Genomic DNA, 57,671 nt, shown 5'->3' with positions numbered 1-57,671 from the left:
GCGAAGGTGTAGGGGATCCGCAACACCGAGCCGACCAGGGTCGGCAGGGCGGTCAACAGGAACTTGCCGGCCGCGTCCACGTGGTACGTCGGGCCCATGAACAGAACCATCACCGACCACAGGCTCCACACCGAAAAACCGATGTGCTCGGTCGCGACCGAGAACCAGAGGTTGCGGTTGGCGACCCGGCGGCCGATGGACGACCAGAAGGCGGGATCCTCGGGGCGCCAGTCGTCGATCCAGCGGCCACCCAGCTTCGAGCGACCGCGGACCCCTGCTCCCGGTGCCGCCCCGGAGTGCGGCAGTTCCTGTGTGGTAGAACTCATCTCGATGTCCTCCTGGACTGGTTCGGGCCGGCGGACGGCACGGTGGATACGCACGGAGCGCCTGCCGCGGCGGGAGCCGACCGGACCGCGCGGGCTTTCGAAGAACAGCGTTCCGGCCGGACGGTGTGACGGCGTATCCGCGGCGTAACCGTTCGGTTGTGTTGTCCGCACACCCGGGGCCTCGCAGGTGTGAGCCGCTGGACCAGCTGGGTGGACAGCCTGTTTCGGAGAGTGCAGTCCCGGCCTCGTCATCTCTCGTTTACCTCACGGACCCACCCCAGTGACGGCCGAGGCGAACGCTGTCGGGATGACCGTTCCCAGCCCGGACGTGCCGCCGCTCGCCGGATTCGTGATCGGGATCACGGCCGCGCGCCGCAAGGAGGAATTCGCATCCGCGTTGTCCCGGCGTGGTGCCACCGTCGTGCACGGTCCCGCCATCCAGATCGGGCCGTTGGTCGACGACAAGGATCTCTACCAGGCGACCCGGACGTGTCTGGTCGAGCCGCCGGACTACGTGGTGGCGACCACCGGTATCGGTTTCCGCGGGTGGATCGAGGCGGCGGATGGTTGGGGACTGGGCGATGCGCTGCTGGACCGGCTGTCCGGCGCCACCCTGCTGGCGCGCGGACCGAAGGCCAGGGGCGCCATGCGGGCTGCCGGCCTGTCGGGCGAATGGTCCCCGCCCTCCGAATCCTCGAGTGAACTGCTCGAGAAGATGCTGGAGATGCCCCTCCACGGGAAGCGTGTCGCGCTCCAGCTGCACGGCGAGCCGTTGCCGGACATGGCACAGGCACTGCGCAGCGCCGGCGCCGAGGTGATCGATGTCGGCGTGTACGCGTGGAGCGCCCCGGACGATCCCGCCCCGCTGCGTCGGTTGTGTGGGATGGTCGCGGCGCGCGAAGTGGATGCGATCACCTTCACCAGTGCACCCGCAGTGGTGAGTTTCCTGCGCACGGCAGACGTTCTGGGCATCCATCCGGAGGTGCTCGAGGCCATGCGCAGCGAGGTGCCGGCGATGGCCGTCGGCCCGGTGACTGCCGGACCGCTGGCAACCGCGGGAGTTCCGACCGTGCAACCGGAGAGGGCGCGGCTCGGAGCGCTGGTCCGGGAGATCGAGACGGAACTGCCGCGGCGGCGGGAACGGCGGATGGTGGCCGCGCACCATCACCTCGCGGTGCGCGGGCGGGGGGTGGTGGTGGACGGGCAGTACCGCCCGCTGCCGCCGACGTTGATGGCCGTGATGCGGGTGCTGGCCGAGCACCCGGGTCACGTGGTGTCCAGGGCCGGTCTCGCCAAGGCCCTGTCCGTCGAGGACGAGCACGCGCTGGAGACCGCGATCGGCCGGCTCCGGTCCGCGCTCGGTGACGGGAAGATCGTGCAGACGCTGGTCAAGCGCGGGTACCGGCTGGCGTACGACCCACACACCTCCGGGCGCTACTGACCCCGGCGGCGTCGGGTCCACCGGCGGAACCGGGCCGTCGACCGGTTCCGCCGGCGAGCTTCCAGCGTGCTTCGGTTGCCGGAGCCGTCAGGCGCTCGGCAGGCGCCGCCTGCGCAACGCGGCGAGCAGTGCCACGACCAGCGCCGACACAGCGACCACCAGGCTGATCCAGCCGAGGGTGAGCGCACCACCGTCTCCGGATGGCGACTCTGCAGCGACGGAGGCCGGCGCTGTGGACGTCACCGTGGCAGCGGTCGGCGTCGCCGCCCCGGTCGACAGCGGGCTCTCCTCGGGTGCTCCACTCGTCCCGGTCCCGGCCGCTGCCACCTCCGGCGCGGCGGCCAGCTTGAGCACCGGAGCGGGATGGTCCGGCTCCGGGCCGCCCGCGACCTGCTCCTCGATCCACGAGACGACTGTTCTGTCGCTGTAGGTCTGCAGCACCTTGAAGGTCAGCTGGTCGGCGTCCGGCAGCGGATCGGCGAAGACGGAGAAGTCGGCGAACTCGTCGGGCGCGATCCCGTCACCGGTCGCCGTCCAGATGATCCGGGTGACGATCTCGGAGACCGCTTCGCCTTCCTCGTTCTTCAACGGTTGCGCAGGTGCAGACTTCGTGAGCGAGACCTTCCAGCCGTCCTTGGCCTCGACCTGCACCGACGTCAGCGGGGTGTCGGTCGGCAGTGCCACCTCGACCTGGGTGGTGGGGATGTCCTTCTCCGTCGGCACCCGGAAGGTGATCGTCGACTCCACCCCTGATGTCGGGTCGGTGGCGGTCACGCCGACATGCGCCCAGGCGGCGCCGGCCAGCGGGCCCAGGATCAACAGGGTGGAGGCGCCGGCGACGGTGAGCGCCCGGCGGAGGGAGGAGGGCATGACGGACCTTTCGTCGGTGGTCGGACGGAATGTCGCTCAGCGCACGCGGACGTCGAACAGAACGGTGCTGGAATCGATGTCGCTCGACTGGGTGGTGACCGCCAGCTGCCACTGACCGGCGGCCGGCAGGGCGACGCGGGTGATGGTGTACCTCCCGGGCCCCGACCGGGTCAGGGTGACCGGCACGACAGCGTCACCGCCACCCTGCTGGGTCCAGCGGGCGGTCGCCGCCACCACGTCCGTCGGGCGTCCACCGGGACCGGTGTAGGTGAGCTGCAAGTCGTTGAGCCCCGACTTGGCCGGCGCGACCGACACGTCGACGGTCAGGGAGGACGTCGCGGGCGCGGACGCGGTGAAGGTGGGGACGTAGCTGTCGCGCGCCGGTGCAGTACCGACGAGGATGGCGGCCACGACCAGGACCGCTGCCGCGAGCACCGCCTCGAACAGTACGCTGCGGCGCAGGATGCGGACGGCCGCCGAGAGCTGTGCCGGCTTCTCCGATGTCGTAACGAGAGTCGCCGTGTCCGTCCCGGTGGCGAGAAGGAGCGGCTCGGCTTCGGTGGCAGGCTCGACGGCTCCCGGTGCAGGGTGCAGGATTCGCCGCTGGATGAGCTGTCGTCCCAGTGCGCCGAACAGCACCATGCCGGCCACCAGCCCGAACTTGACGATCAGCAACCGCCCGTACCCGGTACCGGTGAGCGCTCCCCACTCGCGGATCTGCCGCCAGCCGGCGAAGGCGCCACTGGCAACGAGCACGAGCACACAACCGGCGGCGGTCGCAGACCAGCGAGGTAGCACCCGAGCGAGGTCGTCGGACGTGGCAGGGTCAGGACGGCGCAGCAGCACCGTCGCCAGGACCGTGAGGCCGCCCAGCCAGACCGACGCCGCGGCCATGTGCAGCACGTCGAGCGGCAGGGCCAGCGCGGCGAGGTCCGAGCTGCCGGAGTGGCCGACGACGGAGATGCTCACGAGCACGGCAAGTCCCAGTCCGGCGAGCACGCTGGAAGCGCCAGCGCCCCGACCGTGCCGCGACCGGCGCATCACGTACCCGATGCCGAGCAGGAGCACCAGCCGAGCGACCGCGGCGAGGCCGAAGCGGGTGGCCAGTACCTGACCGAGCACGTCCGGGTCGACCGCCGCCGACAGCGGACGGCCGGACGCGTACGGGCCCTGCAGCAGTACGCCGGTCACGGTCCCGGCCACGGTGGCCCACCAACCGATGTCGACCAGCCGCCGGACCGCGCGGCGCTGTCGACCGGCCGGCCACAGCAGGGCGACGAAGGCGAGAACGCCGAACAGCAGGACTATCCCGCCGTACGACAGTACCCGGCTTGCCTCCAGGCCGATCTCAGCCGCGCGGCCCCCGTCGTCCTGCTCGAGCTCCTGGTCCGCGACGGACGTGCTGCTGGGCGCTCCGACGCTGAAGGTCGAGGCGCCGAAGATGGTGTGTGCATCCGCCGACAGCACCCGCCACAGCACCGTGTAGGTGCCGTGAGGCAGGTCCGGCTTCAGCGCGGCAACCACGATGCGCCCGTCGTCCCGCTGTGCGACCGTTCCGCTGTCCACCCGGTTGCCGCCCGGGTCCAGCACTCGCACCGCGCCCAGCGCGGTGCTCACCGGCTGGTCGTAGCGCAGGTCGACCTCCAGCGGTGCGGTCCGGACGACGGAGGTGTCGCCCGGAGTGGTCTCGAGCAGCGTTGCGTGGGCGGACGCCGGCACCGCGGCGACCACAGTCACCACTGTCGTGACGAGCAGCACGAGCACTGCCCGGATCGGGAGCCGTCGTCCCCCAGTGGCCGCTCGGGTCACAGGGCGGCCAACGCCTTCTGCATCTGCGTGATCTCCGCCTGCTGGGAGGAGAGCACCTGCGCGGCGAAGGCCTTGTCCTGGGGATTCGTCCCGTTGTCGATGGCCGCCCGGGCGATCGGCAGCGCAGCTTTGTGGTGGCCGATCATCAGGGTGAGGAAGAGCTTGTCGAAGCCGGCCGCCGGCGCCTTCTGCAACTGGTCGATGTTGGTCGACTCGCTGGTGCCGCCGCCGTGATCGTGTCCGGACGCCGCATCCGGGTCGGTCGACGGCGCAGGCTGCCCCCACGCGGTCGCGAACCGGGACAGCGTCAGATACCGGTCCTGGGTCTCGGTGTCGGTCGCAGCGGCGATCGCTCGAACGGTGCTGTTCCGCGACCGGGTGGCAGCCAGACCCGCCATCTGGCCGGCCACCGCGTCGTGCGGGGCCAGCCAGACGATCATGGCGGTGTCCCAGCCGTTGTAGGAGGTCGACACCCCACCCACCTGCGCGGCGCCGCCGTCGACCGGCACCACGCAGCACACCTGACCGATCACCCCGGTCGTCGAGGGGGACGCACCGCCCGACGGGCCGCCGCAGGAGGACACCGACGCCACGGCAACGGCGATAAGCAGCAGCAGGCCACCTCGTCGACCCCGTCGTGGACGGCAGTCTGCAACGGACATGGAGGCTCCTGCTCGGGCTGTGGTGCTGGCGGCCGAATCAACCGGAGTACTTCTGAGTCCCCGTGGGATTCCAGACGGCCTTCGCGCCGGCCTCCCCGGTCTGATAGGTGAAGAACAGGACCGCTGCCGCCACCAGCACCAGCAGCACCGACGTCCCGACACCCGTCCATCGTGGGGCGGGCCGCGAGTGCAGTACGAAGGCCCCGACGGCGACCACCAGCAGCACGATCGTCGCGATCAGCAGTCGCAGGCTGTCGGTCTGGTGCTCGGCGATCAGCGGGCCGGCCGCACTGCTGGCAAGCCCGGTCCCCAGGGATGCCCTCAGCGATTCACCGCTCTGCCGCGCGACGATCACCACGACCAGCGACACCGCGGCCAGCGCGACGAGCGGCCAGCGGAGCACCCGTCGCCACCGGGGCACCGCGAAGGCGATGGCCACCAGGGCTGCCACCGGGACCAGCACGACGGCCGCATGCAGCACCAGGGCATGCACCGGCAGCCCGTTGACACTTCCGAACACCAGCGTGCCCTTCTTCCCAGCCGACAGGACGTTGACGCTCGGGATCAGGCGCCAAGAGTCAGGTCGTCGCCGGAGACGGTGACCTTCTCCTCCTTGAGCGGCTCGGTCGCCGGACCGTTGGTCACCGAACCGTCCTTGATCGAGAACGAGCTTCCGTGACAGCCGCAGACGATGTTGTCACCGGTGACCTGACTGACCAGGCAGCCCTGGTGGGTGCACACGGCGGTGAAGCACTTGAACGTGCCCGAGGCAGGCTGTGTCACCACGACCTTCGCGTCAGCGAAGATCTTCCCGCTTCCGACGGGAACATCGGCGGTCTTGCCCAGTGCGCCGGACGCCGCTGCCGGCGCCGCTGCTGAGGACGGCACTGCTCCGCCGATCCCGGCGTAGGTGGTCTGCGCCGACGTGCCGGTCGCGCCGCTCGCGCTGTCGTTGCCACCGCAGGCCACCAGCGCGCCGCTCGCGGCCAGTGCGGCAGCTCCGACGAGAGCGGTTCTGCGATCGAGCGTGTTACGGGTCATGTCGTTCTTCTCCTGCGAGTTCGGTGAGGCGGTGACCAGCGCGGGTCGATCACGTCCCTGCCCGCGACGAGGGCGCGGACGACGCTGTGGCGGTGGAACCGCCGTTGCTGATGTCCTGCTGCGGCGTGGGCGTTCCGAAGGCCGAGTACGGCACGAACTGGATCTCGTGCGGCATGGCCTCCATCGGTATCTCACCGATGAGCTTCCCGCCGTCGGTCTCCCAGATCTGCACGCCTTCGACCGGCTGGCCGCCGAGCAGGTAGGGATAGCGGGTGGTGTCCATGCCGTGGTTGAGGGTCCACAGCTCCTTGCCGTCCGGGCTCAGTCCGGTGTGGGCAGGGATGACGGTACCCTTCGACTGCCAAAGGGTTTGATACGTGGTCGTGTCGACCTTGTAAATCAGGTTGTCCGCCGTGGTGACGTACGCGTACTTGCTGTCCGGGCTGATGCTGATGTGGATGGGCGACCCGGGGATGGGCAGCTTGGTGATCACCTCGAGAGTGTTGTTGTCGATCACCCAGACCTCCTTGAAGGCGAGACCGGCCATCCAGACGTACTTTCCGTCCGGCGTCAGGTTGATCCCGTGGGCGGTGGCCGGGATCGGGATCTGCTTCGCGACGGTGTTGGTCTTCCAGTCGATGACCGCGAGCGTCTTGCCGCCGTCGACGGTCACCCACAGGTACTTCGTGTCGATCGCCTTGCCGTCCCAGTACATGCTCGGCGAGATGTAGTCCGGCCCTTGACCGACCTTGATGTCGGTGACGTGCTTCATCGTGGCGGTGTCGATCACCGTGAGGCTGGCGCCGTACTGGTTGGCCGCGTACAGGAACTTGTCGTCCGGGGACAGCGCGAGGTGGTGCGACCCGGTGCCCGTGTCGACACGGCCGACCTCGAGCAAGGTGACCGGGTCGTACTCGATGACGACGGAGTGGGCGTAGGTCGACGCGGTGGCGGTGAACATCCGCTTGAAGTCCTTGGTGAACACGATCGCGTGGGAGTCGCGCAGGTTCGGGTACTTCGCAGGATCGGTCCGCTCGGTGTAGGGCACCTGGTTGTAGATCGTGGTGACGGTCTTGTGGTACTTGGCGTCGATGATGAACAGCTTGTTGCTCTGACCCGCACCGATGACGGCGACGCCGGCCCAGCCCAGGACGCCGCCGGCGTTGGCCAACTCGAAGTCGGCGTTGGTGTTCGACGCCGCCGGTGCGGCGGACGACGAACCGGCCGAGTTGTTACCGGACGGGGAACAGGCCGCGGCTGCGACCGCCACAAGGCCGGCGGAGCCGGCCAGGAAGCCGCGGCGGCTCGGACCCCGCGCAGGGCGACGAGTCGGGTTCTCGGTCATGCTTCTCCCTCTGGTTCCCCGGGCGGTCCGTGCCGGGTACTGGACGGGCCCCTGGGCGGGAACCGGTGTCTGCGGTGTGGGCCGGTCGGCGGCCGGTGCGGCGGCTCGCTCGGTCCGGTGGCGCAACGGTGCGGTCGGCACATTGCGGCACCGGTCCAGGACTGTGGCCGCGGCGTCAACTTTTCCTCACAATCGCGCGTTCGGTGAGGTGTGGAGCCGCACACCGCGTCCTCGGTGCGATGACGATCACTGTCCCGGTACGGCTGTCGGTGGTGGAGGCCGACGATCGATCCCGGCGGCACGCGAGAAGCGACGCAGGCGGCGCGATATCGCCAAGGCATTCGAGGGCACAGGAGCGGCCGAACACGTCGTCGCGGCGTCTGCGACCGAGTTGCTGTCGTGGACGGATTGCCCGACGGGCCGAGTTCACAGCGTCCGGCCTGCACGCGTGAGCCTTTCGTTACCTCACGGCCGGATCGCGGCACCGAGCGGAAATGTGGGATACCTACCGTCGAAGTTCATGGCCCTCATCGACACTGCAGCCGCGAGCGCGCTCGTGCCGGGCGGGCAGACAGCGAGCGCGCCCGCCCTGTCCGCGGCAATGCGACGGTGAACCGGCTGTCGTCCCTGTGGGTGCTCGTCCTGGCGGTGGCCTGCTCGGCCGCGTGCACCTCGGTCGTCGAGGGCAGTGCGCGCGCGCCGTCCGGCGCTCTCGGTGTCACGGCCGCGGACGTCACGCCGCATCCGTCCGGGCCGTCGACCAGCTCCGCTGCGAACACGGTCGGCTCGAGCACGCCGACGCGCGTCGTGACCCTCCGCACCTCGGACGGCACCCGCTCGGCGATCGTCCACCATCCCCGCTCCGCGCGGAAGGGTGCCCCGCTCGTCGTCATGCTCCATCCGGCGGCCACCACCGCACTCGACGCGGAGGCGGCATTCGGCTTCGACGCACTCGCGGACCGAGCGGGGTTCGTCGTCGTGTATCCGGAGGGAACGCTTCCGAGCTACCAGAACACCTGGAACGGCGGGCGGTGCTGCGCGCCGGCCAGCGAGCTGGGGACCGACGACGTCGGTTTCCTGCACGCGTTGGTCCAGGCCCTGCGGAGCACAGACGGTCTCGGATCGCAGGTGTACGCCGTCGGGTTCTCCAACGGCGGGATCCTGGCGTACGCCTGGGCCTGTCTGCGACCCGGCGATCTGAGCGGGGTCGGGGTGGTGGCCGCGGCGGTGATGGTCGACTGCGCCGACCCGGGGCCGGTGACGGTGGTGGCGATCCACGGCACGGCGGACACGAGCATCCCGGCGGCTGGGGTCACGACGGACACCGGCGTCCGCTTTCCGTCGGTGGACCAGTCGCTGGCACCGTTTCGGACGGCGGATCGCTGCATCGGCGTCGGACACGCGGGCGCCGCCGGCGACGCCCGGATACAGAAGTGGGACTGCGCCGAAGGGCGGCGGGTCGTGAAGACGGTGATCACCGGGCTCGGCCACTCCTGGCCGGGCGCGGGCGCGGGCGCGGGGACCCGCAGCGTGGCAGACGATGCGACCGGCTACCTCTGGGCGCAACTGCGTCGTGCGACGTCCTGAGGCGCCAGGCAGACGCAGAAGCACGGTGGTGATCGGCCGGTCGGGAGCCTGTCGTCCTCACGATCCGGCCGCAGCGCCGGTGAGTCGATCTTTACCTGACTGTCGCGGTCGACGACCACCCTGGTAACCCGCACATCCGACGCTGGTCACGGTGACCCACCTGGGTCATCCCAGTCGGCCGTACCGAACGGAAGGATTTGTCCATGGCCAACCCCCACCGAAGCACTCTGATCCGGAGGGTGTCCCTCTCGATGGCCGCTGCGGCGGTCGCGGGTTCCGCACTCGTCGCCGGCTCGCCGATCGCTGGAGCCGCTCCGGCCCCGGCGAAGACCGTCACGTCGCTGCTGAACGACCCGGCGGCGCTGCTGGCGGTGAAGGACGCTGCGGCGTCCGGGTACGCCGTTCCGGCCAAGCTGGCGGCCAACTGCGGCGCGTTGCAGTAGCAGGACACCGCCGGCCATGACGTCCGACCGGCGGTCGAATGCTGTGCAACACCAGTGATCGAGGGCATCACCGGGACGCACTCGCGGTCCGAGCCGCCGGTTCCGGTGGCATACCAGCGGAACCGGCGGTCGTCGTACCGACCACGCGCCTGGAGCCGATCCTGGTCGGTCTTCGTCCACCGACGTCCACGCTCGCCGAACCGCTGCCGGCAGGGCGTCGACCCACCACTGGTGCGACGGACGACCGGTGACTCCCACGTCGAGGTTTGCATCGCCACGACTCGAGGCGTGCCGCGGTCGGCGTCCACGACGCGCGACCCGGGAGCGGGTGAGCGGACGCCGGACGCTGCCGACCCGCACCGCCGGACGACATCCGTGGCCGCCGGGCGCAGCGCGGGACCCCGGAAGCCTGGGGCTAGCGTGTCCGGGTGAGCAGGGAGAGCGGCACCGTGGATCTGTCGGGAGTGCGTCCGGCAAGCCGGCACAGCCTCCTGGTGACGTACCTGTTCACCGCGGTCATGGTCTCCACGACGCTGCCGACCCCGCTGTACGCGATCTACTCGGCCCGCCTGTCGCTGTCGCCGCTGACCGTCACGGTGATCTACGCGGTGTACGCGGTCGGGGTGCTGGGCACTCTGCAGGTGTTCGGCCGGCTCTCCGACCACGTCGGCCGCCGGGCCGTAGTGCTCGCGGCGATCGCCTTCTCCGCGCTGTCCGGGCTGGTCTTCGTCACCACCGACAGCCTGGTCTGGCTCTTCGTGGGGCGGTTCATCTCCGGCATCTCGGCCGGCCTGGTCACCGGGGCGGCGACGGCCTACATCGGGGAGCTGGAAGCACCGCGTGGCGAGCGCAGCCGCGCCGGGGTCCTGGCCACCGTCGCCAACATGGGCGGCCTCGGCTTGGGGCCGCTGATCGCCGGGGTGCTGGCGGACCACGCGCCCGACCCGACGGTCGTCCCATACCTGGCCGGGATGGCGCTCCTGCTGCCGGTGGTGCTGCTGCCGCTGTTCCGCACGCCCGAGACGGTCGGCGAGCGGGACGGCGTCCGGGCCGGCATCAGCCTGCAGCGGGTCGGCGTGCCGGCACAGATCCGCACACCGTTCCTGGCCGCCGCGATCGCCGGGCTGGCGTCGTTCGCGCTGCTCGGCTTCACCACGGCGCTCGCCGGTCAGGTGCTCGCCGTCGGCCTGCACGACCGGAGCCACCAGACGGCCGGCGTGGTCGCGTTCCTCTTGTTCGCCGCGGCCGCCGCGGCGCAGGTGGCCGCCGGCCGGCTGTCCGAGCGGACCGGCACGATCGTCGGCCTGTCGGCGCTGCCCGTCGGGACGGTCGTCATCGTCGTCGCGGTCGCCGCGTCGTCGCTGCCCGTGCTGATTGTGGGGGTGCTGGTGGGTGGCGTCGGCGTTGGGTTCGCCTTCCGGGCCAGCCTGGCCACCGTGGCCGGGATCGCCCCGCCCGAGCGCCGCGGCGAGGTGATCAGCGCCTTCTTCATCGCCGCCTACATCGGGCTGACCATCCCGGTGGTGGCCGCCGGAGTCCTCGTCACCACGACGTCCCTGCTCACCGCCGCAGTGGCGCTGGCGGTCTTCATCGCCGTGCTGGCCGCAGGAGCTGCGGTCATCGCGCTACGCCGGCGGCCGGCGGGCTGACGGGCCGCCGCCGGCCGGGAGACGCCGGCGGCGCAGACGGGACGGCGGCCCGGACCGCGAGGGACGATCCGGACCGCCGTGTCTGTGGCCCGGCTCGCGAGGAGCCGGGCGGGCCTGCTCAGGATTCGAGCTGGGCGTCCAGGGTGATCTCCACGCCGGCCAGTGCCTTGCTCACCGGGCAACCGGCCTTGGCCGCCTGCGCAGCGGCCTGGAAGGCGTCGGCGTCGAGGCCGTCGACCTCGGCGCGCACGGTGAGCGTGATCCCGGTTAGCTTGAAGCCGGAATCGGCGCGGTCCGGGCCGAGGCTGACGTCGGCGCGCACCTCGATGGACTGCGGGGTGCCGCCGGCCTGGCCGATCAGCGCGGACAGCTGCATGGCGTAGCAGGACGAGTGCGCCGCCGCGATGAGCTCCTCGGGGCTGGTGGTCCCGTCCGCGTCATCGGCGGCCCGCTTCGGGAAGGACACGAAGTACGTGCCGACGCCCGAGCTGGTCAACTCGACCTGTCCCGAACCCTGCTCCAGGGTGCCGTTCCAGGCGGTGCGGGCAGTACGCGTGGGCATGAGGTGCTCCTCTGCGTCGGGGCGCCGTCGGCGCCGGTGAGTTACATTGTGCACAAGTGACCTGTACGCGAGTTGATTCCGCGAGCCGAGGGGAGACAAATCACATGCTCGACGCCGCACGGCCGCTCGCGCTGCCCGAGATGGTGTGCTTCGACCTCGCCGCGACCTCCAGGACGTTGACCGCGCTGTACCGCGAGCTGCTCGACGACCTGGGGCTGACCTACCCGCAGTACTTGGTGCTCGTCGTGCTGTGGCGGGAGGGTCGCTGCACGATCGGCGAGCTGCGGGACCGGCTGCGCCTGGACTACGGGACGATGACGCCGCTGCTGCGTCGGCTGGAAAACGCGGGTCTGCTGACCCGCACCCGGCGGACCGACGACGAGCGGTCGGTCCTCGTCGAGCTCACCGTGGCGGGCCGCGAGCTGGAGCCGCGCGCCGCCGGGGTTGCCCGCGAGGTGGGCCACGCGCTGGGGCTCACCGCCACGGAGGCGGCCGCGCTGCAGCAGACGCTGCGGACGGTCGCCGACTCCGTGCACCGCCGGACAGCCGAGCTGGCCGCGCGGCGCACGGAGTCGGCGGCACGGGGCGACCGGGCGACCCGGCAGCGCTGAGCCGCACGAGCATGCGACGCCCCCCGGGCCCGGCCGGGCGCGGGAGGCGGCCAGGATGGAGGGCCGGGGACGTCCCGCCCTGCCGACCGTGGAGGTGCCATGCCCGAGGACCCGTTCGACCTGCCGCGCTTCGTCGATGCCCAGGACGCCGGCGGCACGTATCGGCAGGCGCTGGCGGAGCTTGAGCGGGGCCGCAAGAGCAGCCACTGGATGTGGTTCGTCTTCCCGCAGCTGGCCGGACTGGGGCAGAGTGCGATGTCCCGGCGCTACGCGATCGCGTCGCTGGACGAGGCCCGCGCCTACCTGGCGCACCCGGTGCTCGGTGCGCGACTGCGGGAGTGCCTGGCCGTCCTGGCCCGGACGGAGGGGCGGTCGGCGGTGGACGTCTTCGGGTCGATCGACGCGCAGAAGCTGCAGTCGTCGGTCACCTTGTTCCTGCGGGCCGCGCCCGACGAGGAGGACCTGCAGCGGGTCCTGGACCGGTACTTCGGCGGGCGTCCGGACCAGGGCACCGACCGGCTGCTCGACCGGGCCTGAACCGGAACCGCGGGCGGCGGGTCGGGGCCGCCGCCCGCGGTGTTCAGGGGCGTCGTCCGCCGGACGGCGCGGGGTCGGGGTCCCACGCCGCCCGGCTGACGGGCTGCCAGCCGGGCGGCGGCTCCGGGTCGGGGTCCTTTACCGCTCGACCGGCTGACAGGAACGAGTCTCGCCGGGCCCGCCCGCCCGGCCGGTCGGTCGATCGGAGGATGCGCCGGGGGAACCAGGACCTCCGCCGACCGTCGGAACGCCCGCCCGCCGTACGGGGGACGGGCGCTCCGCCGACCGCAGGACGCGTCGCCCACGCGCCAGGGAGCGCGAGAATGCCGGACCGACGGCTACCATCCCGCGTTGTCAACAATTGACGACGCTCGGACTCGGCACGAAGCTGCGGTCCGTCCGGCGCGAGCGGAGGCGACGGTGACGGTGGGCCGAGCAGGCACCGGGACGACGGCGGTGGGTGGCTGGACCATCGCCGCCGACCCGGACGACACCGGCGTCGCCGAGCGCTGGTTCGAGACCCCGCCCGCGACCGCGGTGCCGATCGCCGTGCCCGGTCCGCTGCAGGCCGCGTTCCCCGGCCAGCACGGGCTGTTCTGGTACTGGGCGACCGTCGCCGTCCCGCCGCGCGCGGATGGGTACGTCCCGGTGCTCGTCCTCGACGCCGTCGGCCACCAGGCCCACGTCTGGTGGGACGGGGAACGGCTGCCCGGAGTCGCGATCGGCCCGCGCACCGAGTTCCGCCTCGCCGGTGAATCGGGCGGCCGGACCGTGCCCGTCGCGATCCGGGTGCTCAACCCGACCGGCCGGCGGATCGACGGCGTGGTGCTCGCCGACACCGCGTCGTCCAACGCCTCCGACGAGGACGCCTACCAGCCCGGGCGCATGTACAACTACGGCGGCCTGCTGGGACCGGTACGCCTGGTGCACCGGCCGCTGGTCGACATTGCCGACGTACTGGTCGATCCGGATCCGTCCTCCGGCAGCGTCCGGGTGCAGGTCGAGGTCCGCAACGACACCGGCGGCCCCGTCACTGCACGGTGTTCCGCGGTCGTCGGGGAGCGCGACGGGGTCCTCGACCGGTCGTCCGGCCTCGTCGACGTCGGGCCGGGCGCCGTTGTGACGGTCGGACTGGACCTGCAGGTGCCGGACCCGGAGCCGTGGTCGCCGGACCGGCCGCGGCTGTACGACGTCCGCGTGCGGCTGGCTGCCGACGGCGCCAGGATCGTGCATCCGGGCGCGGAGCGCCTGCTGCGCACCGGTTTCCGCTCGTTCCGGATCGACGACCGCGGCCGGTTCGAGTTGAACGGCCAGCCGCTGTTCGTCCGCAGCACGCACACCGGCAACCACGTGCCGCCGGGCCTCCCGCCGGAACGCGCTGCCGCGCTGTTGCGTCAGGACCTGCTGCACGCCAAAGCCGTCGGCCTGAACATGGTGCGCTTCATCGCCTCCCTGGCCACCCCGGAGCAGCTCGACCTGTGCGACGAGATCGGGCTGCTGGTCTACGCCGAGAGCCGCGCGTCGTGGCCGCACGGCACCGACCCCGTCCTGCGGGAGGTGTTCGACCGGGAGTGGGACACGGTGCTGCGCCGGGATCGGAACCACCCGTGCGTCGTGGTCTGGGGGCTGCTGAACGAGACCCGGGACGGCACCGTCTTCCGGCACGCCGCCGGGTCGCTGCCCGCACTCCGCGGGCTCGACCCGACCCGGCTCGTCCTGCTCGGCAGCGGTCGCTGGGACGGCGACCTGTCCGTCGGGTCGTACAGCAACCCCGGCGGCACCAACTGGGAGACCGGCTGGGGCGCCGAGGACGTCGCCGCCGAGCGGCCATCCGATCCGTCGGCCGAGATCCGGGGTGGCTACGTCCCCCGGGTGGGCGACCGGCACTACTACCCGCGGGTGCCCCACGATCGGTCCGAGGCCGACCTGCTGCGCACCATGGGCCAGGACGGCCCGGGCCCGGTGTTCCTGTCCGAGTACGGCGTCGGCAGCCTGCTGCATCTGGAGCTCGAGGACGCCGAACTGCGCGAGCTCGGCATCGACCCCCGGCTCGCGGAACCCGCGCTGATCGCCGACATGCGCCGCCGGTACCACGAGGACTTCGAGCGCTGGGAGCTGGACAGGGTTCTCGCGTCGCCCCGGGACCTGTTCGACGAGAGCCAGCGGCTCTCCGCGCGCTGGCGGAACCAAAGCATCGGCCTGCTGCGGGCCAACCCCCGGATCGTCGGCCACAACGTCACCGGCATGCTGGACCACGCGGTCAGCGGCGAGGGACTGTGGACGTTCGCCGGCCGACACCTCAAGCCCGGCATGGTCGACGCCCTGCGGGACGCGCTGGCACCGGTGCGGTGGTGCCTCGTCCCGTCCGCGTGGCACCAGATCGTCGGCGCTCCCGCGCACATCGACGTGGTGCTGGCCACCGAACGGCCGCAACCGGCCGGACAGCACCGCGTAGGCCTCACCCTGTCCGGACCGCGCGGGCCGGTGCACCGGACGTGGCTGGAGTGCGCCGTGCCGCCGGAGCAGGCGTTCGCCGTCCCGCTCGGCCGGGTGGACATCCCGGTGGACCTGCCGGCCGGCAGCTACACCGTGGTGGCCGACTGCGCGACACTCCCGGTCCCCGCCGGCCGCACGGTGACGATCCACCGCAGCAACCCGTGCCCGGCGCCGAGGATCCCCGGGCTGATCACCGCCGGCCTGGACGCCGGCGTCGAGAGCTGGCTGCACGCCGGCGATCCGGACGTCCGGCCCTCGGCGCACCCGGACCTGCCCCGGGCACTCGTGGAGCGGCAGCGGCCGGGCCTGGTGCTGCTCGGCCACGACGCCGCGCTCCCCGCGCCGGATCGCGCCCGGCTACTCGATGCCGTCCGCTCCGGTAGCCGCGTGGTGGTCCTGGCGCAGGGCTCGCTGTCGGCCGGCGTGACCGCGCTGCTGGCGGATCTCGGCACTCCCTGGACGTACGAGCCGGTGCACGACTGGCTGTACCACGGCGAGGTCGTCACGCTGCCGCACCCGGTGTTCGACCGCGAGGAACGGCTGGGCGTCCTGGACTGGAACCGGTACGAGGAGCTGGCCCCCCGCGGGCTGCTGCGCGCGGCCGCCACGCCGGACGAGCGCGCCGCGGTGTACCTGGCTGCCGGGATGCCGGTGCCGGGCGGCTACCGGTCGGGCGAGATCCTCGCCGGCTGGGCGGTCGGCGCGGGTTCGGTCCTGGCGACCACTTTCCGGTTCGACCGGGTCGGCAGCGCGCCCGCGCAGCAGCGGCTGCTCGCGGCGCTGCTGCGGCACGCCGCCTGACCCGGCGGCCCCGGACCCGGGTGCCGTCAGCCCACCGGCACCCGGCGCAGCACCCGTGCCTCCCACGGCTGCGCGGTGCTGCCCTGCTCGCCGGGGACGGTGGAGAGCACCGTCGACGCGCCGGGCCACCGTGCCTCCGGCGGGAGCTCGACCTCCTGCCCGCTGAGGTTGACGACGACGAGCAACTCGTCCTCAGGCGAGGTGCGGGTGAACACCCACAGCTGTGGGTGGTCCGGCAGCTGCAACCGGTACCGGCCGTCGGTGATCACCGGCAACTCGTGCCGCAGCCGGATCAGCTCCCGGTAGTGGGCCAGGACGGAGTCCGGGTCGACCCGGGCCGCCGCGACGTTGACCTGCGCGGCGTTCGGATTGACCGGCAGCCACGGCACCGCGGTGCTGAATCCGGCGGACGGACCGTCGTCCCACTGCATCGGTGTCCGGGCGTTGTCCCGGCCCATTTCCCGGATCGCGGCCATCGTCGCCTCCTCCGTCTCGCCGAGCGCGGCGGCGTAGACGGAGTAGTTCAGCGACTGGATGTCCCGCAGGTCGGTCAGCACGGCGAACGGGTAGTTCGTCATGCCGATCTCCTCGCCCTGGTACACGTACGGCGTGCCGCGCTGCAGGTGCAGCGCCGTGGCGAACGCCTTGGCCGACCGCACCCGGTACTCGCCGTCGTCGCCCCAGCGGGAGACCACCCTGGGCTGGTCGTGGTTGTTGAAGTACAGGCTGTTCCAGCCGACGTCGGCCAGGCCGTCCTGCCAGCGGGTCATGACGGCCTTGAGCTGCACCAGGTCGAACGGCAGCTTGTCGAAGGCGTTGCGGCCGTTGTCGAACCGGATGTGCTCGAACGTGAAGACCATGTCCAGCTCGCCGCGGTCCGCCCCGGTGAACAGCTGCGCCTCTTCGACGGTGACGCCGCTGGTCTCCCCGACGGTGATCAGCCGCGCCCCGTAGGGGGCGAGGGCCTCCCGGTGCATCTCCTGGACGAACTCGTGCACCCGCGGCCCGTTGACGTACTCGCTGCGGGCCCGGACGTACGGCTCACCGGCGACCGGCGGCACGTCCCGCAGCGGCATCCGCTTGGAGATCTTGTTGATGACGTCCATCCGGAAACCGTCGACTCCGCGGTCGAGCCACCAGCGCATCATCGCGTACAGCGCCTGCCGGACCTCGGGGTTCTCCCAGTTCAGGTCCGGCTGCTTGCGGGAGTAGAGGTGCAGGTAGTACTCGCCCGTCCCGGGGTGGAACTGCCACGCCGGCTCCAGGAACTCCGACAGCCAGTTCGTGGGCTCGGCGCCCGGCTCGCCGCCGACGTGTCCGGGGCGGGGCGGCGCCCAGTGGTACCAGTCCCGGCGGGGTGCGTCGACGGCGGACGCGGAGTCGACGAACCACGGGTGCTCGTCCGAGGTGTGGTTGGCGACCAGGTCCAGCACGACCTTCAGCCCCCGCCGGTGCGCCTCGCGCAGGAGCTCGTCGAAGATCTCCAGGGTCCCGAAGCGGGGTTCGACGTCCTGGTAGTCGCTGATGTCGTAGCCGCCGTCGTCCCACGGCGTGGGGTAGATCGGCGACAGCCACAGCACGTCGATCCCCAGGTCGACCAGGTGGTCGAGGTGGTCGATGACGCCGCGCAGATCGCCGAAGCCGTCCCCGTCCGCGTCGGCGAAGCTGGCCGGGTAGACCTGGTAGACGACGGCACGGCGCCACCACGGCGACGCGGCGTCCGGCTGGTCCTGCACAGGGGCGTCCATGCGGCGGCACGCTAGCCCCGGTGCGCCGCGCTGCCGACGCCGGCCGAACTCACGGATCAGACACTAGATCCGACTCTGTCGTCGGAGATCACCCGGCGGTGACCGCCACGCGCGACGTTGTTCGCGCCACGTCGACCGAGAGCCCGTAGCCGGTGGGCCATGGGTCCGGGGTTCCGCCGTTCGGCCCTGCCGGCTATCCCCGGTCGGGCTACGACGCCGCGATGGCCGACGCCGGGACATGGGATATTGGCACGGACCGGCACGGCGCCCGGATCGGGACGGTGCGCGTCCGTCCGGTCGGGCGCGGCGTGCTGCCACGGACGCGCGACGCGGACCGGACCGGACCGACCGAGGACGAGAGGGGAGTGACGGTGTCGCTGCCCGACCGGCCTGTCGGCACCCCGTCCTGGACGGTCCTGCACCGGCTGATCACGACCATCCACGGCCAGCCCAGCGTGCTGGACACCGTCCAAGCGGTGGCGGACGGGGTCGTCACCGACACCGGGTTTGGGGTCGCGGTCATCAGCGTGCTGCGCAGCGACGACGAGCTGGAGACCGTCGCCGTCGCCGGCAGCGAGTCGGCCCGCGCCGAGCTGCTCGGGGTCCGGCGCACCCGCGCGCACTACGAGGAGGAGTTCGCGGCGGCCGAACCGTGGGGTCGGCTGCTGTTCGTCCCGCACGACCGGGCCACCTCGCTGGAGCCGGGCTGGGTCCCGGACATCCCGGTGTCCGACGACGCCGCGGCCTGGCACCCGATGGACGCCCTCTTCGCGCCGCTGCGGTCGCCGTCCGGCGAGCTGGTCGGCGTGCTGTCGGTCGACCTGCCGGTCGACGGGCGGCGGCCCGGGCGCGAGCAGCGGGAGCTGCTCGAGGTGCTGGCCGTGCAGGCCGGCATCGCCATCGACAACGCCCGCCTCACCGAGCGGCTGCGGCTGCGCGAAGAACTGTTCCGGTTGGCCTTCGACGGCGCCGGCACCGGCATCGCCATCCTCGGCGCGACGGGCGACGGCGCCGGCCGGTACCAGCGGGTCAACCGCGCCTTCCTGGACATCGTCGGCCGCCCGGCGGAGCACGTGCTCGGTCGCCGGCCGGACGACCTGACGCACCCGGAGGACCGCGAGGAGCCCGAGCCCGACCAGGACCGGCCCGTGCGCGGGGTCGGCCCCGTCACCGCGGACGGACGGGACGGCGCTGCCGCCGGCGACGGGGACGCCATCGCGCTCGCGCCTCCCGGTCCGGGGGACCGGGAGGTGGTCGAGTCCGAGCGCCGGTACCTGCGGGCCGACGGCACGCCGGTGTGGGTGTCGGTGACCCAGACGGTGGTCCGGTCCGACGACGGTGCGCTGCGCTACCTGGTGCACCAGATCGACGACATCAGCCGCCGGCGGGCCCAGCAGGAGGACCTGCACCACCGGGCCCACCACGACGCGCTGACCGACCTGCCCAACCGCTCGTCGCTGTGGGACCGGCTGGTGCGTGCGGTCGAGGTGGCTGAGGCGACCGAGCGGGACGGGCTGATGCTGCTGGTCGACCTCGACCAGTTCAAGACGATCAACGACCGTCACGGCCACCTGGCGGGGGACCGGGTGCTGACCGCGGTGGCGCAGCGGTTGCAGGGCGCCCTGCGGGCGGCCGACATGGTGGGCCGGCTGGGTGGTGACGAGTTCGTGGTCATCGCGGACGGCATTGACGGCGAGGACGCCCGGCAGCTGGCCGACCGGGTGCGTGCCGCCGTCGCCGTGCCGGTCACGGTCGGGGACGCCACGGTGATGGTCACCGCCAGCGTGGGCAGCGCCGTCATCCCGGCGGTGGGTGCGGATCCCGGCGTGCTGATGCGGACGGCCGACGAGGCCATGTACCGGGACAAGGGTGCGGCAGCCGGCTGACGACGAGCGGCCCGCCGGGTGCCCGTCGTGACGCAGCGACAGGGTCTCGCCGAACGGGTGATTCTCGGCGGTGCGGTTACCGCTCGATCGGGTCGACGGCCTGCACGACGAGTGGCGTGCCCTGCTGGCGGTAGGAACGGATGCCGGCCTGCAGCTCGCCGCGGACCCGGAGTGGAACACCGACCGGCACGGTGAGGCCGCCGGTCACCACGAGCGACAGCAGGCGCCCGGTGCCGGTTTCGCGCAGCACCAGCCCGCGGCCCTCCACGGCCGCCTCGGCGATGCCGCTGACCTGCACCGATCGAGGTGGTGGCGGCGCGGCGGGCTCGGTCCGGAGCGCGCGGCGGGCCCGGCTCACCGCGTCGCCCGGTCGCGCTCCGGAACCGCCGTCGGCTCGGTCGGAGGGGCTCTCCGAGGGTGATCCTGCCGCGGAGGTGTCCGCCATGACCGTCGCTCCCGTCCACTTCGTCCGGAACACCGGCCGTCGACCGGATCCCGGACCAGCATGCCGTCCCGCCCGGCCGGTCGTCGCACGCCGCTGCGGACCCGTCGGGTTCCCCCGTATTGGCGTCTTGCCGACGCCTCCGCGATGTGCCGTCGCGCCGCCGCGACGGCAAACGGGACGGCTGCCGACCCACCCCGGGGTTGCTCCGGCACGGGGCGATGGTGAGGATGCCTACAGGGTCGTCCCACGGGATTCACATGTCCCGCCCAGGGCACCCGCCCGTGCCCACGCACCGGCCGCCATACAGGCCGGTGCCACCGGCCGCCGTCGGCGCCGGCCGGGCCAGGCCTCGGTGCAGTCCAAGAGATGGAGGATGCATGTCGCGTTCGCTGGTGGGCGTGCGGAAGCGGGGGGTGCCGCGGATCGCGGTGGCCGTCCTCGCCGCCGCGGGCCTCGTGGTCTCCGTGGCTCCGGCCGCGTCGGCGCAACCTGTCGCCGCGCCGGCCGCTGCCGGCGAAGGCAGCACTGCCGGTCCGAGCCAGTTCACGGCCGGCCGGTACATCGTCACCCTGCAGAAGGCGCCGATCGCCGCCTACGAGGGCGGTGTCGCGAAGATCCCGGCCACCAAGCCGACCGCCGGTCGCAAGGTGCAGGTGCAGAGCGCCGCCGCCCGCCGGTACCAGCAGGTCCTCTCGCACGACCAGGCGTCCGTCGCGGCGTCGGTCGGCGCGAAGCCGACCAGCCACTACTCGGTGGCCCTCAACGGCTTCGCCGCGGAGCTGACCGCCAAGCAGGCGCAGAAGCTGGCCGCCACCCCGGGCGTGGTCGCGGTCACCAAGGACGCCCTGCAGACCATCCAGGACGACCGGGTCGACTACGACTACTGGAAGCTCGCCGGCAGCACCGGCGTCTGGGACAGCCTCGGCGGCATCGCCAAGGCCGGCAAGGGCGTCGTCATCGGCGTCATCGACACCGGCATCTGGCCCGAGGCGGCCTCGTTCGCCGGCGCCAAGCTGGGGACCCAGCCCTCCGCGTCGGACCCGTACCGCGCGTACCGGGTCGGCGACCAGATCGTCCAGAAGAAGGCCAACGGGGACACCTTCACCGGTGCCTGCGAGGTCGGCGAGAACTGGACCGCGAACCTGTGCAACACCAAGCTCATCAGCGCCCGCTACTTCGGCGACTCGTTCCTGGCCGCCAACCCGGTCAACCTCTTGGTCCCGGACGAGAGCGTCTCGCCGCGGGACGGTGACGGGCACGGCACGCACACCGCGTCGACCGCCGGCGGCAACTACGGCGTGACGGCCACCGTCGAGGGCCGGAACTTCGGCAAGATCTCGGGCGTCGCCCCGGGCGCGTCGATCGCCGCCTACAAGGTCCTCTGGGACTGCGTCTCGCCCTGCACCTCGGGTGGTCTGGACTCCGACATCGTCTCGGCCGTCGACCAGGCCGTGACCGACGGCGTCGACGTCATCAACTACTCCGTCGGCGGGACCTCGGAGTCCGGCCCGGGTGACCCCGTGCAGCTGGCCTTTTTGACTGCGGCGTCCGCCGGGATCTTCGTCTCGGCCGCAGGGGGCAACTCCGGCCCGGGTGCCTCCACGCTGGACAACACCAGCCCGTGGATCACCACGGTCGCGGCCAGCACCATGAAGCCGTACGAGGGCACCGTGGTGCTCGGCAACGGCAAGAAGTACGTCGGCGCCAGCACCACCGTCACGGCGACCGTCGGCCCCAAGCCGCTGATCGCCGGGCAGTCCGCGGCGGCGGCCGGGCAGACCACGGCCGTCGCGGCGCTCTGCGGCCCCAACTCGCTCGACCCGGCCAAGGTCGCCGGCAAGATCGTCGAGTGCGACCGCGGCGTGTACGACCGGGTCGCCAAGTCGGCCGAGGTCAAGCGTGCCGGCGGTGCCGGCATGATCCTCGCCAACCTGGCGTCCAACTCCACGGACGCCGACCTGCACTCGGTGCCGACCGTGCACATCGACGTCCCGGGTGGTCCGGAGGTCAAGGCGTACGCCCTGACCGCGGGCGCCACCGCGTCGCTGGTCCCGGGCAACACCACCGGCATCAAGACGGCGTACCCGCAGATCGCCGCGTTCTCCTCGCGCGGCCCGTCGCTCGCCTCCGCGGGCAACCTGCTCAAGCCGGACGTCTCCGCCCCCGGCGTCGGCGTCCTCGCCGCCACCGCTCCGGTCGAGGAGCAGCAGGGCCGGAGCTTCAACTTCCTGTCCGGCACCTCGATGGCCACCCCGCACATCGCGGGCCTGGCCGCGCTGTACAAGGCCAAGAACCCGACCTGGGGTCCGATGGCCATCAAGTCGGCGCTGATGACGACCGCACGCAACACGCGCGCGGCCGACGGTTCGGGCGTCACCGACCCGTTCGCCCAGGGCGCCGGCGAGGCGGTCCCGACCCGGATGTTCAACCCGGGCCTGATCTACAACTCCGGTGACGACGACTGGCTGGGCTACCTCGAAGGCCTGGGCTACGACACCGGCACCGGGGCTCCGGCGATCGACCCGAGCGACTACAACACCCCGTCGATCGCGATCGGTGCCCTGCTGGGCAGCCAGAAGATCACCCGCCGGGTGACCGCCGTGACGCCGGGCCTGTACCGCGCCCAGATCTCGGTCCCGGGCTTCACCGCCAAGGTGACGCCGTCGATCCTGACCTTCAGCAAGGCCGGGCAGACCCGTCCCTTCACGGTCACCCTGACCCGCACGACGGCCAAGGTCGGCAAGTACGCCACCGGGTTCCTGACGTGGACCGGCAACAACAACACCGTCCGGTCGCCCATCGCGATCCAGCCGGTCGCGGTCCGCAACACCACCCCGGAGGTCTCCGTCACCGGCACCGCCGGCTCGGCCTCCTGGACCGTGCAGTCGGGTGTCTCCGGTGCCTTCCCGATCCAGGCCTTCGGCCTGGCCAGGGCCAAGGTCACCGCGGGCAGCGTCGCCGCCGACGGTGAGAACACCTACCCGCTGACGGTCGCCGCCGGCACCAAGGTGGTCCGGTTCGCCGCCGTGGGTCCGGACGACAGCTCGGGCGCCGACATCGACCTGTACGTGTACCGGATCGTCAACGGTGCGGCCACGCTGGTCGGGGTCTCGGGCACCAGCTCCGCCCGCGAAGCGGTCACCCTGGTCGCCCCGGCGGCCGGTGACTACATCGCGGCGGTCGACGGGTTCGCCAACGCCCCCGGCACCACCAGCACCGCGTACCAGTTCCGCAGCTACGCCGTGGGCACGACCGGGAACACCGGGACGTTCACGGTGAGCCCGGCCAACTCCACGGTCCGGGTGCAGCAGAGCGTGCCGGTCACCGCGTCCTTCAGCGGGGCCAGCACCTCGACGCCGGCGCTGGGCTGGGTGCAGTACCTGGACGGCAGCGGCACCATCGTCAAGGTCAACGCCAGCGGGGAGTGACCCCTCCGCTCGCACACCGTCGGGCCGGCATCCGCAAGGGTGCCGGCCCGACGGCCGTTTCCGGCCCTTCGATCGGTGACGGCGCCCCGGCCGCAGCGAGGGCGGTAAGGCGTCAGAGCTCGTCGACCAGCCGGCGCTTCTGCTTCTGGAACTCCTCCTCGGACAGCCGGCCGGAATCCCGCATCACCCGGAGCTCGGCCAGCACCTCCAACGGGTCCCGCCGCTCGACCGGCGCCGACCCGAACCGCACCTCCCGGACGGCCTCGGCGAACTGCTCCCCGGACAGGGCCAGCCCCCGGTCCACGGTGAGCGCGACGTCCGGGCCGGTGACCGTCACCGAGGTGCCGGTCCGCACCGAACCGCCGCTGGAGATCCGGTCGATCGAGGTCAGCTCGACCTCGGCCAACGGGCCGCCGACGTACTCGTGCCCGAAGAACAGCACCCGCCGGTCGGTCAGCACGAGCAGGCCCATGACCTTGCCGTACCGGCCCTCCATGAGCCGCAGGGCCGTCTCGTCGTCCGGCAGCTGGGTGGCCACCTCGCGCACCGTCGGATCGGACCGCGGGTCGCCGGCCATCCGGCCGGCCGCCATCGCGATGTCCGCCCGAATCCCTGCACGCAGCAGCCGCTCCTGCGGGCTCTGCCCCTTGAAGAGGCGTCCCAGATCGAACCAGGCCATGCCGTGCCGTCCTCGAGGGTGGGGCGTCCGCCGACGCCGTGGATGGATGGAACGCTCAGGCCCGCGCGGTCAGCGGGCGGTTGGCGCGCCGCTCTGTCGGGCCGGGCGGCGGCGACATCGACGCATAGTGCGCCAGCGCGATCGCGCCGACCACCGCCATCACGAAGCCGATGCCGCCGGCCACGGCGAAGCCGGGCCGGATGCGGTCGCCCAGCACCAGCAGGCCGACCAGCGACGGTGCCACCGTGTTGGTCGTGAACATCACCGCCGACACGGTCGTCGGGCTGCCCTTCTGCAACGCCATGGCGAAGACCACCGTGGCGGCCACCCCGTTGACCGCGATCGCCCAGGCGGCCGGGCTGCCGATCAGCCCCCCGAGGGAGTGGACGTGCAGCGTGCGGGCCGAGACGGCGACGGCGGCGAACCCCATGCCGGCGCCGAAGGCCAGCGTCGGGGCCGTCCACCAGCGGTCCGTCCGGCTCGCGCCGTAGGCGATCACCAGCCCGGGTGCCACCAGGCCCAACAGGAACCAGTGCCAGCCGGGCGGCAGTGGCCGGGCCGCGCCCGGCTCGGCGGAGATACCGACCAGCACCAGGCCGGCGGCGGCGACGCCCAGCGACGTCCAGCCCCACCGGTGCAGGTGACTGCCCAGCAGGACGGAGATCGTCGCGGTGACCCCGACCGAGAAGGCCATCACCGACTGCACGAGGAACAGCGGCAGGTGGTGCAGAGCCGCGGCCGCGCAGACGAACCCCGCGATGTCCACGAGGATCCCGCACCAGTACAGCGGCTGCCGGGCCACCCTGCCCAGCTCGTCGGTACCGCCGCCGAACGCGCCGGACCGGCGGACCCCGATGGACTCGAGCACCGAGCCGATCCCGGAGCCCAGCGCGCCGCACACGGCGAGCAGGTAGCCCAGGATCACCGGACCAGTGTTTCATCCCACCGGACCGCGCCGCCGGAACCGCCGTGGACGGGCGGCGCCCGACCGCGGGCCGGCCGGGCCCGGACGTACCCTCGGCGGGTGCCGATGATCACACTGCCCGGCGCGGGGCACTCCGCGTACCTGGCGACGCCGCCGGCCACCGCCGCACCGTGGCCGGCCGTCGTGGTGGTGCACGACCTGTTCGGGCTCGGCGACGACATGCGGTCGCAGGCCGACTGGCTGGCCGGTGCCGGCTACCTCGCGGTGGTGCCCGACCTGTTCGGGGGGCGGGCGCCGATCCGCTGCATGCAGGGCGCCTTCCGGCAGCTCGCCGCGCAGCGCGGGCCCATGTTCGAGGAGATCGACGCGGCGCGGCGCTGGGTCGCCGACCGGGACGACTGCACCGGCGCGGTGGGCATCATCGGCTTCTGCATGGGTGGCGGCTTCGCGCTGCTCATGGCGGGCCGCCCGGGGTGGGCGGTGGCTTCGGTGAACTACGGCCAGCTGCCCAAGAACCTCGAGGAGGTGCTCTCCGACCCGTGCCCGATCGTGGCGAGCTACGGCGGCCGCGACCGCAGCCTGCCCGGCGCCGCCGGCCGGCTGGGTCGGGTGCTCGAGCACCGGGACGGCGAGTTCGACGTCAAGGAGTACCCGCAGGCCGGGCACGGCTTCATGAACCGGCTGACCGCGGCGTCGCCGCTGACCCCGCTGCTCAAGGTGTTCGGGGTGTCCTACGACCCGGAGGCGACGGCGGACGCCCGGTCGCGGATCCTGGCCTTCTTCGCCGCCCAGCTGCACCCGGGAGGCGCGGCGGCACGCTGACCCGCCGGCCGGCCGCAGGGTGACGCGCCGCGGCCGGCTGGTCCGGTCCCGCGGCTCCGGGACAGGGTGACGCGAGGGTCCGGTGCGCGGCGCGCCGTCAGGGTGCCCGGTCGCCGCCGCGCCGCCGCTCACGGTCCGGGGTTCATCGATCCGCGGCGTCCGCGAGAACCGTGCTCCCACGGGACCCGGCCGGAGCCCGCCTATCCTGGAGACGTCATGACCGAGCACGCGGCGACAGCGCCACCGTCGCCGCCGGACGTCACGGCTCCGCCGGACGCCTCGGCTCCGTCGGACGTCACGGCTCCGTCGGACGCCACGGCTCCGCCGGACACCTCGGCTCCGTCGGACCGGCAGACCGTGCCGACGGTGCCGACGGGACCGACCGAGCTGACCGTGTCGGGCCGGGAGACCGTGCCGGCAGCGCCGCTCGAGCCGGCAGCGCCGGCGCAACCGGCCGACACCGCGGCGGCGTCCGCCCACGCCACCCGGACAGCGGACGCCACGCACCGCACACCGCCGTCCTCCCGCCCGGATCCCGCCGCCCTCGCGGACCGCATCGCGCTGCTCGGTCCGGCCGACCGCCGCCGGCTGGACGGCCGGCTCGCCAGGATCGGACGGCGCGGACCCGCCGACCGCCGCCGTGCGGCGCTGGCCGAGGTGGCCGCGGCGGTGGACCGGGCCGAGGCTCGGCTGCGGCGCCGCCGGGACTCCGTCCCGAGGATCACCTACCCCGCCGGGCTGCCGGTCGCCGAGCGCGTCGACGACCTCGCGGCCGCCATCCGGGACCACCAGGTCGTGGTGGTGGCGGGCGAGACCGGCTCGGGCAAGTCGACACAGCTGCCCAAGATCTGCCTGGCGCTGGGCCGCGGTGTCGGCGGGATGATCGGGCACACCCAGCCCCGGCGCATCGCCGCCCGGGCGCTGGCCGAGCGGATCGCCGAGGAGACCGGGACCTCGCTCGGTGGCCCGATCGGCTACACGGTGCGGTTCGGCGACCACACCGGGCCGGACACGCTGGTCAAGCTGATGACGGACGGCATCCTGCTGGCCGAGATCCACCGGGACCGGGACCTGCTGGCCTACGACACGATCATCGTCGACGAGGCCCACGAGCGGAGCCTGACGATCGACTTCCTGCTCGGCTACCTCACCGAGCTGCTGCCGCGCCGGCCGGACCTGAAGGTGCTCATCACCTCGGCGACGATCGACCCGCAGCGGTTCAGCCGCTTCTTCGCGGACGCCCCGGTGGTCGAGGTCTCCGGACGGACCTATCCGGTGGAGATCCGCTACCGGCCGTGGGGCGCCGACGTCGACGGCGACGAGGACGCGGACGGAACCGGGGACGACCTCGACACCGAGGACGACACCCCGACCAACGCCGGCGGCGCGGCGCCCGGCGGGCGGGACCACCGGCCGACCGGCGGCCGGCGCGACGCGACCGGTGGTGCCCGCGGCGGGCCCGAGGGCGCCCGGGACGCAGGTCGGCGAGGTGGCCGGGACACGGAGCCGCGCGGCGGCCGGGCCGGCGACGGGGTCGACCTCGACCAGACCGGGGCGATCCTCGCCGCCGTGGACGAGCTCTGCCGGGTCGGTCCCGGAGACATCCTGGTGTTCCTGTCCGGCGAGCGGGAGATCACCGACACCGCCGACGCCTTGCGCGGGCACCTGTCCGGCCGCGAGGCCGGGACCGAGATCCTTCCGCTGTACGGCCGGTTGTCGGCCGCGGACCAGCACCGGGTGTTCAGCGAGCACACCGGGCGGCGGATCGTGCTGTCCACCAACGTGGCGGAGACGTCGCTGACCGTTCCCGGGATCCGCTACGTCGTCGACCCCGGCACCGCCCGGATCTCCCGCTACTCGTCGCGCACCAAGGTGCAGCGGCTGCCGATCGAGAAGATCTCCCAGGCCTCCGCCGGGCAGCGCGCCGGCCGTTGCGGCCGGGTCGCCGAGGGCGTCTGCATCCGGCTGTACTCGGCGGAGGACTTCGCGGCGCGGCCCCGGTACACCGACCCGGAGATCCTTCGGACGTCGCTGGCGTCGGTCATCCTGCAGATGGCGTCGCTGGAGCTGGGCGACGTCGCGAGCTTCCCGTTCCTCGACCCGCCGGAGACGCGGCAGATCACCGACGGCGTCGCCGTGCTGAACGAGCTCGGCGCCCTGCAACCGGCCGGCGACCACGGCGGGGTGCGGCTGACCGACGTCGGGCGCCGGCTGGCGTCGTTGCCGGTCGACCCGCGCCTGGCCCGCATGATCGTCGAGGGGGAGCGGCGGGGCGTCCTGGACGAGCTGTTGGTGATCGCGTCGGCGCTGGGCATCCAGGACGTGCGGGAGTACCCGCTGGAGGACCGGGACAGGGCCGTCGCGGCGCACGCCCGGTTCGTCGACCCGTCCTCGGACTTCCTCGCGCACCTGCACCTGTGGCACTACCTGCGGGCGCAGGCGGCGCAGCGGTCGGGCAACTCGTTCCGCCGGATGTGCCGCGCCGAGTACCTGCACTACCTGCGCATCCGTGAGTGGCAGGACCTGCACGCGCAGCTGCGCCAGCTGGTCGACACCGGTGACGGGCGGCGTCGCGGTGGGCGCCGGCCCGGTCGCGGCGACGGGCGGGACCGGACGGCCGGCGACGGGCGGGCCGCGACGACGGCCGGCGAGGGAGACGCGACATCGGACGGGGACGGTGCGCCTCCCGGGACGCCGGACGCCCAGCGGGCGCAGGGCCGGTCGCCGTCCGGTGGCCGGGACCGCCGGCGGGCACGCGCCGACGGAGACGCCGCCGCCCACGCCACCCAGCAGGGCCGCGGGTCGCTGGCCACCGAACCGTTCGACACGGTGGCGGTGCACACCGCCGTCCTCTCCGGGCTGCTGTCGCACCTCGGCCGCAAGGTGACCCGCGACCGGCCCACGCCGCCGGGTGGCCGGCGCACCGCCCAGGGCCGCGACTACGACGGCGCCCGCGGCGCCTCGTTCGTGCTGTGGCCGGGGTCCGCCGTCGCCAAGTCGCCGCCCGACCTGGTGGTCGCGGCGGAGCTGGTGGAGACGGCCCGGCTCTGGGGCCGGACGGTGGCCGCGGTCGACCCGCGGTGGGTGGAGGACGCGGGTGCGGCGCTGGTCAAGCGCAGCCATTCGGAGCCGCGGTGGGACGCCCGGCGGGCGTCGGTGGTGGCGACCGAGCGGGTGACGCTGTTCGGCGTGACGGTGGTACCGGCCCGCACGGTGCAGTTCGACCGCATCGACCCGGTGCTCTCGCGCGAGCTGTTCCTGCGGCACGCCCTGGTCGAGCGGGACTGGGAGACGCGGCACGCCTTCTTCTCGGCGAACGAGCGGGCGATGCGGGAGGTCAGCGAGCGCGAGGACCGCATCCGCCGCCGGAACCTCCTGCTCGACGACGAGGCGTTGTACCAGCTCTACGACGAGCGGATCCCCGCCGAGGTCACGTCGGGCCGGCACTTCGACGCCTGGTGGCGCCGGGAGTCCCGTCGCCAGCCCGATCTGCTCACCTTCACGCCCGAGATGCTGCTCGCCGCGGGCGCCGACGACGTCGACCTGGCCGCCTTCCCGGACCGGATGACCTCCGGTGGCCTGGAGCTGGACCTGGACTACGTGTTCGATCCCGGCCGGGCCGACGACGGCGTCGCCACCACGGTGCCGCTGGCCGCCCTGGCCCAGGTCGACCCGCAGCAGGTGGACACCGTCGTCCCGGGAGCCCGGCAGGACCTGGCGGTGGCGCTGATCCGGTCGCTGCCCAAGCACCTGCGGCGCAACTTCGTGCCGGCGCCGGACGTCGCGGCGCAGGCGCTGCGGCTGATGCCGCCGTCCGGGCCGGTGGCGCCGGCGCTGGCCGACGCGCTGCGCCGGCTGACCGGGGTCGTCGTGCGCCCGGAGGACTTCGAGGCCGACAAGGTGCCCGACCACCTGCGGATGACCTACCGCATCGTCGACGACGACGGGCGCCAGGTGGCGACCGGCAAGGACCTGGCGGCGCTGCGGCGGACGCTGCAGCAGCAGACCCGCGGCGCCGTCGCCGAGCTGGGCGCCGAGCTGGAGCGCACCGGGTTGACCGCGTTTCCCGCCGACGGGCTGCCCCGGCAGGTGACCGAGCGGGCCGCGGGCCAGACGGTCAGCGTCTACCCGGCCCTGGTCGACGAGGGCAGCACGGTCGGCGTCCGGGTCTTCCCGACGGCGGTCGAGCAGCGGCGGGCGATGCGGGCCGGCACCCGGCGGCTGCTGGTGCTGGGCGCCCGGCCGCCGGTGTCGCACGTCCGCAACGGCTTGGACCGCGCCCAGCTGCTGACGATCAGTGTCAGCCCGTACGGCAGCCTCACCGACCTGGTGGCCGACGCCACGGAGGCCGCCGTCGACGCGCTGCTGGACTGGGCCGGCGGGCCGCAGTGGACCGCGGACGGGTACCGGGCGCTGGCCGCCCGCATCGAGCCGCAGCTGCCCCGGGCGGTGCTGGACATCCTGCTGGCGGTCGACCCGGTGCTGCGGGCGGCGCACGAGGTCGGATCCGCCCTCGACGACCTGTCCCGGGCCCCGGCGGCCGCCGCCTGGCGCACCCCGCTGGCCGACATGCGCGACCAGCTGACCGGCCTGATGGCGCCCGGCTTCATCACCCGGACCACCGCCGGCCGGCTGCCGGAGCTCACCCGGCGGCTGCAGGCGCTGGGCATCCGCACCCGCCGCCTCCGCGAGAACCCGCAGCGCGACCTGCTGCGCACCCACGAGGTGCAGGCGCTGCAGCGCAGCCTGGCCGAGGCCGTCCGCGCGCTGCCCCCGGACCGCGACGCCGACCGCGCGGTCGACGAGGCCCGGCGGCTCGTCGACGAGTACCGGATCGCGCTGTTCGCGCAGCCGATGAAGCCGGCGGTCACCGTCTCGGCGGACCGCATCGAGACCGCGGTGCGCCGGCTGCGCGAGCTCGCGCGGGACTGACCCGGGTCACCGGGCACGACCCGGTCGACCGTCCCGTGCGCTCCGGTGCGTCAACGCCGCCGGCCGGACGGTCGAGGGCTGCGCCGGGTGGGCAGCCTCAGCCGGCGGACGGGCCGGACGGACGGGTGACCGGCGGCAGGTCCTCGCCCTCCACCAGCGGCGTCGTGCTCGGCGCGGGCGTGGACGGCACCGGGGGAACCGGCGGGACGCCCGGAGCGTCCGCGGACACCGGAACGCTGGGCGCCGCCGGATCGCCGGGCGTCGACGGGGTGGCGGGTGTGGCGGGCGCCGCGGGATCGGCCGGCGCGCCGTGCGTCCGGCCGTCGGCGATGCGGTCGACGAGCCCGGACAGCTTCTGCTCGACCGGGTCGACCCGGTCGTGACCGACCCGGGACCCGACCAGCCCGCCGACCTTCTCGATGCCCTGCTTGACCTGGTCGGAGTGCTCGGCGATCAGGTCCTGTGCCTTGTTCTTCAGTTCCCCGAAGTCGACCACGTGCGCCTCTTCTCGATCGATCGCCACCGGCGCCCGGGCCGCGGCAGGTGCCGCGGGGCGCCGTCCGTCCGGCCACCGTAGCGGCCGCACCGCCGGACCGGCCACCGCACGCAGCGGCCGCGCCGCCGGGCCGGCCACCGCACGCAGCGGCCGCGGGCGACGCAGGACCGGCGGCTCACGGGGCGGGCGTGCGCTTCTGCGGGGCTACGGTGAGCGGGCCGCTGCGATCCGGGTCGGCGACGCAGGGAGGTCAGCGTGCAGGCAGAGCCGGCGGTCGAGCGGCCGCCCGGTCGGGGGGTCGACCTCCGCGGCGCCGTCCGCCCGCTGCTCGTCGTGCTCGCCCTGCACGTGGTCGGCTTCGGCGTCCTGTTCACCGTGGTGGTGCCGCGCCACTTCGCGGTGGGGGACCAGGTCTTCGGCGTCGGGCTCGCGCTCACCGCCTACGTGCTGGGTCTGCGGCACGCCTTCGACGCCGACCACATCGCCGCCATCGACAACACCACCCGCAAGCTCGTCGGCGACCGCCGCCCGGCCGCCGGGGTGGGGCTGTTCTTCTCGCTCGGCCACTCCGCGGTGGTGTTCGCCCTGACCGTGGTGCTGGCCGTCGCCGCGACGGCCGCGGCCACGCTGCTCTCGGACGGGACGCCGGCGAACCGGACGCTGGGCGTCGTCGGGACGTCGGTGTCCGGCCTGTTCCTGCTCACCCTGGCCGCGGTGAACCTGGCCGCCCTGCTCGGCATGGCCCGCGTGTGGCGGCGGCTGCGGCGCGGTGCACTCGACGAGCCGGCGCTCGAGCGGGCGCTGCAGAGCCGGGGACTGCTGGCCCGGGTGCTGCGGCCGGTGATGGCCCGCATCCGCCGACCCGGTCAGATGTTCGTCGTCGGGCTGCTGTTCGGGCTGGGGTTCGACACGGCCACCGAGGTGGCCCTGCTGGTCCTCGCCGGCACCGGCGCCACCACGGGGCTGCCCTGGTACGCGGTGCTCACCCTGCCGGTGGTCTTCGCCGCAGGGATGAGCCTCGCGGACACCCTCGACGGCGCGTTCATGCAGGCGGCGTACGGGTGGGCGGCGCACCGCCCGGTGCGCAAGATCTACTACAACCTGACGACCACCGGGCTGTCGGTGGCCGTGGCGCTGCTGGTCGGCGGCATCGAGCTGGTGTCGCTGCTGCACGAGCAGCTCGGCTGGCACGACCCGGTCACCGGCTGGATCGCCGGCCTGGACCTCGGGGCGGTCGGGTACCTCGTCGTCGGCCTGTTCGCCGTGGTGTTCGGCGCCTCGGCGGCCTACTGGCGGTGGGGCGGTGTCGAGCGGCGGGTGTCCGGCCGGCTCGGCAGCGACGGCGCCTGACGGACCCCCGTCGCCGCCCGCCACTCGGCTGCTTGCCGCCACTCGGTCGCTTCCCGCCACCCGGTCGCTGTCCGCCACTCGGTGGCCGGCCCGGGCGGTCACCCGCCCCGGCGGCGCGCCGTACCGGGCGGTCACGTCGGCAACACGGCCGAACCCGGACACTGGACCGGTGAGTCTCGCCCGCGCCGACCGCCGCCCCGCGGCGGCCACCCGTGCCGCCCGCGCGGCGCGATGGGTGCTGGTCGTCGCGGTGCTGGCCGGCATCGTGGTGCTGCACCTGCTCACCGACCACCACGGGGCCTCCGAGCTGTCCTCGCCGGTCCCCGCCGCAGCCGTCGCCGGCGGCGTCCACGACGTCGCGCACCCGGCCGCCACCGGCCGGGCCGGGCTCGCGCAGCACGGCACGGACCCGGCGCCGGCGGTGCAGTCGGCGGGGTGGATGCAGCCGGTGGGCGTCCCTGTCGCGTCGGCGGTCGTGCCGGCCGAACGGTCACCCGGCATCCCGCTGCACGACGGCGGCCTGGCCGACTGCGTGCTGGCGCTGGTGCTTGGCCTGGCGCTGGCGGCCGTGCTGGTGCGACGCAGCGAACGCGCACCCGCGGCGCCGGTCGCCCCGCGGGAGGGCCGCGCCCGGCCCGGCCCCGGCGACGTCCCCGTCACCCTCTGCGTACTGCGGACCTGACCGCATCCGGCGCCGACCCCTCGTCGGCGACCGCCGCCGGCCCGTGCCGGCCTGCCGTCCAGGTCCCCCTCCCGCATCCCCGCGGGCTCCGCTCAGAGGATCGCCATGCCCCCCTTCGCCACCCCGACCCCGCGTCACCGCCGTACCCGGTACCTGCTGCCCGCCGCCGTCCTGGCCGGCGCTCTCGTCGCGGCCTCCTGCACCGCCGCGCCCTCGGCGACCGCCCCGCCGGCCACCTCCGCCGCCGCGCCGAGCAGCGCCGGCAGCGCGAGTAGCGGCTCTGCCACCACCACGGGCTCCGCCGCTTCGCCGGCCGTCACCGTCCCGTCCGCAGCGCCGGCCACCGTGCCCGGCGGGTCCGCTCCCGCCGACGCGCCGTCCGGATCCAATGGCTCGGCCACCGCGACGACGGGGGCGCCGAGCGGCACCGTGGCCGCGCCGCTGCCGTCGTTCACCGGTCCCGCGGTGACTCCCACCACCCCGTCGCCGGCGCGGCCGGCCGCCCGGATCAGCACTGTGCCGGCCGCCGACGCCGACGGCGTGTCGCCGATCGCGCCGGTCGTCGTGCGCAGCAGCGGCGGGATCCTGACGGACGTCCGGGTCACCAACCCGGAGGGCCGGCGCGTCGACGGGTCGCTCTCGCGCGACCGCCGGACCTGGACCACCACCGAACCGCTCGGGTACGGGCGCCGGTACGCCGTCGCGGCGACCGCCACGGACCCGGCCGGCCGGACCACGTCCACCGACCTGGCCTTCACCACGCTGACCCCGGCCGACACCGTCTACCCGTCCTTCATGCCGAGCCCGGACATCAGGACGGTCGGCGTCGGCCAACCTCTCGTCGTCATCTACGACAAGGCCCCGGCCGACCGCGTCGCCGCCGAGAAGGCCCTGAAGGTGACCACCACCCCGGCGGTCGAGGGGCGGTGGTTCTGGTGGGACGACCGGACCCTGCACTACCGCCCGCGCGACTACTGGAAGCCGGGTACCCGGATCCAGGTCGACGCCGCGGTGTACGGGGTCGATCTCGGCGACGGCCTCTACGGCGAGACCGACCGCACCCTGCGGCTCACCGTCGGCCCGGCCAAGATCGCCAAGGTGGACGACGCCACCAAGCGGATGGAGGTGTTCGTCGACGGGCGGAAGGTCCGGACCATCCCGGTGTCGATGGGCATGAACCGGGAGATCACCGTGGGCGGCCGGGCCATCTCGTTCGTCACCCCGTCCGGCACCTACGTGGTGCAGGAGAAGTACCCGGTCAAGCGGATGAACTCGGCCTCGTACGGGCTGCCGACCAGCTACGACCTGGGCTACGACAAGGACATCCCGCTGGCCGTCCGCATCTCGAACGAGGGTGTCTTCGTCCACTCCGCGCCGTGGTCGGTGGCCGATCAGGGCGTCCGCAACGTCTCGCACGGCTGCATCAACATCGCTCCGGACGCGGCCCGCTGGTTCTACGACACGTTCAGCTGGGGCGACATCGTCACCGTCACCGGCACCAGCACCCGGCTCGCACCGACCGACGGCTTCGGCGACTGGAACATCCCGTGGCCGGAGTGGCGGAAGGGCTCGGCGCTGGCCTGAGCGGGCCGCGGCCGGCAACCGGCTTGACGGGCCCGCTCCGCTCGCGCAGCCTGCCCTCGTGGCGCACCTGGAGCTGTCGGGCATCTCGTACTCGCTGCCGGACGGCCGGCCGCTGCTGGCCGACGTCGGGTTCCGGTTGTCGGCCGGCACGGTGACCGCCTTGATCGGGCCGAACGGCACCGGCAAGACCACCCTGCTGCGCATCGTCACCGGCGAGGTCGACGCCGAGGACGGAGCGGTGACCCGCTCGGGCACCTGGGCCTGGATGCCGCAGTTCATCGGCGGCGTGCGCGACGGGTCCACGGTGCGCGACCTGCTGCTCTCGGTCAGCCCCGAGCCGGTGCGGCGGGCCGCCGCCGCGGTCGACGCGGCGGAGCTGGCGATGATGGAGACCGACGACGAGCCGACCGCCATGGCCTACGCGCACGCGCTGGCGGAGTGGGCCGACGCCGACGGGTACGACTGGGAGAACCGTTACGACAAGGCGTGCGTGGCGGCGCTGGGCATCCCGTACGACCGCGCCAAGTTCCGCGGCGTGGACACCCTGTCCGGGGGCGAGCAGAAGCGGGTCGTGCTCGAGCTCCTGCTCGACGGCCCCGCCGAGGTCCTGCTGCTGGACGAGCCGGACAACTACCTGGACGTGCCCGGCAAGGTCTGGCTGGAGAACCGGCTGGCCGGCACGGACAAGGCGGTGCTGCTCATCACCCACGACCGGGAACTGCTCGCCCGGGCGGCGACCCGGATCGTCACGCTGGAGCCCGGGGTGGCCGGCGCGGTGTCGTGGGTGCACGGCGGCCGGCTCGACTCGTACCGGCAGGCCAGGGACGACCGGAACTCGCGGCTGGAGGAGCTGGGCCGGCGCTGGGACGAGGAGCACGCCAAGCTCAAGGCCCTGGTGCAGATGTACAAGGTCAAGGCCGCCTACAACGACGGTCTCTCGTCCCGGTACCACGCCGCGCAGACCCGGCTCGCCAAGTTCGTCGAGGCCGGACCGCCCCAGGCGGTGCCGATCCGCCAGCGGGTGCTCATGCGGCTGTCCGGCGGCCGCACCGCCAAGCGGGCGGTGGTGTGCACGGGCCTGGAGCTCACCGGGCTGGTCCGACCGTTCGACCTGGAGATCTGGTACGGGCAACGGCTGGCCGTGCTCGGCGCCAACGGGTCGGGCAAGAGCCACTTCCTGCGGCTGCTGGCGCAGGGCGGCAGCGACCCGGACGTCGAGCACCGGCCGGTCGCCGGCGCCCCCGTCGAGCCGGTGCGGCACCGGGGCCGCGCGGTGCTGGGCTCGCGGGTGCGCCCCGGCTGGTTCCGGCAGACGCACAGCCGCCCGGAGCTGGCCGGCCGGACCCTGCTGGACATCCTGCACCGCGGCGACGAGCACCGTGCCGGGATGGGACGGGAGCAGGCTGCCCGCGCGCTGGACCGGTACGGGCTGGCCCGGGCGGGGGAGCAGACGTTCGACTCGCTCTCCGGCGGCCAGCAGGCCCGGCTGCAGATCCTGCTGCTCGAGCTGTCCGGCGCCACGCTGCTGCTGCTCGACGAGCCGACCGACAATCTGGACCTGGAGTCCGCCGAGTCGCTCGAGGACGCCCTGGCCGCGTTCGAGGGCACCGTGGTCGCGGTGACGCACGACCGCGCCTTCGCGCGCACCTTCGACTCGTTCCTGGTCTTCCACGCGGACGCCTCGGTCGCCGAGTCCGCCGTGCCGGTGTGGGACGTGCGGCGGGTCGACCGGGTCCGCTGACCGGCCGGGACCGGACCGAGGGGACCGGTCCGGCGGCTCCGGGCGGGCTGCGTGTCACCATGAACCGGTGACCTCCACGCCGGCCCGGCGGGCCGATCCCGCACCGACCGGCTCGCGTGCGCCGCGGACCCGCGGCATCCCGCGGCCGGTGGACGGCAGCCGCTTCGCCGGTCTGGTCCGCGGCTCGGGTGCCTTCGCCGCGCTGCTGGTCGCGGCGGCCGTGGTCGCCGCGCTGGTCGGGGCCGGACTGACGCAGGAGCCCGCCGTGCCCGGCATCCCGGGGCCCGGGGCGTGGGTGACCTACGGCATCCCACTGGTCCGCACCTTGCTGGACGTCGGCGCCGTCGCCACTGCCGGGCTCGCCCTGCTCAGCCTCTTCCTGGGGTTCGACCGGGCCGAGTTGTCGGAGCCGGTGATGAGCCGGGTGCGGCCGCTGGCCGTGTGGACCAGTGCCGTGTGGGGCCTGTCCGCACTGGCCGCCATCGTGCTGCTGACCGCCGAGTTCGGCCAGGCGCCCACCCCCGGCGCGGTGTGGACGTACATCGGCCAGATCGCCGCCGGCAAGGGTCTGCTGCTGTCGGCGGGCTGCGCCGCGCTGTCCCTGTGGCTCGCCCGGGTGTCGATCCGGCATGGCGAGCGGGTGCCCGCGGAGCTGCGGGTCGGTGTCGCGGTGTTCGGGTTGCTGCCGTTGCCGTTGACCGGTCACGCGTCGAACTGGAAGTACCACGACCTGTCGATGATGTCGATGGAGCTGCACGTCGCCGGCGCCAGCGTGTGGGCCGGTGGCCTGCTCGGGGTCATCGTCTTCCTGACCCGCCGGCCGGAGCTGCTGTCGCTGGCGCTGCCGAAGTTCTCACGCCTGGCGACCTGGTGCGTGTTCGTCGTCGGCGTCACCGGGGTGTTCAACGGCCTGCTGGAGCTGGCGCTGTCCCCGGTGACGCACCTGCCATGGTCGCTGGTGGACACCCGGTACGGGGTGCTGGTCGTCGCCAAGGCGGTCTGCATGGCGGCCGTCGCGGGCATCGCCCTGGTGGTGCGGACCCGCTTGATGCCGCGCATCGCCGAGGGCCGGCCGACCGCCATCGCCGTGTGGTGCGGCTGGGAACTCGTCGTGCTGACCGTCGCCTTCGGCGTGGCGGTGGTGCTCACCCGGACCGCCGTGACGCCCTTCTGAGGGCGCGGCCCCCACGTCCAGCCGCAGCTGGAGCCGGAGCTGATGCGGACCGCACCGGCAGCGGCGGCAGCGCCGGCAGCGGCGACGCCCGGTCCGGTCAGCGGCGGCCGGCCTTGACCCGCTCCCGCCGGCGCGCCGGCGTGGGACCGGGCCGCCCGGCCGGGCGCCCCGTCGGCGCCGGCCGTGCCCGGCCGCCCGAGGGAGCGACGGTGCCGTCCGGCCAGCCGCGCAGGACCTTGTCCGACCCGCGCAGCGGCTCGGACCCGTAGGTCACGGCGAGCGCCGGCGGCCGTGCGGTGTCGCGGCCGGCGCGGCGGGCCACCACGATCTCCACGACCGCCCAGCTGACGGCCAGGCCGGGCACCGCGATCCAGGCGGACCACCACGCCACCGGCGGGGTCCACAGGTAGGCGCCCGCCGCCCAGTCGGCCCGCCAGCCGGCGATGTCCTGGTGGCCCAGGTCGGTCGGGGTGCCGGTGACCACGGCCGACAGCAGCAGCGCCCCGTAGCCCACCGCACCGACCACGACGGCGCCGACGACGGCGCGGGCGACGGCGGGCAGGCGCGGCACCAGGAACACCAGGTCGACGGCGACACCGACCGGCAGCACCCACAGCGGCAGCGAGCTGGGCGGGAACGTGCTCACCACCAGCAGCGGCCAGATGATGCAGCGGTAGGCGACGTAGAGCGCGACGACCAGCGTGGCGGTCCAGCGGACGCCGACCAGCAGCCGCGCGGCGACCAGGACCGCGACGCAGACCACCAGCACCCACACCGGGTAGACCCAGGATGCGATCGGCATGGCGAAGTGCTGGATGGCGACGTCGTCCACGGGCCGGCCCAGCTGCGTGGCGGCGAAGGACAGCAGTGACGGCTCGGCGTAGGGCGCGCCGCGGAGCCACGAGCCGACCTCGAGGATGCCGTACTCCTGCTGGCCGGTCGGGAAGAAGAAGTCCTCGAACAGGAACGCGAACAGCAGCACCAGGCCCGCGGTCCACTGGTTCAGCCGGCCGAACCGTAGGTCCCGCGGATAGCTGCGGTACCAGTTCCGGATCACGCCGATGACCATGATCATCGTGCCGAGGTAGAGCATCAGGTGCGACGGCGACCACGCCGTCAGGTCCAGCCCGTTGATCCGGTGATTGATCACGTCGATCGGGCCGGCCACGACGAAGATGCCGGTGCCCCACTGCATGATCCGCAGCGACGTCCGCTCGGCGCCGTACCCGGTGAAGGTGTGCGCCAGCACCAGGCCGATCGCGATGCCGGTGCCCACGGTGTTCAGCAGGTGCGGCGGCGCGAAGTCGTCGCGCAGCCACTTGAAGTGCCAGGACACGTCCCAGGACGAGCCGAGCAGCTTGAAGGTCAGCGCGAGCAGCCACATCCGCTGCATGAAGACGGCCAGGCTGCGCGGGGTCGGGCGGCCCGGTGTGCCCCGCGTCCAGTACGTCCGCATGAAACCGGCGATGCGCTGCATGTGCCCTCTCCTCCGCCCCGTGACCCGGTCGGTGACGGCGCCGCCCCTCCTGGCGGAGCGGCGGCGGCACGACTCAGGGTAGGGCGTGCCGGGTGCCGGCGGGTGGGTTGTCCACCGGGGCGTCGCGCCGGTGTCGACCGCCGGAGGGCAGGTGCGCGAGGTCCGCAGGCCGGTGCGGGCGGCGGAGGGTCAGTCCTCGAGCGCGACGAACGCCCGGGCGACGACGCCGCCGTCGGCGTCACGGTCCACCGAGACCACGTGACCACCGGAGGAGCCGACGGCCAGCAGCTGCTCCACCATGTCCTCGCCGGACAGCTCGGCCGGTTCCAGGCCCGCCTCCCGCGAGTCGAAGTCGGCGCGGCCCTGGTGCCCGGCGGCGGTGATCCGCTGCAGCGACCCGGTGGACGCCAGCGACCCGCGGGCGACGCCCAGGATGCCCAGGGCGTCGTCCATCGCCGAGACGAGGGCCTCGCGGTTGCCCTCGCACATGGCGCGGATCAGGTCCGGCCGGGTGCCGGCGACCCGGGTCCCGTCGGCGAACGACGACGCGGCCAGGGCCAGGTCCAGCGGCCCGCCCTCCGCGCCGACCTGCGCCAGGGCCAGCGCCAGCAGGTGCGGCAGGTGCGACACCCGGGCCACCGAACGGTCGTGAGCCTCGGGTTCGGCCGGCACCACGCGGCTGCCCGCCTCGATCGCCAGCGTCGCGACCTCGGCCCACACATCCAGGTCGCTGTCCTCGGTGAGCGTGGTCACCCAGGCGGCGCCGCGGAACAGCTCGGCCGACCCGGCCTCCCAGCCCGAGGACGCGGTGCCGGCCATGGGGTGGCCGCCGATGAACCGGGTGCGCGGTGCCAGCCGCTCGGCCAGCTCCTGCACCGGCGCCTTGACGCTGCCGACGTCGGTGAGCCGGACCGTCGGCGCCATGGCGTTGACCCGCGCCAGCAGCTGCGGGAAGGCGGTCGTCGGGGCGGCCAGCACCACCAGCCCGTCCCGGTCCGCCGCGGTGGACAGCAGGCCGTCGAGCGAGTCGGCCACGGCGACGCCGTCGCGCGCCGCAGCGGCTCTGGTCTCCTCGCTCGGGGACCAGCCGGTGACCGCCCGGTGGCCGGTGGCGGCCCGCACCAGCGAGCCGCCGATCAGTCCGAGGCCGACGACGAACAACGGAGTGGCTTCGCTCACCGGGTCATTCTGCGGCCAGACGGGCGCCGGGGGAGCAGCGGGGGGAATGTCCGGCTCGGCGAGTCGTCGGGAGCGCCACCGTGCGGCCGAGCCGGCGTCCACCGGCCACCCGCCCCGTAGCCCGCGCGGGCCAACCTGCGTAACGTCTTCCCGGTGACCTCAGGTGCGCAGGACTCGGCTGCTGGTACGGGATTCGGCGCCGCTGTCGTGCGCGAGGACGGCACCTGGAGGTGCTCGTTGCTCGCCGACGAGGTGCTCGACGACCTGGACGGCGTCGTGACCGCGCTGCGCCGCGTCGCCTCGACCGGCGCGGTCTTCGGCATGCTCGTCGTGGACGACGAGTTCTTCGTCCTGGTCCGGCCGGTCCCCGGCGGCGCGTCGCTGCTGCTCTCCGACGCCACCGCCGCGCTGGACTACGACCTCGCGGCCGACGTGCTGGACGCCCTGCACGTCGCCGTCCCCGAGGAGGACGAGATCGACGACGAGCCGTGGCCGGAGGGCGACCTGGCGCTGCTCGCCGACCTCGGCGTGCCGGAGCAGGAGATGCAGCTCATCGTCGCCGACGACGAGCTCTACCCGGACGAGCAGCTGGCGCTGATCGCGCAGCGCTGCGGGTTCGCCGACCAGTTCTCGGCCCTGCTGGAGAAGGTCTGACCGGCTGGCCGGCCCGGCCGCGCGACGAGGCCCTGGTGCGCGCCGCGCTCGCGGCCGCCCGGTCTGACGCTGCGAGCGACGACGTCCCGATCGGTGCGGTCGTCGCCGGTCCCGACGGCTCGGTGCTGGCCACCGCGGCCAACGCCCGTGAGCGGCTGGGCGACCCCACCGCGCACGCCGAGATCCTGGCGCTGCGCGAGGCGGCGGCCCGGTCCGGCTCGCCAAACCTCTCGGGCTGCGTGCTGGCGGTGACGGTGGAGCCGTGCACGATGTGCGCCGGCGCCCTGGTGCTGGCCAGGATCGAGCGGGTCGTCTTCGGCTGCTGGGAGCCCAAGACCGGCGCGGCCGGGTCGCTGTGGGACGTGCTGCGCGACCGGCGGCTGACCCACCGGGTCCAGGTCACCGGCGGGGTGCTGGCCCAGGAGTGCGCGGCCGTGCTCGTCGACTTCTTCGCGGCCCGCCGCTGACCCTGTCGCTGACCCTGGCACAGGCCTGACGCACGCCGTGCGGGTCGGGGACCGGGTCGCCCGGAACAGCCCGCTCGCGCCGGACGTTCGCCGGGACATGGAACTCGGCATCTACACCTTTGGCGACATCCATCCCGACCCGGTGACCGGCGCCCGGGTGTCCCCGGCGCAGCGGCTCGCCGACGTGCTGGAACGGATCCGGCTGGCCGAGGCCGTGGGTCTGGACCACTTCGGCATCGGCGAGCACCACCGGCGCGACTACTCGATCTCCGCGCCGGCCACAGTGCTGGCGGCGGCCGCCGCCCAGACCGAGCGGATCCGCCTGGGCAGCGCGGTCACCGTGCTGTCCACCGAGGACCCGGTGCGGGTGTACCAGCAGTTCGCCACCATCGACCTGCTCTCCCGCGGCCGGGTCGAGCTGATGGCCGGTCGGGGCTCGTTCATCGAGTCCTACCCGTTGTTCGGCGCGGAGCTGTCGGACTACGACGACCTGTACGACGAGAAGGTGCAGCTGCTGCTGCAGATCGACGACGGCAACCCGGTCACCTGGTCCGGCCGCTTCCGGCCGCCGCTGCAGGACGCGGAGATCCTGCCCCGTCCCTACGACAAGCCGGGGCTGGGCGAACACCTGGACATCTGGGTGGCGACCGGCGGCAACCCCGAGTCCTCGATCCGTGCCGGCCTGCTGGGCCTGCCGGTCAACTACGCGATCATCGGCGGCCAGCCGGCCCGGTTCGCGCCGCTGGTGGACCTGTACCGGCGGGCGGCCGAGCAGAGCAACCGGCCGCGGCCCAGGACCGGCGTCGCGGTCTCCACCATGGGCTTCGTCGCGGACCGCGGGGCGGCCGACTTCTGGTTTCCGTACTGGCTGGAGTCGCTGCGGACCATCGCCCGCGAGCGCGGCTTCACGCCGCCGGACCGCCGGTCGTTCGACGCCCAGGCGGCTCCGGGCGGGGCCTACTTCGTCGGCAACCCGGAGCAGGTGGCCGAGCGGATCGTCGCCCTGCACCGGGTTCTCGGGCACCAGCGGCAGATCTTCCAGACCGACCTGTCCAGCGTCCCGCAGCGGGAGTCGCTGCGGACCATCGAGCTGCTGGGCACCGAGGTCGCCCCGCTGGTCCGCCGGGAACTCGGGACGGACGCGGCGCCGGCCCTCGACACGCCCGCCGAGGTGTCCGGCGGCTGACGCCGGCGGCACCCGGGATGCCCGTCGGCCGGTCGGGGCAGGGCACCGGTTCGGGTAGAGTCCTCGCCGGTAGCGTGTCCGAGCGGCCTAAGGAGCACGCCTCGAAAGCGTGTGAGCGTGAAAGCGTTCCGTGGGTTCAAATCCCACCGCTACCGCCGTGCAGCTGCGCAAACGCCGGGAGCCCTCGCGAGGGGGCCCCGGCGTTCGTCATCCCAGGCTTAGTTGCAGTCTCGGTTCAAGCTCTGCGAGCAACCGGATGCAGGCTTCACCAGTGCCGCAGCACGTCCAGTCGCTCGAGAAGCGACGGATGACCGAGCGGTGGCGGCGCTACGGTCCAACCCAGCTCTTGGAGGCTTCTCGCGGCCTCGGACGGCAGGTCACGGACGGGCCGATCCGAGCTGACGTCGACGCCACTGTTCGCGACCTCGTTGCAGCGCGGCCTCCCAGCCGGGGTTGCTGTCGACGCCGCAGTTCGTGATCAAGAACTGGAGGACATCCTCGAGGCACGGTCGGAAGCGCTCGCCGCCGACGGGAAGATGGAGACTCGAGATGTCGTGCGGCCGGGGAACTTTTTGAGGATCATGTTCGTGAGCTCGCGCGAGCAGGTGCGAGGGGGCGCCGCGCTCGGCGTGAACCTGCCAGTGCGCGATCGGAGTGACCCTCATGTCCGCTCGGTACTCGTACCGGAAGAGCGGCCGTCTATCGAGCACCGAGTGGACGATGACGTCGCTTCTCACCGTCTTGAGGTGTCGCCGAGTCCGGTCATGGTCCAAGAACATGGTCACGCCGAGATCAGCCAGGTGATCCCCTCGGACGTGCAGAGCCACTCGGCCACCACGAGGCGCCACGATGTACCGGTGGTCGGGATCCGACCGGGTCGACTCGACAGTGCATCGATCAGGCAGCGTGTCGTTCAGGAGCCCTTGAAGTTCAGCTGCAAAGGCAACGGCACGATCTTCAGGAGTGGTCAGACCAACTCCTCGCCGAGGAGAAACGAGATCTGCTCCAGCTCCTCCCGAGCATCCCACTCGTCACTCGAGATGGGACGGAGATCGTTCAGCCTGCTGACGTCGTCGTTCTCGATGCCAAGCTCGGCGAGGACCTGCTTGCGACGTTGCAACAGCTCCTCCCGCGTGACCGTCCTGACTGGAGTGCCCACTGAACTTCCCTTCCGTCGGGTTTCCAGCAGAGCAGAGACCACCGACAGTCTGCCTCGCCGGCGTTTCCGACGGGATCGGGTCGTCGACGACACACGCTCAGCCGCGCTGTCGAGCACTGCTCATGAGTTGTTAGCCCAGATCAGGCGGCCGCCCCGTCCATCAATGTCCTGTTGGAGCGGATGTGCACCGTCACATGCTGGTACCTCGCCGCCATCGCGCTGTGCGACCACCCCATGATCCCCATGACCGCCCGCTCAGGCACGCCCAGGACCAGCAGCACCGTCGCGGCGGTGTGGCCGGCGTCGTGGAGGCGAGCGTCGCGAACGCCGGCGGCGTTCAGGAGGCGCTTCCACTCGGTGTAGTCGGTGCGCGGGTTGATCGGGGCGCCGATGGGCGTGGCGAACAGCCAGTCCCCGTCCGTCCAGAGCTGGGCGGCGACCTGGCGCTCGCGGTCCTGCGCCTCGCGGTGCTGTCGCAGCAGCGCTACCAACTGGTCCGGAGACCGACCGGGCGGCGGCCGGCGCGGGACCGGGTCTCCGCCGTCTGGCCGCTCGATGACCCTGCGGGTACTGGCCGCACTATCTCCGGCCGCGGATGCCGATGCAGTCGAGCCGCAACCGCGCCCGCAGTCGTGCACGGCCGACGACCAGCGTGCCGAGAGGTCGAACCTCGCCGGTCACCGCCCGGTCGGGCGGACCCCGCCGGGATTCGCGTCGGCGCCTGTCGAGGGCGAGAACGGCTGCGCAGCAGCGACTGTCGCCGCGACGTCGGCGGGCGCAGGGTCCTCGTCCGCGGTGGCGCCCCCGGGCGGGCCGATCGCGGCGGCGAGCAGCCCGGCGTTCGGCATCCGCACCTCGCCGCGATCCGTGGTGATCGTCGTGTACATCAACCCGGACACGGTCACCACGCCTTCGAACGGGCCACCCATCGCGCCGGTGTGCACGGTGATCCGCTGGCCGGGGACGTACGGCCGGGAGAAGAGCAGCACCAGCCCGGCGAAGAAGTTGCCCAGGGTCTGCTGCGCGGCGATGCCGATGACCACACCGGTCACCGCCCCGCCGACCAAGAGGTTGCCGACGTCGACCCGCAGCAGGGCGAGCACGCCGAAGGCCACGGTGAGGTACCCGACGATCAGGCAGACGAGCCGGATCGCCGAGCCGGCCGCGATCCCGGCCCGGTCCCGGCTGGCCTCGTCGAGCTCCCGGGCCAGCAGCCGCACGGCCAGCACCGCCGACACCAGGAAGACCGCGGTGATCCCGACGACGATCAGGATGGCCCACCCGGTCGCGACGGTGAACCGCCAGCCGAACAGGCTCATGCCGACCTCGGCGGTGGTCCCGGCCAGGCCGCCGAGTTGCTCGCCCACCACGAAGGCCGCGACGGCCACCACTGCCGCGGGTAGCGCCCGCCGGAGGTTGGGTTTGAGTCGGAGCGGTCCGTTCATGCCTGCCATGCTGACCGAGCGCCGCGGACGGCGACAAACCGCTCGGCCGGTCCCACCGGGACGGGGTGACGAGGGTCATCGCCCGCGGGCAACGGCCGCGGTCGGCCCGCTGTGCGGACGGTGCTCCCGGACCGCGACCGGTGCGGGACCAGTCGCTGAACTCCAATTCGACCCGGCGCGGGTAGCCGGCGCGGACAGGTACTCCGAACGGGTGGAAAACGCAACGAATTTGCTTGAGTGTTGCATGTGTTGACGCGCTGTAGCACACGCCGTCCGATCAGCACAAATGGACCGAGATCGGCCGGTGACCGGCTCGTTATCTCCCCGTTATGTCCGAATCGCCCGACTCGCACTCTCCCGACTCATCCGTAGCGTTTCTGGGGCCGGCACCGTCGTGCCGGTCGGCCCACACGACCCGACCCATCTGCCGAACGCTGCCCGCGGGGTCGGGTGTCACCAGCTACCGAGAGAGAAGGCTAGGGCAGCGGCGGAGGACCCGATCATCGCGGGGCCGCGGACGCGAGAGCGTCGCGGCTTCTTGGGGTGCAGCCGACTCGATCGGCCGGGCGACCACCCCCGCACATCCGACAGGACGTGCGCGCCCGAACCCGACAGCTCACTTCGCAGGCAAGCTCTGGGGACAGAATTCATGTCACGTTACAAGGGACGTCACCGCAAGACCTCCGCCGCGCGCACCATCGTGCTGCGCACCGTCGCGGCGGGTGTCGTCGTCGGGACCCCGACGCTGGCCCTGGCCGGCACCGCCTCCGCCGCGGACGACTCCACCTGGGACTCGGTCGCCCAGTGCGAGTCCTCCAACGACTGGAGCATCAACACCGGCAACGGCTACTACGGCGGCCTGCAGTTCTCGCAGTCGACGTGGGAGGCCTACGGCGGCACGCAGTACGCCCCGCGCGCGGACCTGGCCACCAAGGACCAGCAGATCGCCATCGCGGAGAAGACCCTGGCCGGCCAGGGTTGGGGGGCCTGGGCGTGCGCGTCGATCGTCGGCGCCAGCGGCAGCCCGGAGGAGCGCAGCGTCTCGAGCGACTCCGGCTCGGACGAGAGCAGCTCGGACCAGAGCAGCTCGGACGACTCCGACAGCTACAGCTCGGACGAGGCCACCTCCGACGACTCCAGCAGCTCGGACGAGTCGGACAGCTCCACCTCGGACGAGGCGACCGTGGACGACTCGAGCAGCTCGGACGAGGCCGACACCACGTCGACCGAGGACAGCAGCTCCGACGAGGCCACCACGAGCTCGTCGTCGGCCGGTGAGTACACCGTCAAGAGCGGCGACACGCTGTTCAAGATCGCCAACGCGCACGGTGTCGCCGGTGGCTGGCAGGCGCTGTACAACGCCAACCGCGACATCATCTCCGACCCGGATCTGATCTACCCGGGCCAGCAGATCAGCCTCGGCTGATCGTCGGGCCGCAGCGCGGCCCCTGCCACACCACCGGATGCCCGGCGACCCCACGGTCGCCGGGCATCCGGCTTTTCCGGGTGTCCCCGCGCCGTCGCGACCCGCACCGCCGCCCGCGCAGCGGAGTGAGGTACATCTCACCGTTGTCACTGTGTGTTCGCGCCGGTATCCTGGGACAAAACATGTCGCGGGTGGCGCGCAGCGCAGTCGCCGTTCATCGGGGTCCGAACGAATCCGGCCGGGATCGCGGCCGGACCGCCCGTGTGCCCCGCCGCCGGCCGTCTCGCCGCCCGATCCGCTCATCACGGGACGGGGCCCATGAGCATTCTCGACGCATCGGTACGCGCGGTCATCCAGTGGACGGACTCCGCGCAGATGGACTGGCCGGAGTTCTCCGGTGCCGACGGCCTGAACACCAGGGACGACGGCGCGGTGTTCGTCCTGGACGCGACGGGCGTCCAGCTGGGGTACCGGCCGTTGATCTCGCCCGGCACGCTCGGCGCGGACCTGACCCTGCAGACCATGGGCTGGCGCCGCAGCGGCGAGTGGCGGGCGGACGTGTTCGGCCGCCTGGTGGCGGCGTTGGAGCCGGTGGCCCGGGTGGTCCCGGCGCTGCCGATGGTGCCGCCGCAGAGCCAGCGGCGCAGCTGGTCGGAGCCCGCTTCCGTCCCGGCCTGACCGGTCGGGACCCCTCGGCTCCGTCGGCCCGGCCGTCTCGGCCCGACCCCTCGGCGCCGGCCGTCCGGGCGTGACCGGGGGCACCGGCCGCCGCCCGGTCCGGCAGGCGCACGCCTGAACCCTGCCCCCTGGACCCTGCACCCGGCTTCCCCTGTGGACGGTCGCGGTCCGGCGGGGATGGGGGACCCGCCGGCGCCGCGCCGTGAGGACGACTCTGCGGTCGGCGGCTGTGCGGACGCCCAGCAACCACTGGGTCCGGCCTGGGACAGGCGGCACTCCGCGGCGCCGGCGGATGTTTGGATGACCGGGTGCCGTCCCGGTTCCGCGTCCTCACCCCGCTCCCCGGACGGCACGGTCGCACCGGCGTCCTGACCACGCCCCACGGCGACGTCCGCACTCCCGCGTTCGTCGCCGTCGGCACCAAGGCCACGGTGAAAGCGGTCCTGCCGGAATCGGTCTCGGCGCTCGGAGCGCAGGCCGTGCTGGCCAACGCCTACCACCTGTACCTGCAGCCCGGACCCGACATCGTGCAGCAGGCGGGCGGTCTCGGCCGGTTCATGAACTGGTCGGGGCCGACGTTCACCGACAGCGGCGGGTTCCAGGTCCTCTCGCTCGGTGCCGGTTTCAAGAAGGTGCTGGCGATGGACGTCGAGGGCCGCCGGTCGGACGAGGTCATCGCCGCCGGCAGGACCCGGCTCGCGCACGTCGACGACGACGGGGTGACCTTCCGCTCGCACCTGGACGGCTCGGTGCACCGGTTCACCCCGGAGTCGTCGATGCAGATTCAGCACCGGCTGGGTGCCGACGTGATCTTCGCCTTCGACGAGTGCACCACCCTGCTGAACACCCGCGAGTACCAGGAACGGTCGGTCGAGCGCACCCGCCGCTGGGCCCGCCGGTGCCTGGACGAGCACCGGGCGCTCGCCGCGGCGGATCCGCAGGCCCCTGAGCAGCAGCTGTTCGGCGTCGTGCAGGGCGCCCAGTACGAGGACCTGCGGCGGGACGCCGTGCGCGGCCTGCTCCGGCTCGCCGAGGACGGTCCCGGATTCGACGGCATGGGCATCGGCGGCGCCCTGGAGAAGCGCAACCTGGGCACCATCGTCCGCTGGTGCTGCGAGGAGCTGCCCGAGGACATGCCGCGGCACCTGCTGGGCATCTCCGAGCCCGACGACGTCTTCGCGGCCGTCGAGAACGGCGCGGACACCTTCGACTGCGTGTCCCCGTCCCGCGTCGCCCGCAACGGGGCGATCTACTCGCCGGACGGCCGGTTCAACCTGGTTGCCGCCCGGTTCCGGGCGGACCTGTCACCGCTGGTGCCCGACTGCCCGTGCTACACCTGCACGCATTACAGCCGCGCGTACCTGCACCACCTGTTCAAGGCCAAGGAGATGCTCTCCGCCACGCTGGCCACCATCCACAACGAGCACTTCGTCGTGCAGCTGGTGGACGGCATCCGCCGCGCCATCGACGACGGCGGCTACGAACGGTTCAGGGACGCGACGCTCGCGCGGTACTACGCGGCGGCGCGGTAGCCGCCAGAGCCGCCGCGTAGCTGGGCTCGCGCTTCTTGATCCAGGCGATGACCGGGTAGGTGACAGGCAGCAGCACGATCTCCAGCCCGGTCTTGTACGCGAAGCCCAACGCGGTGTAGTTGGCCAGGTCGCCGGCCGTGGAGATGCCGATGGCCGGCCCGGCGAGCAGGCAGAACACCAGGGTGTCGCCGAACTCCCCGACGACGGTGGAGCCGATCAGCCTGGCCCACAGGTGACGCTCCCGGGTGCGTCGCTTGAGCCGGACGAGCACGAAGGAGTTGAGGAACTCGCCGATCAGATAGCCGCAGACGCTGGCCAGCAGGATCCGCGGGACGACCCCGAGCACGGCGTCGAAGGCAGCCTGGTTGGTGTAGCCGGGCGCCGCCGGGGAGATGCTGACCAGCCAGAACGACAGCGAGGCGAGCAGCGAGACGGCGAAGCCGGTGAGGATGGCCCGGCGCGTGGCGCGGAAGCCGTAGACCTCGGCCAGCACGTCCCCGAGCACGTAGGTCAACGGGAACAGGAAGGCCCCGCCGTCGGTGAGGAACGGCCCGAACTGGATGCCCTTGGTGGCGCCGATGTTCGACAGCAGCAGCAGCGAGCAGAACAGCGTGACGACCACCGGGTAGATCCCCGTCCCGGTGGATGCCCAGGCGACGCCGTCGCCCCGCCGTCCCGCCGCACCACCGGTGCCGTCCGTGTCCCGCACGCGGGACATCATGCCTGCCCCGGGCCGGCTCCCAGGACGTCGGCGGTGACCACCCACGGCCGGGCCGGCAGGGCGGCCGGGTCGAACCGGGCGAGCAGGCCGGCGGAGGTCACCGGCTCGCCCGGCGCGGCCAGTCCGAGCGAGGCGGCCAGCACCCCGAGGACGGCCGGCGGGCCCACGCCGCGCACTGCCAGGTCGGCGAGGGTGACGGCGCCATCGCGCTTGGCCAGCCGCGCCCCGTGCGGGTTGACGGCGAGCGGCACGTGCGCGTAGCCGACCTCGGGCAGGCCGAGCAGCCGGGCCAGGTAGGCCTGCCGCGGGCTCGATGACAGGAGGTCGTCACCGCGCACCACCTGGTCGACGCCCTGGTCGGCATCGTCGACGACCACGGCCAGGTTGTAGGCGGCGGTGCCGTCGCCGCGCCGCAGCACCAGGTCGTCCACCGGTCCGGTGTGGTCACCGGCCACGAGGTCGTGCACGGTCCAGGTCTCCACCCCGGCGCGCAGCCGCAGCGCGGCCGGCCGGCCCGCCGCCCGCCGGGCCGCCCGCTGCTCGGGTGTGAGGTCGCGGCAGGTCCCCGGATAGGCGCCCGGCGGTCCGTGCGGCGCCGACGCGGCCTCGGCGATCTCGCGGCGGGAGCAGAAGCACTCGTAGACCAACCCCTGGCCGGCCAGCCGGTCGATGGCCGCGTCGTAGAGCGGCAGCCGGTCGCGCTGCCGCACGACGGGGCCGTCCCACTCGAGTCCGAGGGCCCGCAGGTCGGCCAGCTGGCGGTCGGCCGAGCCCGCCCGGGCACGGTCCAGGTCCTCGATCCGGACCAGGAAGCGGCGGCCGGTCGTCCGCGCGAACAGCCAGGCCAGCAGTGCGGTCCGCAGGTTCCCGACGTGCAGGTCGCCGCTGGGGGTGGGTGCGAAGCGCCCGGCTCCCGGGGCCGGCGGTGTCGCAGGACCGGGCACCGGTCCAGCCTCGCACGCCGGTGGACAGCCCCGGCCGGCTGTCGGTCCGCTGTGCGAGGGTGCGGGGGTGCCTGTTCTCCTGCCACCCGACGCCGACGCTCCTGCCCCGCCGTCCGCCGACGGGCTGCGGTCCCGGGCCGAGTCGGCCCTGCGGCTGCTCGTCGGGTCCGAGTCCGCGACTTTGCACCCGGACCAGTGGACGGCCATCGAGGCCCTGGTGCAGGGCCGGCGGCGGGTGCTGGTGGTGCAGCGCACCGGGTGGGGGAAGTCCGCGGTGTACTTCGTGTCGACGGCGCTGCTCCGCGCCGCCGGCGCGGGCCCGACGGTCATCGTCTCGCCGCTGCTGGCGCTGATGCGCAACCAGATCGCCGCCGCCGAGCGCGCCGGGATCCGGGCCGTCACGGTGAACTCGGCCAACGCCGAGCAGTGGCAGCAGGTGTACGAGCAGGTCCGCGCCGGGGACGTCGACGTGCTGCTGGTCTCGCCCGAGCGGCTGGTCAACCCCGGCTTCCGCGACGAGGTGCTGCCGCAGCTCTCGGCGACCGCCGGCCTGGTGGTGATCGACGAGGCGCACTGCGTCTCGGACTGGGGACACGATTTCCGCCCGGACTACCGCCGGATCCGGACGCTGCTGCAGGACCTGCCGTCCGGGATCCCGGTGCTGGCCACCACCGCCACCGCCAACGCCCGGGTGACCGCGGACGTCGCCGAGCAGCTGCGCGCGCCGGCCCGGCCCGGTGCGGGCGACGGTGCTCCCGACCGGGATCCCGCCGAGCCCGACGACGTGGTGGTGCTCCGCGGGACGCTCGACCGGGAGTCGCTGCGGCTGGCGGTGGTCGACCTGCCCGACCAGGCGAGCCGGCTGGCGTGGCTCGTCGAGCAGCTGCCCGTCCTCGACGGGTCGGGGATCGTCTACTGCCTGACCGTGGCCGCCGTGGAACAGGTGGCGGACCACCTGCGCCGCGCCGGCCCGAAGGTGGCCGCCTACACCGGGCAGACGGACCCGACGGAGCGGCTGCACATCGAGGAGGACCTGCTGGCCAACCGGGTCAAGGCCGTCGTGGCGACCTCGGCGCTCGGGATGGGTTTCGACAAGCCGGACCTGGGCTTCGTCGTCCACCTTGGTGCGCCCCCGTCACCGATCGCGTACTACCAGCAGATCGGCCGCGCCGGTCGCGGGGTCGCCCGCGCCACCGTCGTGCTGCTCCCGGCCCGCGAGGACCAGGACATCTGGCGCTACTTCGGTTCGCTGGCCTTTCCCGCCGAGCAGCATGCCCGCGCCGCGCTGGCCGTGCTGTCCAGGGCGACGAAGCCGCTGTCGGTCGCGTCCCTGGAAACGAGCGTCGACCTGCGCCGGTCCCGGCTGGAGATGATGCTCAAGGTGCTCGACGTGGACGGCGCCGTCCGCCGGGTGGGCGGCGGGTGGGTGACCACCGGGGAGCCGTGGTCGTACGACGGCGACCGGTACGCCAGGGTCGCCGCCGCCCGGGAGGCCGAGCAGCAGGCCATGCTCGACTACGAGGCGACCGAGGGCTGCCGGCTGCGGTTCCTGCGCGAGCAGCTGGACGACGCCGACGCCCGCGACTGCGGCCGGTGCGACAACTGCGGCGGGGTCGAGCTGCCGACCGCGGTGTCGGCGGACACCGTCGCCGCGGCCCGCAACCGGCTGCAGGTCCCCGGGCTGACGGTGGCGCCCCGGGCACAGTGGCCGTCCGCGATGACCGCGCTCGGTGTCGACCTGTCCGGGCGCATCGCCGCCGGCGAGCGGGCGGAGCCGGGGCGGGCGGTGGGCCGGCTGGACGGCCTGGGCTGGGGCAGCGCCCTGCGGTCGCTGTTCCGGACGGCGGTGCCCGGACCGGACCGCGACCCGGACGTCGACCCGGACGTCGGCCGGGGTGCGGCATCGCCGGTGCCGGACGACGGCCCGACCCCGGTGCCCCTGCGGCAGGCGGCGGTCGACGTGCTGCTGGCCTGGCCGGAGGTGCGCCCACCCGGCGGCGGCACCGCCGTCGACGTCGTCGTCGGCACACCGTCGGTGCGGCGGCCGCAGCTGGTCCACCACCTGGCATCCGGCCTGGCCCGCTACCTGGAGGTGCCGTTCCTGGACGTCCTGGAGCTCGCCGAGCGCGGCGCGCCGCCGTCGGGGGTCAACTCCGCCCAGCGGCTGCGGGCGGTCGTCCACCGGTTCCGGGTCACCGACCCCTCGGCCGTGGCCGGCCGCCGCGTGCTGCTCGTGGACGACCGGACCGACACCGGGTGGACGCTCACCGTGGCCGCCCGGGAGCTGCGTCGGGCCGGGGCCGAGGCCGTGTACCCGTTCGTGCTCGGGGTGGGGTGAGGTCCCGCCGTGCCGGAGGGCGGTGCCGGATGGCGGTGTCGGATGGCGGTGTCGGACGGCCGGGGCCGGAGTGCCGGGCGGCCCTATCCGCGGCAGAGGCAGAACGGGTGACCGCTGGGGTCCAGGTACGCGCGGAAGCCGCCGCCCGATCCCTGCACCCCGGTCGGCCGGGCGCCGAGCTCCAGGATCTGCGGCTCGGCCGCGTCGATGTCCGGCACGGTCAGGTCGAGGTGCACCTGTTGCGGGACGGCCGGGTCCGGCCAGGTCGGCGGCACCAGATCGGGCGCCAGCTGGAAGGCCAACCCGGTCGGCGAGTCCGCCGACGGGCGGATGGTGACCCAGTCGTCCGACCGGTCGGTGACGGTCCAGCCCAGCAGCGCGCAGTAGAACTCGGCGAGCCGCTGCGGCTCCGGGGTGTCCAGGACCGTGAGGTCCATCGTGGCGATCGCCATGGCGACTCCTGTGTCGGGACGGGGACTGTCCCTGCACTGTGGCAGACACCACCGACAACGACCCCCGCCGAGCGCGCCGGCGACCGCCGGGCGACGGGCGGCGCGATGACCGTCGGGGCGCGACCGGAGCCCACCCGACGGTGCCGCGGTCACCGGCGGCGCGGTCAGACCGTGGCGCCCTGCACGGGGCTCGACCCCGCCGACCGCTCGGCGTCCTCACCGGCCGCCGCCAGCAGCTCCGACCAGATCCGGCCGTCACCGGGGTAGCGCGCGACGCCCACCTCGACGGACACCGGGTGGGCGCCATAGGGATGCTCGACCGGCACGGCGAACGCGGCCTCCACCGTGCCCGCCGCCGGCGGCTCCGCGGGCAGTGCGGCCAGGAACCGCTCGTCGTCGATCCGGGCCAGGAAGGTGCCCGGCGGCAACGCGTCCTGCAGGCGCTCGGCCGCCGCGGCCACCACCGCCCGCCCGACGGTCTCCGGGTCGTCGGCCAGGTACGCGGCCGCGGACGGCGTCAGCAGCCGCACCAGCACGACGGAGAACGCCGGGAGCTCCTCGTCCAGCCACTCCTGCAGCTGGCGGTGCGCGGCGGCCCGGTTCGGCAGGTCCGTCGCGGCGTCGCGATAGGCCAGCCGCTCCAGCTGCAGGTCCCGTTCCACCCGCTCGGTGACGTCCATCTGGTAGCCGATGTAATGGGTCAGCCGGCCGCTCGCGGTGCGCACCGCGGACATGTGCAGCTCGTTCCAGAACGCGGTGCCGTCCCGGCGGTAGTTGCGCAGCAGGGTCAGGATCTCCTGACCGTTGTCGACGGCCTGCCGGATGGCCGCCACCTGGTCCGGGTCGGTGTCCGCGCCCTGCAGGAACCGGCAGTTGCGCCCGAGGATCTCTGCCGCGGAGTAGCCGGTGAGCCGCTCGAACGCCGGGTTGACGTAGACCAGCGGCTGGTCGGGCTGGGTGAAGTCGGCGATGGTGATGCTGACGCCGGCGGCCGCCACCGCGCGGACCAGCGTCCGGGGGAGCAGCGCGTCCGAGATCCGGGCGGACACCGGCAGGTCGTCCGGGACTGCCGGGTTCGAGATCCAGCCGTCGACGCGGGCCTCGGGTACGGTGCTCCGCCGCTGGGCCAGCCGGTCCAGCACCTTGGTCATCCGCAGCCGCGGCGACGTGCCGTCGACGTCCGCGGCCGCCATCCGGTCCACCACCGTCCGGCTGACGTCCCGCACCTTGATGTTGCTGAAGGACGAGTGCCAGCGCAGCAGGTCGAACGCCTGCTGGTCGTCCAGGTCCAGGGTCGCCATCAACATGCCCTTGGCCTGGTCGATGATCGAGCGGCTCTGCGCCGACCGTTCGACGGCCTCGTGCAGCTGCTGCGAGTAGGTGTCCCGCAACGGCTCGGTGACGTCGGTCAGTACGCCCAGCAGCACGGTGGCGCCGTCCGCACGGTCGGCCCGCATGACGGTGTGCGCGTTGCGCGTGCGGCCGCGGGTGGTGACCACCCGGTGCCAGACGCTGACCGGGCGGCTGTCCGCCAGGGCGTCGGCGACGGCCCGGTCCCACTCGCCGCGGTCGTCCGGGTGCACGTGCCGGGCCAGCATCGCAGGGGTGGGCACGACATCGCCCGGTTCCAGGCCGAGCAGGGCGAACAACTCGTCGGACCAGTGCATACGGGCGTGCCGCGCATCGTGCCGGAAGGAGGCGGAGATCAGGCGATCGGTGCGATGGTCCACGGAGCCGATCGGGGCGCGCCCGTCGTCCCCGGCGGTGCGGGCGGTCATTAGTTCACCTCATCACGCGCACGCACGCCGGATCAAGACGCTCGCACCACCCCTAGGGGTGGTAGTCCGTGCCGAACGGGTCGGTCCCGGTCGGTGCCGGTCGGTCCCGATCAGTGCCGCTCAGTGCCGGTCGGTGGCGACCGGGCCGGCCGGGACGGCCTTGTCCACCGGGTCACGCAGCGGCAGCACCAGCACCAGACCGACGGCCAGCACCAGCAGGATCCCGACGATGCCGGCGCGGTCGGCCGCGAACACGCCGGCGAAGAGCGCGAACAGCAGCGGCGACAGGAACGACACGGCCCGGCCGGTGGTTGCGTAGAGGCCGAACAGCTCGCTCTCCCGGCCGGGCGGCGTCGACCGGGCCAGGTAGGTGCGGGACGCCGACTGGGCCGGCCCGACGAACAGCGTCAGCAGCAACCCGAACACCCAGAACGCCGCGGGACCGGACAGGAAGAGCAGCACGGTGCCGGAGACCAGCAGCCCGACCAGCGAGCCGACGATCACCCGGCGGGGACCGAACCGGTCGTCCAGGAAGCCGGCACCGACCGCCCCGAGGGCGGCGGTGACGTTGGCCGCCACACCGAAGATGAGCACCTGGTCGGCGGCGATGCCGTAGACCGTGCCGGCCAGGATGGCGCCGAAGTGGAAGACGCCGGCCAGCCCGTCCCGGAACACCGCGCTGGCGAGGAGGAACACCGCGGCCTGGCGGTCCGTGCGCCACAGCACCGCGATGTCCGCGAACAGCAACCGGTAGGCGGCCAGGATCCCGCGTCGCCGCTGCGCCGGTCCCGGGCGGATCTCCGGCACCGCGAACAGCACCGGCAGGGCGAACAGCCCGAACCAGGCGGCAGCCACCAGCGCGACGACCCGGATGTTGAAGGCGTCCTCGGAGCTGACGCCGAAGAAGCCCTGGACGGCGCCGTCGCCGGAGATGAAGCCGAAGTAGACGAACAGCAGCAGGATGATGCCGCCGAAGTAGCCCATCGACCAGCCGAACCCGGAGACCCGGCCGATCGTCGCCGGCGTCGAGATCTGCCGCAGCATGGCGTTGTAGAACACCGCGCCGATCTCGAAGAACACCGACCCGAGCCCGATGAGGGCGGCGCCCAGGACGAAGTACGACGGCTCGTCGTGCACCCAGAACAGCCCGACGATGCACGCGGTGATCAGGGCCGAGAACACGGCCAGCGACCGCCGGCGGTGGCCGCCGGCGTCGCCCTGCTGCCCGGTGACCGGCGCCAGCACGGCGATCAGCAGGCCGGCGATGCCGACCGAGATGCCGTACCAGGTGCTGGCCGACACCGAGCCCGGTAGGTGCTCGCCCACCGAGGACGTCAGGTACACCGAAAAGACGAAGGTGACGATCACGGTGTTGAAGCCGGACGACCCCCAGTCCCACAGTCCCCAGGCGACGACCTGTCGGCGGGTGGCCGGGCCACCGGGTCCACCCGTGCGGGCGGGGGTGCTCATGGCAGCAGAGTAGGTGCCGGCCGGACCGCGGACCGCACGACGCCGCGGGCCGGCAGGGAGGAGCCGGTCGGAGCACGAACACCGACCGGAGCCGACGGCGCGCCGGTGCGGCCGTGTCGCGGTCAGCTCTCCCGGCGGCCCGGGCGGCGGCGCAGCAACGCCAGCATCACGAAGCCGATCGGAATGATCATCCACGCGGCGAACAGCCGGTAGACGAGCACCGCCGCCGCGGCCGGGGCGTTGGCGGCACCCGCGGCGACGAGCGCGGCGAGCAGCGACGCCTCGATCACCCCGACACCGCCGGGCGTGATCGGGATCTGCCGGATGACCTGGACGCCGAGGTAGATCAGCGCGACGCGGAACAGGTTCAGATCGATCTCGAACGCCAGGCAGCTGGCCCAGAGGCAGGCCAGATCCAGTCCCCAGTTGAGGGCCGAGGTCAGCAGGGCCAGCCGCCAGTCGTGCGGCTCGACCCGCGCAGCCCGGCGACCGGTCAGCAGCACCTGCCGCAGCACGGCCGCGGTCCTCGGGTGGCCCACGCCCCACCGGTCCAGCCGCGGCGTCGCCGGCGGCCGCGGGTCGATCCGCCCCGACCGGCGGCTCAGCCACACCGCCGCTCCGACGATCACCGCCACCACCAGCACACCGAGCACCACCGCGAGGACGGGGTTGTCGCCGCCGAGACTGGCGATC

The 57,671-nt window shown here is 73.3% G+C and carries 47 protein-coding genes, 1 tRNA gene, 1 pseudogene and 1 riboswitch (2 of these 50 cut by a window edge); of the genes and pseudogenes, 24 read left to right on the top strand and 25 right to left on the bottom strand.

The features are described 5' to 3' along the window. On the bottom strand, nt 1-326 hold the 5' portion of the coding sequence (locus tag IEY37_RS03560; protein ID WP_188940049.1) for an MFS transporter. It extends 1,075 nt beyond the left edge of the window; 326 of the gene's 1,401 nt are visible here — the first part of the coding sequence; it begins with the start codon at nt 324-326; its stop codon lies off the left edge, out of view. 307 nt (nt 327-633) lie between these two features. Between IEY37_RS03560 and IEY37_RS03555 the strand changes: the two genes are divergently transcribed. Next, nucleotides 634-1,767, top strand: coding sequence for a uroporphyrinogen-III synthase (locus IEY37_RS03555; RefSeq protein WP_188940048.1), 1,134 nt, complete (start codon nt 634-636; stop codon nt 1,765-1,767). An 87-nt stretch (nt 1,768-1,854) separates the two neighbouring features. Here IEY37_RS03555 and IEY37_RS03550 read toward each other — a convergent pair whose 3' ends face one another. The 6 genes from IEY37_RS03550 to IEY37_RS03525 all read right to left on the bottom strand — a co-directional run bounded on the left by IEY37_RS03550 (nt 1,855) and on the right by IEY37_RS03525 (nt 7,494). Then, on the bottom strand, nt 1,855-2,637 hold the full coding sequence (locus IEY37_RS03550; RefSeq protein ID WP_188940047.1) for a YcnI family copper-binding membrane protein: 783 nt from the start codon (nt 2,635-2,637) through the stop codon (nt 1,855-1,857). Nucleotides 2,638-2,673: 36 nt separating this feature from the next. Next, on the bottom strand, nt 2,674-4,368 hold the full coding sequence (locus IEY37_RS03545; protein ID WP_188940046.1) for a copper resistance CopC/CopD family protein: 1,695 nt from the start codon (nt 4,366-4,368) through the stop codon (nt 2,674-2,676). 74 nt (nt 4,369-4,442) lie between these two features. Next, complete coding sequence (locus tag IEY37_RS03540; protein WP_188940045.1) at nt 4,443-5,039, bottom strand: DUF305 domain-containing protein; 597 nt, start codon at nt 5,037-5,039, stop codon at nt 4,443-4,445. A 106-nt stretch (nt 5,040-5,145) separates the two neighbouring features. Next, nucleotides 5,146-5,628: a DUF2231 domain-containing protein gene (locus IEY37_RS03535; RefSeq protein WP_188940044.1), complete on the bottom strand. Its 483-nt coding sequence runs from the start codon at nt 5,626-5,628 to the stop codon at nt 5,146-5,148. Between the two features lie 44 nt (nt 5,629-5,672). Then, on the bottom strand, nt 5,673-6,149 hold the full coding sequence (locus IEY37_RS03530) for a Rieske (2Fe-2S) protein (protein WP_188940043.1): 477 nt from the start codon (nt 6,147-6,149) through the stop codon (nt 5,673-5,675). 49 nt (nt 6,150-6,198) lie between these two features. Then, nucleotides 6,199-7,494, bottom strand: a complete 1,296-nt coding sequence (locus tag IEY37_RS03525; protein ID WP_188940042.1) for a YncE family protein — start codon at nt 7,492-7,494, stop codon at nt 6,199-6,201. Between the two features lie 399 nt (nt 7,495-7,893). Between IEY37_RS03525 and IEY37_RS03520 the strand changes: the two genes are divergently transcribed. The 3 genes from IEY37_RS03520 to IEY37_RS03510 all read left to right on the top strand — a co-directional run bounded on the left by IEY37_RS03520 (nt 7,894) and on the right by IEY37_RS03510 (nt 11,173). Further along, nucleotides 7,894-9,081 (top strand): CE1 family esterase, encoded by a 1,188-nt coding sequence (locus IEY37_RS03520; RefSeq protein ID WP_188940041.1) that lies wholly within the window; start codon nt 7,894-7,896, stop codon nt 9,079-9,081. A gap of 239 nt (nt 9,082-9,320) precedes the next feature. Continuing rightward, nucleotides 9,321-9,524, top strand: coding sequence for a hypothetical protein (locus tag IEY37_RS03515; RefSeq protein ID WP_188940040.1), 204 nt, complete (start codon nt 9,321-9,323; stop codon nt 9,522-9,524). 428 nt (nt 9,525-9,952) lie between these two features. After that, nucleotides 9,953-11,173, top strand: coding sequence for an MFS transporter (locus IEY37_RS03510; protein WP_188940039.1), 1,221 nt, complete (start codon nt 9,953-9,955; stop codon nt 11,171-11,173). A gap of 118 nt (nt 11,174-11,291) precedes the next feature. Here IEY37_RS03510 and IEY37_RS03505 read toward each other — a convergent pair whose 3' ends face one another. Further along, a complete protein-coding gene (locus IEY37_RS03505; protein WP_188940038.1) occupies nt 11,292-11,735 on the bottom strand; it encodes an OsmC family peroxiredoxin in 444 nt (147 codons plus the stop codon). Between the two features lie 104 nt (nt 11,736-11,839). Here IEY37_RS03505 and IEY37_RS03500 point away from each other — a divergent pair, with 104 nt between their 5' ends. The 3 genes from IEY37_RS03500 (at nt 11,840) to IEY37_RS03490 (ending at nt 16,180) form a co-directional block, all read left to right on the top strand. Then, nucleotides 11,840-12,346 (top strand): MarR family winged helix-turn-helix transcriptional regulator, encoded by a 507-nt coding sequence (locus IEY37_RS03500; RefSeq protein ID WP_188940037.1) that lies wholly within the window; start codon nt 11,840-11,842, stop codon nt 12,344-12,346. Nucleotides 12,347-12,445: 99 nt separating this feature from the next. Then, nucleotides 12,446-12,883, top strand: a complete 438-nt coding sequence (locus tag IEY37_RS03495) for a DUF1810 domain-containing protein (RefSeq protein ID WP_188940036.1) — start codon at nt 12,446-12,448, stop codon at nt 12,881-12,883. Between the two features lie 420 nt (nt 12,884-13,303). Further along, a complete protein-coding gene (locus IEY37_RS03490) occupies nt 13,304-16,180 on the top strand; it encodes a glycoside hydrolase family 2 TIM barrel-domain containing protein (protein ID WP_188940035.1) in 2,877 nt (958 codons plus the stop codon). A gap of 26 nt (nt 16,181-16,206) precedes the next feature. Here the strand turns inward: IEY37_RS03490 and IEY37_RS03485 are convergent, their stop codons facing one another. Beyond that, nucleotides 16,207-17,928, bottom strand: coding sequence for a glycoside hydrolase family 13 protein (locus IEY37_RS03485; protein WP_188940034.1), 1,722 nt, complete (start codon nt 17,926-17,928; stop codon nt 16,207-16,209). 371 nt (nt 17,929-18,299) lie between these two features. Here IEY37_RS03485 and IEY37_RS03480 point away from each other — a divergent pair, with 371 nt between their 5' ends. After that, on the top strand, nt 18,300-19,814 hold the full coding sequence (locus tag IEY37_RS03480; RefSeq protein ID WP_188940033.1) for a diguanylate cyclase: 1,515 nt from the start codon (nt 18,300-18,302) through the stop codon (nt 19,812-19,814). A 76-nt stretch (nt 19,815-19,890) separates the two neighbouring features. Here the strand turns inward: IEY37_RS03480 and IEY37_RS03475 are convergent, their stop codons facing one another. Next, on the bottom strand, nt 19,891-20,112 hold the full coding sequence (locus IEY37_RS03475; RefSeq protein WP_188940032.1) for a hypothetical protein: 222 nt from the start codon (nt 20,110-20,112) through the stop codon (nt 19,891-19,893). A gap of 524 nt (nt 20,113-20,636) precedes the next feature. On the opposite strand from IEY37_RS03475, the gene IEY37_RS03470 reads away from it, so the two are divergent. Next, nucleotides 20,637-23,687, top strand: coding sequence for a S8 family peptidase (locus IEY37_RS03470; RefSeq protein ID WP_188940031.1), 3,051 nt, complete (start codon nt 20,637-20,639; stop codon nt 23,685-23,687). Between the two features lie 112 nt (nt 23,688-23,799). On the opposite strand, the gene IEY37_RS03465 is transcribed toward IEY37_RS03470, so the two are convergent. Together IEY37_RS03465 and IEY37_RS03460 are read right to left on the bottom strand one after the other, a co-directional pair. Beyond that, the gene (locus IEY37_RS03465) at nt 23,800-24,366 is read right to left on the bottom strand and encodes an SHOCT domain-containing protein (RefSeq protein ID WP_188940030.1); all 567 of its coding nucleotides are present in this window, start codon (nt 24,364-24,366) and stop codon (nt 23,800-23,802) included. 55 nt (nt 24,367-24,421) lie between these two features. Beyond that, complete coding sequence (locus tag IEY37_RS03460; RefSeq protein ID WP_188940029.1) at nt 24,422-25,291, bottom strand: DMT family protein; 870 nt, start codon at nt 25,289-25,291, stop codon at nt 24,422-24,424. A gap of 105 nt (nt 25,292-25,396) precedes the next feature. Between IEY37_RS03460 and IEY37_RS03455 the strand changes: the two genes are divergently transcribed. Both IEY37_RS03455 and IEY37_RS03450 read left to right on the top strand, forming a co-directional pair. Next, nucleotides 25,397-26,113 carry a dienelactone hydrolase family protein gene (locus tag IEY37_RS03455; RefSeq protein ID WP_188940210.1) on the top strand — a complete coding sequence of 239 codons (717 nt, stop codon included), beginning with the start codon at nt 25,397-25,399 and terminating at the stop codon, nt 26,111-26,113. Nucleotides 26,114-26,329: 216 nt separating this feature from the next. Next, nucleotides 26,330-31,045 (top strand): DUF3418 domain-containing protein, encoded by a 4,716-nt coding sequence (locus IEY37_RS03450; RefSeq protein ID WP_229673720.1) that lies wholly within the window; start codon nt 26,330-26,332, stop codon nt 31,043-31,045. A gap of 97 nt (nt 31,046-31,142) precedes the next feature. Here the strand turns inward: IEY37_RS03450 and IEY37_RS03445 are convergent, their stop codons facing one another. After that, nucleotides 31,143-31,541, bottom strand: a complete 399-nt coding sequence (locus tag IEY37_RS03445) for an antitoxin (protein ID WP_188940027.1) — start codon at nt 31,539-31,541, stop codon at nt 31,143-31,145. Nucleotides 31,542-31,796: 255 nt separating this feature from the next. Between IEY37_RS03445 and nicT the strand changes: the two genes are divergently transcribed. Together nicT and IEY37_RS03435 are read left to right on the top strand one after the other, a co-directional pair. After that, nucleotides 31,797-32,891, top strand: coding sequence for a Nickel transporter NicT (nicT, locus tag IEY37_RS03440; RefSeq protein ID WP_188940026.1), 1,095 nt, complete (start codon nt 31,797-31,799; stop codon nt 32,889-32,891). A gap of 169 nt (nt 32,892-33,060) precedes the next feature. Continuing rightward, on the top strand, nt 33,061-33,573 hold the full coding sequence (locus IEY37_RS03435; RefSeq protein WP_188940025.1) for a hypothetical protein: 513 nt from the start codon (nt 33,061-33,063) through the stop codon (nt 33,571-33,573). 134 nt (nt 33,574-33,707) lie between these two features. Here IEY37_RS03435 and IEY37_RS03430 read toward each other — a convergent pair whose 3' ends face one another. Next, entirely contained in the window at nt 33,708-34,028 is a 321-nt protein-coding gene (locus IEY37_RS03430; RefSeq protein WP_188940024.1) for a hypothetical protein, read from the bottom strand. Nucleotides 34,029-34,038: 10 nt separating this feature from the next. On the opposite strand from IEY37_RS03430, the gene IEY37_RS03425 reads away from it, so the two are divergent. The 3 genes from IEY37_RS03425 (at nt 34,039) to IEY37_RS03415 (ending at nt 38,072) form a co-directional block, all read left to right on the top strand. Then, complete coding sequence (locus tag IEY37_RS03425; RefSeq protein WP_188940023.1) at nt 34,039-35,157, top strand: L,D-transpeptidase; 1,119 nt, start codon at nt 34,039-34,041, stop codon at nt 35,155-35,157. A gap of 58 nt (nt 35,158-35,215) precedes the next feature. After that, nucleotides 35,216-36,898: an ABC-F family ATP-binding cassette domain-containing protein gene (locus IEY37_RS03420; protein WP_188940022.1), complete on the top strand. Its 1,683-nt coding sequence runs from the start codon at nt 35,216-35,218 to the stop codon at nt 36,896-36,898. Nucleotides 36,899-36,965: 67 nt separating this feature from the next. After that, on the top strand, nt 36,966-38,072 hold the full coding sequence (locus tag IEY37_RS03415) for a CopD family protein (protein WP_229673719.1): 1,107 nt from the start codon (nt 36,966-36,968) through the stop codon (nt 38,070-38,072). 97 nt (nt 38,073-38,169) lie between these two features. Here IEY37_RS03415 and IEY37_RS03410 read toward each other — a convergent pair whose 3' ends face one another. After that, a complete protein-coding gene (locus tag IEY37_RS03410; RefSeq protein ID WP_188940021.1) occupies nt 38,170-39,549 on the bottom strand; it encodes a hypothetical protein in 1,380 nt (459 codons plus the stop codon). A 189-nt stretch (nt 39,550-39,738) separates the two neighbouring features. Beyond that, nucleotides 39,739-40,728, bottom strand: coding sequence for a prephenate dehydrogenase (locus IEY37_RS03405; RefSeq protein ID WP_188940020.1), 990 nt, complete (start codon nt 40,726-40,728; stop codon nt 39,739-39,741). A 153-nt stretch (nt 40,729-40,881) separates the two neighbouring features. Between IEY37_RS03405 and IEY37_RS03400 the strand changes: the two genes are divergently transcribed. The 4 genes from IEY37_RS03400 to IEY37_RS03385 all read left to right on the top strand — a co-directional run bounded on the left by IEY37_RS03400 (nt 40,882) and on the right by IEY37_RS03385 (nt 43,190). After that, entirely contained in the window at nt 40,882-41,382 is a 501-nt protein-coding gene (locus IEY37_RS03400; RefSeq protein ID WP_188940019.1) for a tRNA adenosine deaminase-associated protein, read from the top strand. After that, on the top strand, nt 41,379-41,849 hold the full coding sequence (locus tag IEY37_RS03395; RefSeq protein ID WP_188940208.1) for a nucleoside deaminase: 471 nt from the start codon (nt 41,379-41,381) through the stop codon (nt 41,847-41,849). The genes IEY37_RS03400 and IEY37_RS03395 overlap by 4 nt, the downstream gene beginning before the upstream one ends. Nucleotides 41,850-41,946: 97 nt before the next feature. After that, nucleotides 41,947-43,035 (top strand): LLM class flavin-dependent oxidoreductase, encoded by a 1,089-nt coding sequence (locus IEY37_RS03390; protein ID WP_188940018.1) that lies wholly within the window; start codon nt 41,947-41,949, stop codon nt 43,033-43,035. 68 nt (nt 43,036-43,103) lie between these two features. Beyond that, a tRNA-Ser gene (locus IEY37_RS03385) sits at nt 43,104-43,190 on the top strand. Nucleotides 43,191-44,002: 812 nt separating this feature from the next. On the opposite strand, the gene IEY37_RS03380 is transcribed toward IEY37_RS03385, so the two are convergent. The 3 genes and pseudogenes from IEY37_RS03380 to IEY37_RS03370 all read right to left on the bottom strand — a co-directional run bounded on the left by IEY37_RS03380 (nt 44,003) and on the right by IEY37_RS03370 (nt 45,639). Further along, a complete protein-coding gene (locus tag IEY37_RS03380; protein WP_188940017.1) occupies nt 44,003-44,194 on the bottom strand; it encodes a hypothetical protein in 192 nt (63 codons plus the stop codon). A 176-nt stretch (nt 44,195-44,370) separates the two neighbouring features. Next, nucleotides 44,371-44,738 (bottom strand): annotated as a pseudogene (locus IEY37_RS03375) (tyrosine-type recombinase/integrase); the annotation flags it as partial. Between the two features lie 133 nt (nt 44,739-44,871). Further along, complete coding sequence (locus IEY37_RS03370) at nt 44,872-45,639, bottom strand: mechanosensitive ion channel domain-containing protein (protein WP_188940016.1); 768 nt, start codon at nt 45,637-45,639, stop codon at nt 44,872-44,874. Between the two features lie 451 nt (nt 45,640-46,090). Then, a riboswitch (cyclic di-AMP (ydaO/yuaA leader) is annotated at nt 46,091-46,285 on the top strand. A 3-nt stretch (nt 46,286-46,288) separates the two neighbouring features. On the opposite strand from IEY37_RS03370, the gene IEY37_RS22640 reads away from it, so the two are divergent. The 3 genes from IEY37_RS22640 (at nt 46,289) to tgt (ending at nt 49,275) form a co-directional block, all read left to right on the top strand. Then, entirely contained in the window at nt 46,289-47,065 is a 777-nt protein-coding gene (locus IEY37_RS22640) for a LysM peptidoglycan-binding domain-containing protein (protein WP_188940015.1), read from the top strand. A gap of 318 nt (nt 47,066-47,383) precedes the next feature. Further along, nucleotides 47,384-47,743 (top strand): hypothetical protein, encoded by a 360-nt coding sequence (locus IEY37_RS03360; protein ID WP_188940014.1) that lies wholly within the window; start codon nt 47,384-47,386, stop codon nt 47,741-47,743. Nucleotides 47,744-48,051: 308 nt separating this feature from the next. Beyond that, a complete protein-coding gene (tgt, locus tag IEY37_RS03355; RefSeq protein ID WP_229673707.1) occupies nt 48,052-49,275 on the top strand; it encodes a tRNA guanosine(34) transglycosylase Tgt in 1,224 nt (407 codons plus the stop codon). Here the strand turns inward: tgt and IEY37_RS03350 are convergent. Together IEY37_RS03350 and gluQRS are read right to left on the bottom strand one after the other, a co-directional pair. Next, a complete protein-coding gene (locus tag IEY37_RS03350; protein ID WP_373298249.1) occupies nt 49,232-49,993 on the bottom strand; it encodes a queuosine precursor transporter in 762 nt (253 codons plus the stop codon). The genes tgt and IEY37_RS03350 overlap by 44 nt on opposite strands. After that, nucleotides 49,993-50,940: a tRNA glutamyl-Q(34) synthetase GluQRS gene (gene gluQRS, locus IEY37_RS03345; protein ID WP_188940011.1), complete on the bottom strand. Its 948-nt coding sequence runs from the start codon at nt 50,938-50,940 to the stop codon at nt 49,993-49,995. Before gluQRS ends, IEY37_RS03350 begins: the two co-directional genes overlap by 1 nt. Before the next feature lie 67 nt (nt 50,941-51,007). Here gluQRS and IEY37_RS03340 point away from each other — a divergent pair, with 67 nt between their 5' ends. Further along, on the top strand, nt 51,008-53,278 hold the full coding sequence (locus IEY37_RS03340; protein WP_188940010.1) for a RecQ family ATP-dependent DNA helicase: 2,271 nt from the start codon (nt 51,008-51,010) through the stop codon (nt 53,276-53,278). Between the two features lie 83 nt (nt 53,279-53,361). Here the strand turns inward: IEY37_RS03340 and IEY37_RS03335 are convergent, their stop codons facing one another. The 4 genes from IEY37_RS03335 to IEY37_RS03320 form a co-directional block, all read right to left on the bottom strand. Then, the gene (locus IEY37_RS03335) at nt 53,362-53,730 is read right to left on the bottom strand and encodes a VOC family protein (protein ID WP_188940009.1); all 369 of its coding nucleotides are present in this window, start codon (nt 53,728-53,730) and stop codon (nt 53,362-53,364) included. Nucleotides 53,731-53,894: 164 nt separating this feature from the next. Beyond that, entirely contained in the window at nt 53,895-55,508 is a 1,614-nt protein-coding gene (locus IEY37_RS03330) for a PAS domain-containing protein (RefSeq protein ID WP_188940008.1), read from the bottom strand. 120 nt (nt 55,509-55,628) lie between these two features. Beyond that, on the bottom strand, nt 55,629-56,978 hold the full coding sequence (locus tag IEY37_RS03325) for an MFS transporter (RefSeq protein ID WP_188940007.1): 1,350 nt from the start codon (nt 56,976-56,978) through the stop codon (nt 55,629-55,631). Nucleotides 56,979-57,100: 122 nt separating this feature from the next. Then, a protein-coding gene (locus tag IEY37_RS03320) for a lysylphosphatidylglycerol synthase transmembrane domain-containing protein (RefSeq protein ID WP_188940006.1) crosses the window boundary here: on the bottom strand, nt 57,101-57,671 show its 3' end. It continues 770 nt past the right edge of the window; 571 of the gene's 1,341 nt are visible here — the last part of the coding sequence; the start codon falls outside the window, past its right edge; it ends in the stop codon at nt 57,101-57,103.

The sequence above is a fragment of the Nakamurella endophytica genome, from assembly GCF_014646215.1.
Taxonomy (GTDB): Bacteria; Actinomycetota; Actinomycetes; order Mycobacteriales; family Nakamurellaceae; genus Nakamurella; species Nakamurella endophytica.
This window is presented reverse-complemented; position numbering and strand designations above follow the sequence as displayed.

Bases quoted from the DNA above. Each gene is read 5' to 3' on its own strand.
- IEY37_RS03390 (WP_188940018.1), top strand. From the start codon at position 41,947: ATGGAACTCGGCATCTACACCTTTGGCGACATCCATCCCGACCCGGTG.
- IEY37_RS03470 (WP_188940031.1), top strand. From the start codon at position 20,637: ATGTCGCGTTCGCTGGTGGGCGTGCGGAAGCGGGGGGTGCCGCGGATC.
- IEY37_RS03500 (WP_188940037.1), top strand. From the start codon at position 11,840: ATGCTCGACGCCGCACGGCCGCTCGCGCTGCCCGAGATGGTGTGCTTC.
- IEY37_RS03465 (WP_188940030.1), bottom strand. From the start codon at position 24,366: ATGGCCTGGTTCGATCTGGGACGCCTCTTCAAGGGGCAGAGCCCGCAG.
- IEY37_RS03495 (WP_188940036.1), top strand. From the start codon at position 12,446: ATGCCCGAGGACCCGTTCGACCTGCCGCGCTTCGTCGATGCCCAGGAC.
- IEY37_RS03525 (WP_188940042.1), bottom strand. From the start codon at position 7,494: ATGACCGAGAACCCGACTCGTCGCCCTGCGCGGGGTCCGAGCCGCCGC.
- IEY37_RS03350 (WP_373298249.1), bottom strand. From the start codon at position 49,993: ATGTCCCGCGTGCGGGACACGGACGGCACCGGTGGTGCGGCGGGACGG.
- IEY37_RS03450 (WP_229673720.1), top strand. From the start codon at position 26,330: ATGACCGAGCACGCGGCGACAGCGCCACCGTCGCCGCCGGACGTCACG.
- IEY37_RS03505 (WP_188940038.1), bottom strand. From the start codon at position 11,735: ATGCCCACGCGTACTGCCCGCACCGCCTGGAACGGCACCCTGGAGCAG.
- IEY37_RS03455 (WP_188940210.1), top strand. From the start codon at position 25,397: ATGATCACACTGCCCGGCGCGGGGCACTCCGCGTACCTGGCGACGCCG.
- IEY37_RS03530 (WP_188940043.1), bottom strand. From the start codon at position 6,149: ATGACCCGTAACACGCTCGATCGCAGAACCGCTCTCGTCGGAGCTGCC.
- IEY37_RS03360 (WP_188940014.1), top strand. From the start codon at position 47,384: ATGAGCATTCTCGACGCATCGGTACGCGCGGTCATCCAGTGGACGGAC.
- IEY37_RS03370 (WP_188940016.1), bottom strand. From the start codon at position 45,639: ATGAACGGACCGCTCCGACTCAAACCCAACCTCCGGCGGGCGCTACCC.
- IEY37_RS03410 (WP_188940021.1), bottom strand. From the start codon at position 39,549: ATGCAGCGCATCGCCGGTTTCATGCGGACGTACTGGACGCGGGGCACA.
- IEY37_RS03555 (WP_188940048.1), top strand. From the start codon at position 634: ATGACCGTTCCCAGCCCGGACGTGCCGCCGCTCGCCGGATTCGTGATC.
- IEY37_RS03485 (WP_188940034.1), bottom strand. From the start codon at position 17,928: ATGGACGCCCCTGTGCAGGACCAGCCGGACGCCGCGTCGCCGTGGTGG.
- IEY37_RS03550 (WP_188940047.1), bottom strand. From the start codon at position 2,637: ATGCCCTCCTCCCTCCGCCGGGCGCTCACCGTCGCCGGCGCCTCCACC.
- IEY37_RS03330 (WP_188940008.1), bottom strand. From the start codon at position 55,508: ATGACCGCCCGCACCGCCGGGGACGACGGGCGCGCCCCGATCGGCTCC.
- IEY37_RS03335 (WP_188940009.1), bottom strand. From the start codon at position 53,730: ATGGCGATCGCCACGATGGACCTCACGGTCCTGGACACCCCGGAGCCG.
- IEY37_RS03325 (WP_188940007.1), bottom strand. From the start codon at position 56,978: ATGAGCACCCCCGCCCGCACGGGTGGACCCGGTGGCCCGGCCACCCGC.
- IEY37_RS22640 (WP_188940015.1), top strand. From the start codon at position 46,289: ATGTCACGTTACAAGGGACGTCACCGCAAGACCTCCGCCGCGCGCACC.